The organism is Acinetobacter sp. Tr-809, from assembly GCF_011753255.1.
GTDB lineage: Bacteria > Pseudomonadota > Gammaproteobacteria > Pseudomonadales > Moraxellaceae > Acinetobacter.
The window spans coordinates 1-57,671 of the sequence record NZ_VWVZ01000009.1; the positions used below are offsets into that span (position 1 = coordinate 1).

Consider the following 57,671-nt stretch of genomic DNA (forward strand, 5'->3'; position numbering starts at 1 on the left):
TTTAGATATTTAGCAAACTTATCAATCAAACCAAGAATCCAACCTTTCTAGCCAAATCCTTGTTTCTCAACAAGTTTTTATCTGCATCACCGCCGATGGATGTGCATTCTACAGCATTTCAGGGCAGACACAACCCCATTTTTCAATCTTTTTATTCAAGTGAACATTTTTAAACCAAATTCACAATTTTCCTTATATTTTTCGACCGAATTTGTTTTAATAATAGAAGAACAACTAAACTATATGCTCATCTTTATGCTTTGCGTTCAGTGACGCACTCATTTTAATGGCTGTATTATTTCGCTCTAACAGCGATTAAGGACTTATATGCATTACTCAAATTTTATCTTGCTTGGGTTGTTAACTGCTGGAGCATGTTCATCAGTATTCGCACAAGAGACTCCTAGCGACTCAGCCAATCAAACAAATGCTGTAGGAACCCAAGTCACTACAGAACAAAAGACGTCAACCATTCAAGCCATTAAAGATTTAAAGCATCTCACTAAGAATGACCTAAAAGTTAACGCCAATGCAGCACAACCCGATTCTGTTAAAGATCCTCTGCAACCATTGAACCGTCAAATCTATGCATTCAATGATATGTTAGATCGTAACTTATTAAAGCCAGTTGCGATTCAATATGTTGCTAAAGTTCCTGAACCTGTACGTAGCCCATATCGCCAGTTTCGTAAAAACTTAGGTGAGCCATGGAATGCAGTAAACCAGTTAATTCAAGGTCGACCTACTCGCGCCGCAAAAAGTTTAGGTCGTTTTACTGTAAATACATTAACAACTTTAGGTTTTGCTGATCCCGCACGTCGTTTAGGTTTAAACACTGAAGAAGAAAGCTTCGGTGTAACATTAGGTTATTATGGTGTTCCATCTGGTCCTTATGTGATGCTGCCTTTCTTTGGCCCGAGTACTTTCCGTGATGGTTTTGGTTTAGCCGCAGATAGTTTCGGTCGCCCACAAAAATACTTATTAGATGATCAAGATGGTATTTACTGGTCTACTAATGTATTGCAAGCCATTGATGCACGCTCTCAGATTCTTGATATTGAAGAAAGCTTAAAAGGCGACAAATACGCAATGATTCGTGATTTTTATTTACAGCGTAAATCTTTCCAAATTGCAGAAAAACGCGGTGATTCAAATGACATATCCTTCATTGGCGATGCAGATGATGTTGATGATGCGTCTTCTGACGATAAATGATTAAACTAAAATCTAAAATAATGTTTTACAAATTAATGTATTGCCAGAGAATTTAAACTCTGGCAATACTATGTATAAGGTCATCTTTCATCTGTGATGAATTTTAAATGACCATACAAAGGATTGGCTATTCATCTATGTATTTCATACAACCCACGCGTTCCGTACCTTGTTTAGATCAAGCTTTAACTGAGTTACCAAGTTTGCAGATCATTCAAATTGACGATTTGGATTTGTATGATCAAACCATCATTGCGATTGCCGATGTACAGGACTTTTTAAAGTATCAGTGGAAACTTCCAACAATTGTGCTTGCATTTGAACATGAGGGTACAGCGTTAGCGCAAGCATGGGAACAAGGTGCATTAGCAGGTTGGATTTGGGATAGTCTGCCAAAAAATCCAATTCATTCTTTGTTTAAAATAGATGCTCAATACAAACGTAATCAAGATAGCCGAGATCTACCCTCTGCTGCCGAGTTACAAAAGCGTCTTTTACCAAATCCAATCGAGTTACCGAACTATCAATTTGAATCCCTTTTTCAGCCATCTGCCTATTTATCTGGCGACTGGTATGATTACTGGCGTTTAAATGATGAAGAAGTATTGTTCTATCTAGCTGATGTTTCAGGACATGGTGTCACCAGCAGTTTATTAACCTCATGGATGGCAGCCTTTCATGGCCGTTCCAAAACACCAAGTCAATTGATTCAAAAATTGAATGCAATGTTGGTGCAAGAGAATATTGAAAAACACATTACCATGGTTGCTGGGATCTTAAATTTAGTCACTCATGAAGTGCGTTGGTCAAGTGCAGGACATTACCCTCCCCCCATTATTTTTGAACCGAATCAACCACCTCAAATTTTAACGACGAGTAGTTTTCCACTCGGCCTAACTGAAGAACTTGAAGTCGAAGAGCACCACTGTAAATTAAGTCGTCATGCCCGGTTCATTTTATGTTCTGATGGTGCCCTAGAGCCCTTCGATGGTGGTCTGAATGATCAGTTTAATCAATTGGTCGAACACCTTAAAAATGACTCATTCAAAGCCCCTGAACACGTAGCAGATGACATTGCAATTTTGAGCATATGTCGAATGAATTAGTTTTAAAATCAATATTTTAATTAAATCACACTTCTCTACCACTTGTGTCTCTAATATCACTATGGGATAATTTGATATCCTTTCTCTGAAAATGGCATTTATATGTCAACAGGTCATGTTGAATATGCAAGTTTGAACGGAACGCATATTTTCAAGCTTATTGGCGAAGTGCGTGCTCACTCTTGTATAAGTCTAGACAAACTACTCAACAGAATTGAACAACAGCAAAATGTTGTTGGCGCAATTGTTGATTTAACTGAAACCACATTTATCGACAGTACTGTTTTAGGCATACTGGCAAAATTAGGTTTAAAGCTTAAGCAAGTTCATCACATACAAGCAGTTATGCTCTCGACAAATCCAGATATTACTACCTTGGCCAACAGTATGGGGCTAGGGCAAGTTTTTGTGATTTTAAATTACTGCGGTGACCCAAATGTATGCACATTAGAGCTTACAGATGAACATGTCACACACAGTGCTATGCTTAACACAGTGCTCGACGCACACAAAACGCTAATGCGTTTAAATGAAAACAACCAGAATATGTTTGAACCGCTGGTGAAGCAATTGCAAAAAGAACAAGATTGCATGAACCTTGATTCACAAAAACAAAACGCTTGATCTTTGAACTCAGTATCGTGATCTCCTTATGACCTTACTTTCTGTTGCGCAAATGAATTCTCAAAATGATATCGAAGCAAACTTCGATGTCATTGAGTTATTAATGCAACAGAGTAAGGCTCAGGGTGCTGATTTAATCGTTTTTCCTGAGAATTTTGTTTGCTTTGCAGCAGGGAAACAACGCGAAACTGCTGCAAAATTCGAAACGATTCAAGCACGTTTAGAACAATTGGCACATCGTTACCAAATCTGGATTGTTGCAGGTACACTCCCATGCCCTTTCCGTCCAGATGGTTCAATCATTTCTGATGGTCGTGTGCGAACGGTAAGTCTTTGCATTAGTCCAGAAAGAACTGAAGCACGCTACGACAAAATCCACTTGTTTGATGTACAAGTCGGTGATGCTGTAGGGGGTTATCAAGAATCAAAATTCTTTGAACCAGGTGATCAAGTGACCGTGGCCAAAACACCTTTTGGCAATATCGGCCTCATGGTTTGCTATGACTTACGCTTCCCTGAACTTGCCCTGAGCTTACGTCAACAAGGTGCAGATATCCTTACTGCTCCTGCGGCTTTTACTTACACCACAGGTCAGCTCCACTGGCAGTTATTGCTACAAGCACGGGCCATGGACAGCCAGTGTTATGTCTTAGGTGCTGCGCAGCAAGGTTGGCACGGCGAACAGCGTCAAACTTGGGGACATGCTGGCATAGCTAATAGTCGTGGACAACTGCTGCAAAGTATCGATACAGATGGATATGGTTTAATTAGCAGTGAATTTGAGCTTGAGGCGCAAAATAAGCTTCGTCTTGCAATGCCGTTAATGCAGCATCGTAAAATTATTACCTACTAACCCCCTTCTCCATCTTTACACTAATTTAAACACACTAATGTACAAAATATAGACACACAAGGTCAATCTGACTGCAATGGTCAGCTTTTATAAATGTTCAGTACATAGAATCATGATTTAATACATATTATTGATCATAGTCGAACAAGCTCAAACGATTTTAGACTATGAATGATGTAACATTATCCGTTAATTCTTATTAAGCTTTATTCATGTTTAGATTTATTCTGATTTTCTTTGTTTTGGGGACAGCTGTACAACTTCACGCGACATCTGTGGATGTAGATAGTGATGAATCAACTCAATCATCTCGTGTTCTATCCACGCCACAAAATTTATCGCTGAATGCTTTTGGGCAATGGATTATTGGCTGGGGAACAGGTGCTGAAGGTGCAAGACAAAGATTAGATAATATCCAACGCGAGGACGTTGTGGTCATCAAACAAAAAGGTACCACCTTAGAAATGGTCAAAGCGTGGCAACAACATTTTGAACTCGAAGCTCAAAATAATCTGAGTAATCCAACCGCGCGCTACCGAGCACGTTTGATGAAGAAAATTGCTGAACTTTGGTAAACTGGAGTTCAAGACCTGCTCTTCAAAAGTATAAGTCCAGTTTCAGCTTGGACTTCTTCATTAGAATTGGTCAGTAAATTACTTAATCAATTAAACAGACCACGATATACTCATACTATTCAATTATTATTTGAGAACTGCATGGGCGAAGAACATCCACAACTGTTATTAGATAATCAGTTATGTTTTCTGATTTATTCGACCAATCTTGCTTTGAATCAAGTTTATCGCCAATTACTCACTCCACTTGGTTTAACCTATCCACAATATCTGGTGATGTTAGTGTTATGGGAAAAAGATCAGCTCACGGTTTCAGATATTGGTGAACGGTTATTTCTAGAATCATCTACACTCACGCCATTACTTAAAAAACTTGAAGCAGCTGGCTTAATTACTCGTCAACGTTCAAATAAAGATGAACGACAAGTGATTATTACCCTGACCACACAAGGCCAAGCTTTACAATTGCAAGCGATTGATATTCCAAATCAATTGGCTCAGGCTGCATCCTGCTCATCAACAGCATTATTGACATTAAAAGATCAACTTTCTGAACTTCGTGCCAACCTAAACAAATAAGTTTAAAATTTACACAACAGTAACTTGTTTTTTTATTTATATCGTGTACGATTTAATTGTATTCAATATTATTTAGGAACAATAATCATGTCTCTAGAACAAGTCGTTTATCGTGCAAAAGCAAAAGCAACAGGTGGTCGTGATGGGCGTGCAACCTCATCTGACGGTGTTTTAGATGTGCAATTAGGCGTGCCTAAAGAAATGGGCGGTGCTGGTGGTGCAGTCACTAATCCAGAGCAACTGTTTGCTGCTGGTTATTCTGCATGTTTCTTAGGTGCAATGAAGTTCGTTGCAAACCGTGATAAATTCAAGATTACCAAAGATGCCTATGTTGAAGGTGAAGTGGGCATTGGTCCTATTCCGAATGGCTTTGGTATCGAAGTAACACTGAATGTTTATTTAGTTGGAATGGAACAAGCTGAAGCAGAGCAATTGGTTGCTGCTGCACATATTGTTTGCCCTTATTCAAATGCAACGCGTAACAACATCGACGTTACGTTCAATATCGTGACGACAGCATAATTCTAATACTCAAAAAAAACAGCATGGTTTAACCATGCTGTTTTTTTTAAATGAAAAGCTTACTCTTCCGCAGCTTCATTGGTCACACGCAACACCTCTTCCAATGTGGTTTTTCCAGCTAATACTTTTAACAAACCATCATCACGGATTGAAGCTGCATGACGACGGGCATGATTTTCCAGCTCATACTCAGCAGCATTACCATGAATCAAACGGCGCATAGATTCATCGACTGGCACAATTTCATAAATTGCCGTACGTCCACTAAAGCCAACATGTGAACATTTTTCACAGCCATGCGGTTCAGGCAATTCCATATGCTCATCAACCTTGAGATGCTGAAATACTTGGCGTTCAAAGTCATCTGCTTTTCGCCATGTCACACAATGTGGACATAGAGTTCGAACCAAACGCTGTGCAATCACACCAATCAAGGAACTCGCCAATAAGAAAGGTTCGATGCCCATATCTTTTAATCGCGTCACCGCACCAATCGCGGTATTGGTATGCAGTGTGGATAGTACCAAGTGACCCGTTAAAGAAGCCTGTACGGCAATTTCCGCAGTTTCCAAGTCACGAATCTCTCCGACCATCACCACATCAGGATCTTGACGTAACATCGCCTTGAGTGCACGCGCAAAGGTCATATCTACTTTGGTATTGACCTGAGTTTGTCCAATACCCTCCAATTGATATTCGATTGGATCTTCAGCGGTCAAAATATTGCGGGTATTGTCATTCAGATCAGATAAAGCAGCATATAAGGTTGTGGTCTTACCCGAACCAGTTGGGCCTGTCACCAAAATAATGCCATGAGGTCGATGAACCAGTTGCGTTAAACGATCATAATCATTTTGCATCAAGCCTAAATGCGTCATGTTCAAACGCCCCGCTTGCTTGTCCAGCAAACGCATTACTACACGTTCGCCATGCGAAGACGGCAATGTCGAAACACGGACATCCACTTCACGTCCAGCAAGACGCAATGAGATACGGCCATCCTGAGGAACACGCTTTTCCGCAATATCCAGTTTCGCCATGACTTTGATACGCGACACCAATAATGGCGCCAATTCACGACGTGGCTGGACAATTTCACGCAGCTGACCATCGACACGCAAACGTACTGAAAGCTTTTTCTCAAACGCTTCAATATGAATATCTGAGGCACTCACACGAATTGCTTCTGACAATAGAGCATTGATTAGACGAACAATCGGCGCATCATCTTCTTGATCCATTAAGTCTTCAGCTTCAGGCACTTGATCCGCTAAACTCAATAAGTCGGGATGATCTTCCAAGCCTGCCGCAACTTGTTGTGACTCACCTGTATCCCCTGCATAGCTCGAACTGAGTAAGGCATGAAATTCTTGATCGGTACACAATTGATCGTGAGCAGATTTCCCCAAAATTCGACGAGCTTCCTGCAAAGCAATACGCGCGGTGTCCTTGCGTCGTACAATAAAAACTTGATCGCCTTCATAACGTAACAAAACGCCATGTCGTTTAGCAAAACTATAAGGAATTTGTATTTGTTTAAGTATTTGCATCACACAAATAATGATAAGAGAAAGTATTGAGTGTACTCTAAGCAGATTACAGCGTGAAGTCTGTTTAGCATACTCACAAAGGAATTTTGCATCTTGTCTCAAAATAATCAATATCAAGCTCCCCATTCCGATACTTTGAAATGGTGGGGCGAACAACAATTCGAAATTCAACAGGCCAAAGCTTGGCAATTCGGTTCATTGCTCTTTCGTCTGACTCGCGGCATCAAAGAATGGCGTTTGGAATATCATCGTCCTCAATTTCAGTATGACTACGAGCAGCAGTGGCGAATATTAAATGATATCGAATTTGCCATGCCGCCTCCTGCTAAAATCGAACGCTATATGTTCCACAAGACCAATAGCAGCTTTCATCTGATGCCACGCTTGGCTGATCGTTCCGTGGTGATTCGACCTGTTGACCCGATTTATATTCCTGCGGGCCAGCGTGGAACCTTATATATCAGTACCCCCTTGTGGATTGCGGGTTTGGTTGACGGTCTTTCTGAACCGCTATTTGATATTCCCGTGATTCAACCGAAAGATACTTGGTTTGGTAAAGACCCACAAAATGGTGAGATTTGCTACGCAACCTCTGTCGATGGTCGTATCGATTTGAATCTACTCAAACCGCGTGCTTTCCGTGCGGTGACCCCGATTGAGTTTCACAACACCAGCCATCATCAATTGCGTTTTGATCGCATGAATGTACCAGTTCCTGCACTGCCATTATTTTATAGCGAAAGTACAGGACGCTTATGGACTTCTCAAATCAAAGTCTATTATGAAGGTACTGATCATCCAGCACGTATTCGTATTGAAAATAAGACCCCAACTCAAGCGGGTGAAGTCACCTATGTGCATCCCCCTCGTGCACCAGGCAGTACTTTATTTAATATGTTTGATTCATTTTTTTAAGGGGTCGCGATGCCAAACTCAAATATTCCAAAAGATCTGGCTGGCAGTCTCACCAGTTTTTTCACCAACATTAACTTTGAGCGGCTTAGCGAAATCGTAGTCGCTATTATTCTGTGCTTTATCGGCTTTGTGATTGCACGTTTAGTCTCAAATACCTTTATCCGCACCATTGGTAGTCGCTTTAATGCCCATCAACGCTTACTGTGGCGTCGAGGTATTTTTTATTTCATCTTCCTGTTGTTCATTATGACCAGCTTAAGAGAGGCAGGTTTTAAACTCAGCGTATTTTTAGGTGCGGCAGGGATATTAACTGTCGCGCTGGGTTTCGCCTCTCAAACCTCTGCCAGTAACTTGATTAGTGGCTTGTTTTTGATTGGTGAAGGGTCTTTTGAAGTCGGTGATACCATTCAAATTACTTTAATTCGCGGACAAACCATCGAAGGTGAAGTGATTTCAATTGACTTACTTTCAGTAAAACTGCTCACATTGGACAATGTATATATTCGTTTACCAAATGAACAGCTGATACGAACACCCGTGATGAACTTATCCAAGTATCCGATACGGCGTATTCCAATCACCTTGGCGATTAACTTCCACGAAGACATTATTAAAGTTCGACACGTTCTATTAGAGGTTGCTGCTAAATACCCATTGGTTATGGATGATCCCAAAGCGACTGTTACGGTGACTGCCTTTAGAGAATCTTCAATTGAGCTGTTATTTGCGGTGTGGTGCCGCCAAGAAAATTCACTCAAAGTGCGCGATGAAATGCAGGAACGCATTCGTAACGGCTTTTTAGAAAACGAGATTGAAATTCCTGTACCGAAAATGGGACTGATCGATCGACCTCTCCCCTTAGAAAATGATGAAGTCGATCAATATGCCAATCAGAAAGAACTCAAAAAAGAACAGAAAGAGAGTTAACTCTCTTTCCGAGTCTCATCAAGCGTAGGCGGTAACGGTGCTAGATAAGCGATCACCAACATAATGGCACCTGAACCGATAAATGAAATCACACGGGTTAAAGTGCCACTTTGCGATAGATCCAATAACAATAATTTCGCTACGACAATTGCTAACAAAGCTGCACCGACAAACCAGATTTGTCGAATATGACGTCGGCTGGAAAATGTCATCAGAATAAAAGCAAGGATCACCCACAACAGCGTCAAGCTGAGTTGTACATCACCATTCGACCAAATTGCTGCGCTCCAGAATGGTGTACCCAAATAGTGATGCATGGCACGTACTACCACACTACTCAATACCAATAGGCCAATCAAAATGGTGGTCACTTTAAAACCCCACTCAATCGAACGCTCTGCACTAAAGTCATGATGATAAATAATCCAGATCAGGCCTGCAAACACCAATAAAGACAGTAAGTCAGTGAAATTAAGTAAAGGTAAGTAATAATATTGCTCAGCTGAATGTAGATCTAGACTGACCAAGACGAGCCACAACAAACTAAGACACCAAACAGGAGGCTGATGTAACAGCTGAGTATTTTTGGTCGCTAGTAAAAATATTGCAAAAACTACTGGAATTATGGCAAATCCAATCAATGGCATAATTGGGAAAAAAGCCAAACCTATAATCGCTAAATTGAGCCAAAAAATTGTTGCCCAAATCCCAAATCTACGCTGATCAACATTAATAACAATAGAAGCCAAAATAATCGTTGCCACAGAAAACTTTGCTTGCTGTAAACCTGTTGGCCAATGTAATTGCTGATAAATATTTACAGCGAAACTTTCAACATAAGCCAACGCAACCAGTGCACCAACAAATAATAACTGCAAAGCATCCCACGAAGTTTTTGCATAACGTTTTACAATGAGACTAAAAACTGCAAGTAATCCACTTGCAACCATTAGATAAGGGCTCAAACCATGCCCTTGCCAATGCCTAAACTCAACCCAAGCGATTGCACCAGCATACATTCCCAAGGTAAGAAAAACGCCACTCAACATTTTGGCGCTAAAATATTTTTCCACTTGCTGATAGCTGAGTAAATAAAAGGCCGAAATAAATTGAGCAAGCGCAAAAATCGCTGTACTTAAAATTGGAAAATGATCGTTTGACCAAACTTGAAACAGTAATGCTATTGAGCTTAATAACACCAGTGCCACACCAACATAACGGCTTAAACGATATCGCTCGGTCACGCCCCAGACAATCAGTGCAGTTCCCTGAATCACCCAGCCTGTTGAAGTCCAATGTGCACCTTTGGCCAGTGGGAAAATCAAGGCAACGAACACCACGGCAAGAATAAAGAAACTTTTTGCCAAAATTGATAATTGTGGATGCTGGCGTTTAATCCAGATATTTAAACTGATATAGACAATCGCGAGTGCAACTGCTCCCCAAGTAAGTGCTGAGGTCGAGTTATGCATTAAATAGGCATGTAGCGAAAAGCCCAGTACAGGGACACTAAAAATCAGACCAACATCTAAAATAGGTTGTAAACGCTCAGATGTCTGGGCTGTTTGTTGCTGCTCATTTTGAGCACGTAACATCAATTGGCTATAACGGATACTGAGCCAAATGAATAAAGCGATATGCAACCACAGGATCATATCCAAGGTATCAAACTGCGCTGTTTTTGCATAAATTCCAATGGTAGAACCACCAATGAACATGGTGGCAAAAAACGCAATTTGATGCAGGATTTTCCAGGGTTGAATAAAGTTCAACGCTGCCACGGCTAAGTTTATGACAAAATAATAACTAAACAAGAAAATCACATCAGGATGATTTTGTGGAATGACCAACGGAGCTAGATAGGCCATGGTCAATGCCAACATGGCTAAATACAAAGCGTGTTGTTTTAAGCTTAGATAAACCGTTGCCAATAATAAAATGACAAACAGAATACTGGCGATGCTTAAGCTGGCAATCACCGCAAAATGATGTGAAAAAATTAAGGTCAAGAATACAACTGCCAGGCCGACACCTTGTAGAGCCACCGCAAATAATTGATTTTTCTTTTGTAGTAAATATCCTGCAACAGTTGTGGCTACACCCGCAACCGCAATAAAACCCAGTTTCACACCTAAGCTGAGTTGCCAATGCTCACTGGCAAAACGTAATAATAAGATTACCCCAACCATTAATATGGTCACAGCAACACGGAGAATTGGATTGCCATGTATCATCCAGTCCAATGCTGGCTGCCACCAAGCAGCTTGTTTAGACTCAGAAGGATGAGCAGCAGAGGTAGAGTTCTGAAGTATTGGACTTTGAACTGATTCAGGTCGAGCTTGCATCCATGCTGGTTGTTGTTGTTCCGCAATTGGAGAGTGTGAAGCTGTCATTGGTGCTAATTCAATCGCTTGACCAAAATCAGCAGACTGTTGTTGTGGCTGAATTGAAATATCTGGATTGAGTGATTGTGTTGTAACCTGCTCTAAATGCAGCAATCGCGTTTGAAAAGAACTGATGGTTTGGATCAAACACAACAACAATACCAATAAAGCACCACCCGCCAACCACATCCATGTATTGGCATAGGCAAATAGTGCGACAAGTGCCGCGCCATATATCACAATTTTTTGTACGCCAATACCAGCCCCTAATACAGAATTGCTCGGCACTGCTTGTTCGAGTTGAAGCAAACGCTGATGAATTTCAGACAGAATGTGCACAATTACAACAGTCAGGCCAATTGCAGCGGAGACAATCGTCCCTTGCCACTTAAAGGCAATTGCAGCCGCAAGCAACACAGCTAAGGAAATTAAAACAACGATGAGTCCCTGTTTGTCTTTTTTATACATAGACTTATATCAATTATGATAGCTTCATTGTAGCCATCTTACTTGATCACTAGATAAGCAGGTATTGTTACATACAAAATACTGCAAATTTTCAACGACACAGCTAGCCGTACTCTTCCACGTTCAGATAAGACAGCCACGGCTTTTTCACGTAAAATACCTATTAATTTATAATTAGGATTTGCGCAATGCCACCTTTTGTCTTGGTAGACGGGTCTTATTTCTTATTTCGTGCTTTCCACGCTTTACCACCATTAACCACGTCTACTGGCTTACATACCAATGCAATACGTGGTGCAATTTCAGCGATCCAAAAACTGATGCGTCGCACTCAGCCTACCCATATGGCTGTGATTTTTGATACGCCAGAACCAACCTTCCGTCATAAATTATCGCCAATCTACAAAGGCGATCGCCCAAGCATGCCTGAGGAGTTATCTCAACAGATTCCTTATTTACATGCGTTGATCAAAGCACAAGGGATTCCTTTATATTTTCTCGCAGGTGCAGAAGCGGATGACATTATTGGTACCTTAACCAAGCGTGCCTTGGCAGAAGGTCATCATGTCCTCATCTCGACGGGCGACAAAGACATGGCGCAGTTGGTCAATGAACATGTCAAACTGGAAGACAGTTTTAAAGAACGTGTTTTAGATGAAGCGGGTGTTTTTGAAAAGTTCGGCGTACACCCAAATCAAATCATTGATTACCTCACCCTGATGGGCGATGCGTCTGACGGCATCATGGGCGTTCCGGGTGTTGGCGCAAAAACCGCGGCGAAGCTACTGAATGAATACGGCACATTAAACAATATTATTGCCAATGCTGATCAGCTTAAAGGCAAACTCAGCCAGAATATTAAAGATAATGTAGATAACATCAAAGTTGACCATCAACTTGCCAGTATTGTCTGTGATCTAGATCTTGCTTTAGATTGGCATGACCTTAAACTCGCCAATCCTAATGTGGATCAGTTACGTGAGCTCTATACTGAATTAGAGTTTCGTAATCAGTTACAGTCTTTGGATCACCCGAACAATCCCAATAGTCCGGCTTATCAACAGACCTCGCAAAGTATTGCCAAAGCTGAACAAAAAGCAGAACCCGTGGTTGCTGAAGATCATGCCAATCTTTCAAGCCAAGATGATCAACTCGGTAATGCGACTTATCATACGATCTTGAGCCAACAAGATTGGGATGCCTTATTGCAGCGTATGCAGCAAGCCGATCATTTTGCGATTGATACAGAAACCACCAACCTCGATTATCGTGTAGCGGAACTGGTCGGTTTCTCGGTCGCATTTGATGCCAAAGATGCCTATTACGTTCCTGTTGCACATGATTATGAAGGTGCACCTGAGCAACTGGATCGTAAACAGCTTCTCGCTCAGATCAAACCGATTCTTGAAAATGAACAAGTGAAGAAAATTGGTCATCATCTCAAATACGATGCGCATATCTTTGCCAATCACGGTATTACCATTCAAGGTTGGTATTTCGATACCATGCTGGCTTCATATGTATTGAATGCCGCTGCTACGCGACATGGCATGGATGATGTTGCACGTCTTTATCTTAGTCATTTGACCACGACGTTTGAGCAAATCGCAGGTAAAGGTGCAAAGCAAAAAACCTTTAATCAAATCGAACTTGAAGTTGCAGCCCATTACGCCGCCGAAGATGCGCATGTCACTTATCGTTTGTATGAAGTACTCGCAGCGAAACTGAAAGCCCATCCAGAACTGGTCAATATTCTACATAATATTGAAATGCCTGTTGCTCGCGTGCTCACAGGCATGGAAGAAGATGGTATTAAGCTGGACCATCAATTCCTCGATCAACTTAGTGTCGAGTTTTCAGAAACCATCCAAACGCTTGAAGCGCAGGCAGCGGAACTGGCGGGTGAAGCTTTTAATGTTGCCTCACCAAAGCAAGTCGGTGAAGTGCTGTTTGAAAAGCTAGGACTCAAAGGTGGTAAGAAAACTGCAACAGGTCAATACAGTACCAGTGAAAGTATTTTAGAGAAAATCGAACATCCATTGGCTGAAGTCATTTTGGAACATCGTGGCTTGGCAAAACTCAAAAATACCTACACCGATCGCCTGATTGAACAATCGCATGACACAACACATCGTGTACATACCAGCTATCATCAAGCCTTAACTGCAACAGGTCGCTTGTCTTCAACCGATCCAAACCTGCAAAACATTCCAATCCGTACTCCGATTGGGCGTCAAATCCGTAAAGCCTTTATTGCACCTGAGGATCGTGTGTTACTCGCTGCCGATTATTCTCAAATCGAACTGCGTTTGATGGCACATTTCTCTCAAGATGATGCATTAGTTCATGCCTTCCAACAAGGTCAGGATGTACACCGTCGCACAGCATCTGAAGTGCTTGGCATTGCCATTGAAGATGTGACCAATGACCAACGTCGTCAAGCCAAAGCGGTTAACTTTGGTCTGCTCTATGGTATGTCTGAATTTGGTTTAACACGTCAACTTGGCTTTAGCCGTGAAGAGTCACGTAGCTATATCGCACGTTACTTCCAGCGTTATCCGGGCGTATTGGATTATATGGAACGTACTCGTCAAATTGCGCGTGAGCAAGGTTTTGTTGAAACCATTTTAGGCCGTCGTCTATATACACCAGACATTATGGCAAGCAATAAAATGATCAAACAAGCAGCTGAACGCGCGGCAATCAATGCACCTTTACAAGGCAGTGCGGCAGATATTATTAAACTTGCAATGATTGCAGTCGATAAAATGTTGCCGAAAGATCAAGCCAAGCTGTTATTACAAGTGCACGATGAACTTGTGTTTGAAGCGGATGCTGCGATTGCAGATGAACTTTCAAAACAAATTGCTGAAGTCATGCAATCGGTATTGGAAATTTCAGTACCGTTTGTGGTTGAAGTTGGACAAGGTCAGAACTGGGATGCTGCCCACTAAGCCATCCACACACTAGAAAACAAAAATGTTTCTTGCAGACAGGGGATAAATTCCCCTGCGCTACAAGAAAACTGAAAATAAAGAATATCTGATAAAAATTAATTCGTATAGGAGAAAGGAATGCAAAATGTCCTTTAATCAAGTCCAATTTAACCGTCACCGTTCCATTGATACACTCCGTTTTATTTCAATCTTTTTGGTGTTACTGCACCACTTTAATATCCCATATAAGCTCTTTGACACCTCGATCAATTTTCAGGTTTTTGGTGAAAACATCACCGCGCTTTTAGCCCGAAATGGTAACTATGGTGTCACCATGTTCTTTGTAATCTCGGGCTATCTCATCACCTCACACACCATCAAACGCTGGGGTGCGTTACATCAGATCAATACACGCGACTTTTATATTTCACGATTCGCTCGCATCATGCCGACCTTGATTCTGCTGATCTGTCTGGTCAATCTCTTAGCTGCATTTGAGCTTAAACCTTTTATGACTCAGGCACCCAATGGCATTGTCGTCGCTCAGTCAACAGTTAACCTAGCAGCGTTGACCTTTTGGATGAACATCCTGATTATTGAAAATGGTTGGGTCAACTACGCGCTTGGCGTGTTATGGTCTTTATCTGTGGAAGAAGTGTTTTATTTACTTTTCCCACTGACAGCACTGCTATTTAACAAGAAGCCCTACTTTCTATTTGTCTGTTTCGCGCTGATTCTATTTGCACCGTATTTTAGATATTTACATTCTGGTGAAGAAAGTGGTGCGTACCTCTATCATTACTTCTCTAGTTTTGATGGGATTGCCTTTGGCTGTATTGCAGCACTGATTGCACCGCAAGTTAAGCTGCAAGCCCAAACCTGGTTGGGGTTGAAATATATTGCCATTGCGACAATGTTGATCATTTATTTTTCTGCACCGATTAAACAAAACTGTATTTGGGGCATCAGTCTATTTGCACTTGCGACAGCGATCGTGATTGTTGCAAATGTGGCAAATGAACGCACCACCATGCAAACACAGCGTTTTAAGTGGTTACAAGAGATTGGTAAGAACAGTTATGAAATTTATTTATTCCATCTGATTATTTTAGGTTTCTTTAAACTGTTTTATACGCCAGCCCTTACTGAGGGCAACATTAAACTGGTCTTATTATTGATTTATTTCGTCCTTGCAATTGTACTGGGTGCTTTCATTGCGCACTATTTTTCGAATCCGTTAAATCGAGCAATACGGCAACGTTTGATCAAGAAATAAAAAAATGGGCATTACGCCCATTTTTTTATTGAATCAGATTTGCTTAGAGACCTGTTAACAGGACTTTAGCTGCTTCATTCATCAAAATTTCAGCCACGTACAAAGCCAAGAACGCCAAAATTGGAGACAAGTCAATCATCCCCATGTTCGGCAATAAGCGACGGAATGGTGCAAGCAATGGTTCAGCCAACTCTTGAATCACTTCAATATAAGGTGAACGCGACTGTGTAAACATCACCACCCAACTTAAAATAATCGTTGCAAAAATCAAGTAACGACAGAAGCGAATCAAATCTTGAATCATGGTCACAAATGTCGTGATCACCAGATACACCGCACTATGCGGCATCTGTCCAGACAAATACATCAGACCAAACATTTTCAGGAGATACAGCACCACCAACAAAGCAACTGCCGCTAAATTGACACGGCCTTTACCTATCGTCGGAAAAATGCGGCTAAACACATCCACAATCTTGGTAGCTTTCACGGTTGAAAGCACCACTGGATTGTATGGACTGACTGCTGCCAATTGCATTAAAAAACGGAAAAAGACCAATAAAATTGCAACATTGATCAAAACACCAAAAATTAGCGCAGAACTTGCACCCATAATTGTCTTATCCTACTTAAACCGATTTAGTCTTGTCACTCAACTCTTGCGCTAGCTCTTGGCTACGCTTCTGAGCTGCTGCAAGCGCTGCTTGAATATTTTGTGAAATCTGCGCACGATCAAACACCTCTAAAGCTGCTTGTGTTGTGCCATTTGGAGAGGTCACATTTTTACGTAATTCTGCTGGAGAATTTGAGCTGGTAATCGCCATTTGTGCCGCCCCTAACGCTGTTTGCAAGGTCAACGCCGTCGCCACTTTTTCATCGAGCCCCAAGTTTTTGCCAGCACGAATCATACTTTCCATCAAATAGAAGAAGTATGCTGGGCCAGAACCAGAAACTGCTGTTACTGCATCAATTTGAGCTTCACTTTCCACCCAAATAGTTAAACCTGTCGCTGCTAAAATTTGACTGGTTAACTCACGATCTTGCGCATTCACCGCTTCAGATGCATAAATACCATGTGCACCTGTTTGGACTAACGCTGGTGTATTCGGCATGACACGGACAATACGTTGACTACCACCAATTAAATCTGAAATCGTTTGAATTTCAGCACCCGCAATAATTGAGATCACGAGTTTATCTGACAATAAACCTTTTAATGGTTGTAATACCGTTGCCAAAACTTGGGGTTTGACCGCCAATACCACAACGTCCGCATTTTTAATTGCGTCTACATTGTCAGTTGTGGTTTGAATATTTTTTTCTTCTAAGATGTGACGAATTTGTTCTACAGGATCAGAAACCGTAATACGGGTTGTGGGTAAACCACGAGATAGCAGCCCGCCAATCAAGGCTTGTGCCATGTTACCGCCGCCAATAAAACAAATATTTTGGTTCAATGTTGTCGCCATGTCCTACTCATCATACGAAAAAGACTGCTGAAAAACGTCATTACAGTCAGAAATTAAACTTGGTTGCCAACCGCCCTGCTCTAAATAATCAGATTGCGCCAACCAAAAACCCTTTGGGCTAAAAACCCCAAGCATAACATTATCTACGACTAATATTTGAATTGTATGACGTAACCAAGGCAAAATCTGTAGCTCTTGAATGGCTTTTTTCAGAGGCCAATGTCCAACACGACCATAAAGATGAATTATTTCACCCCCCTGTCGTTTAAGCAACGTTAACTCTCGCCCTAAAAGCTGTGAAGAAAGACCAATCGTTTGAGGTTCAATCTTAAATTGTCCAGCCGCAACATGGATGGTTTCGCCCATATCAAACTGTTGTGACAACGAATCTGAAAAGGAGAATAATTTTTCTGCGTATAGCTCATCATGAGTTAAACGATATAACGTTTTCTGATAGCGAACGAAATAATGTTGATTGATATGTAAGGTTGCCTGCGCATCTGGCTTTGCAAGAATGACTTCATGCTGCAATCGCTGCACCATATCATAACTTGGTCGATATTGATCCGCCCCCTTCATCCAAGTCGATAACAATTGACGTTGTCGTGCAGCCGAGAGTTGCTGCAACTCGATCAGATCAAGTACACGATCGGTCGCACATTGTTTCCAATCCCTCTGCAACACTTCATTCAGTATTTCCGCAGCATCCTGCATCAGAGAACTGGTTCGTGTCACAGCAGCCTGCATCTTTGGGAAGCGTTTTTGTAAGACACCCCATAATTCTTCTCGACACCACGCCCGATCATAGTGCGTATCGTGATTGGTTGGGTCTGTCACATAGTCAAAACCAAGTTGCTTCGACCATTGTTCAATTTGCTCACGGCTCAAATCTAAAAATGGTCGCCAAATGGTCATGTCTTGACGGATATCAATTTGCTGCATCGCAGCTAATCCATGTACACCTGCTCCAGAAAACAAACGTAATAATAGCGTTTCAGCCTGATCCTGCTGATGATGCGCCAAGACTAGAATTTCATTGGATTGTAAATGCTGTTGATATGCTTGATAACGCACTTGGCGCGCTTGCTGCTCTAAATTACCTGTCGCAACGTCTACTTGCTGAATAATACACGGAATATTTAAGGCATCGGACTGCTGCTGTACAACATAGCCCCATTCAGCACTCATCGCTTGAAGTTGATGATCAACATAAATCGCACGGGCTTGCGTGGGAAAAAGTTCAGACATTAGAAACAGCAACAGCATGGAATCCATGCCGCCGCTACACCCAATCAAGAATTGAGTTTGTTCAGAAAAATGCTGAGTTTGTGCTAAGACGCGATGCCTAAATTGCTGCTGCCAAACTTCATTAAACGTTGATAACGTGCGTCGCATCGTTCTTGTGCATCCATCGGTTGCAATTCATCTAAAGCCTGTTTTAGCACATCTTTCAAATCATGCATGACTTTTTCAGGCTGCAAATGCGCACCGTCACCTTCATCCACAACATATTCAACAATGCCTAAAGCTTGAAGTTTATCTGCAGTTAAAGAAAGTGCTTCACTCGCTTGTGCTGCTTTATCTGCGGTTTTCCATAGAATAGACGCACAACCTTCAGGTGAAATCACCGAATAAATACTATGTGACAGCATAATCACACGATCGGCTACACCAATACCGAGCGCACCACCTGAACCGCCTTCACCCAATATTGTCGCAATAACAGGCACTTTCAAACTTGAAAGTTGTGCCAAGCTGGTTGCAATCGCTTCTGCTTGACCACGTTCTTCAGCCCCTACACCCGGATATGCACCCATGGTATCGACGAAGGTGAACACAGGTAAATTGAAACGTTCCGCCATATCAAGTAACCGTTGTGATTTACGATACCCTTCTGGATTACACATCCCAAAGTTATGCTGTAACTTTTCACGTGTGCTGCGACCACGATGTTGACCAACCACCATTACAGGTTGTCCGTCAAAACGCGCCAAACCACCGATCATAGCACCATCATCACCAAATAGACGGTCGCCATGAAGTGCATCAAATTCAGTAAAAATTTCACTGACATAATCTAGAAATTGCGGACGCTCAGGGTGTCGTGCAATTTGAACCGTAGCCCAAGCCTTGGACTGAGTCGCTTTATTTTTCATAAGTCAAGAATGGTCCATAATAATATGGTTAATCAACAAATTTGTCTGACTGAATATTTAACTCAATGTCCCAATGCTTAAATTGCACCTGCTCATCATGCAAGTCTGCAACCAATAAAGGCCATTGTTTAGCATCGCCAGAAACGCTGAGTTGCCATTGTTGATCATTTACAACACTCAGTTCAATGGCAGGAAGCATCTGATCACTACGACTATGGTTCAGCAAAACTGCAAGGCGGAGCAATAAACAAAGATAAAGTAAATGGCTACCGCCAACCTTTAAAACGTCATTTTTTGCATCTGCACGTAACTTACGACGATGGTGTGAAACCAAATGCGAGAGATGATTTTGATCAATTTGTGAGAAACCAGGAATATCTGAATGTTGCAATAAATAGGCCCCATGACGGTGATAACCACCATGACTGATTGCCAATCCAATTTCATGCAAATATGCAGCACGACGCAGTAAGTCACTGTCTTCAGTCGTTAAATTTAAAGCGTTAGCAACACCATCAAACAATTCTTGTGCCGTATTGACCACACGTTCAGCTTGCTTGGGATCTGCATTATAGCGCCCCATTAACGCCTGTACACTACGGTCACGAACATCTTCATGCTTGAAACGACCCAGCAAGTCGTACATCACACCTTCACGTAATGCACCATCAGAATATGCCAATTTATCGATATCTAAGACTTCAAAAATCGCATATAAAATGGCAAGACCAGCTGGCAAAACTGCTCGACGGTCTTCACGTAGACCTTCAAAATCAATTTCAGTGATATGTTTAAATTTAAGTAATCGATCTTTTAATTTATATAAACCGTCACGAGTCAGATTCTCTTGTTCGTCACTTAAACCTAAATTAACTGAAATTTGACGACAAGCTTTGATGGTTCCACTTGAACCAACAACCGTATCCCAGCCTTCAGACTTATAGGTATTGGCAATCGCAGAGAGTTCTTTACGGGCAGCAACCACTGCTTTATCAAAGGCTTTACTTGTAATTTCACCATCTGGGAAATAAGTTTTACTAAATGCCACACAGCCCATTTGCAAAGATTCTGTATGCAATGGCTCAAATTCTTCACCAATAATAAATTCTGTTGAGCCACCACCGATATCAACAACTAAGCGGCGACCACCATTGGCCATGGTATGTGAAACACCTAAATAGATCAGACGTGCTTCTTCACGTCCTGCAATAATTTCGATTGGTTTTGGTAAAATTTCAGCTGCTTTTTGAATAAATTCATGACCATTTTTTGCTTGTCTTAAGGCATTGGTCGCTACAATACGTAAACGATTAGGTTGAACTGAACTTAAACGCCCAACAAAACGCGCCAAACAAGCCAGTCCACGTTGTTGTGCTGCCTCTGTTAAATTTTTATTTTCATCAAGCCCAGCTGCTAACTGTACTTTTTCTGACATTGAAGCAACTTTCTTAACTTCACCGTGATCAACACGAGCGATTGCCAGATGGAAACTATTCGATCCCATATCAATCGCAGCAAGTAATTCTTCATCAATCAGAAAATCAGACATTATTCATATAAACCCATGCTCAATTCACGCATTAGAGTAATTCACATGCTTACAATTTTAAAGTCATTTTAAGCAATAAAAGTACTGTATTTGCGCTTTTACTTGATAAATGATTGTAGAAGTCGATGATCAACATCGTGAGCATCCATTAGACTTTTCATTTCCAAACTTGAATAATCAGAACAAACCCTTACATTGAATAAAGCGGCAATGTAATATTCATCGTGATGATGATTAAATTCGCACTTTATTTCTTAAATTTGGAGCAACCTTATGTCTGCGACTATTGTTAATACAACTGATGCAAACTTCCAAGCAGATGTTTTAGATGCTGAAACCCCTGTACTTGTTGATTTCTGGGCTGGCTGGTGTGCACCTTGTAAAGCAATTGCACCTGTTCTTGAAGACCTATCAACTGAATATGCAGGAAAAGTAAAAATCGTTAAAGTTGACGTGACTGCATGTGAAGATACTGCTGTAAAATACAACATTCGTAATATTCCAGCATTATTGATGTTTAAAAATGGCGAAGTTGTTGCTCAACAAGTTGGCGCAGCACCACGTTCAAAACTTGCAGCATTCATTGACCAAAACATCTAATACAATTGTTAAATGGTCAATCTGAGAAATACGCTACTTATTGAATAGCGTATTTCTTAGTAAAAATTGACAATTTGCTTGATTTCCTCTATATTTCTGGATCAAGAAGCTTTGAATGGAATCTACTTCATTGCGCTTCTTAAAAGACACAAAACATAAGATCGCCGCTCGGCAATAACAATTGTTTTCACATTTCTCTCTGAAACAATGAACCAGACTACTGAATCGTGGTTGTGTAAATACAATTACATCAGCATGTATGTATGCGGTCGATTTTTTATTCTTTCCCTAACGTAGTCCTCCACTTATTCCATTCTGTCTGACCACTTATGAACTTAACTGAACTCAAGAAAAAACCCATTGGCGAACTCATTAAAATTGCGGAGTTTATGGGCCTTGAAGGCATGGCACGTAACCGTAAACAAGATATTATTTTTGCCATTTTAAAACGCCATGCCATGAATGGCGAAGAAATCTTTGGTGATGGCGTTCTCGAAATTCTTTCTGATGGTTTTGGCTTTTTACGCTCTGCAGCTGGTTCATATTTAGCAGGGCCAGATGACATCTATGTCAGCCCATCACAGATTCGTCGTTTCAACCTCCGTACAGGCGATACCATTACAGGTACCATTCGTCCGCCAAAAGAAGGTGAACGTTATTTTGCTTTATTAAAAGTAAACCAAATTAACTACGATACACCCGAAAATTCACGTAATAAAATTCTCTTTGAAAACCTCACTCCATTATTCCCTACTGAGCAATTGGTTATGGAACTTGGTAACGGTACAACAGAAGATTTAACCTCCCGTGTAGTCGACCTGATTGCACCAATCGGTAAAGGTCAACGCTCTATTATTGTTGCACCACCAAAAGCGGGTAAAACAATGTTATTACAAACCATTGCTCAGTCAATTGTGCGTAATAACCCAGAAGTTTTCCTAATTGTGCTTCTCATTGACGAACGTCCTGAAGAAGTAACAGAAATGGAACGCACTGTCCGTGGTGAAGTGATTGCATCTACATTTGATGAAGCACCAGCCCGTCACGTTCAAGTTGCTGAAATGGTAATTGAAAAAGCGAAACGTCTAGTTGAACACAAAAAAGATGTGGTGATTCTACTTGACTCAATTACCCGTCTTGCACGTGCTTACAACACGGTCATTCCATCATCAGGTAAAGTATTAACTGGTGGTGTGGATGCTCACGCTTTAGAACGTCCTAAACGCTTCTTTGGTGCTGCACGTAATATCGAAGAAGGTGGTTCACTTACCATTATTTCAACTGCCTTGATTGAAACAGGCAGTAAAATGGATGATGTCATCTACGAAGAGTTTAAAGGTACTGGTAACCAAGAGATTACCCTTGATCGCCGTATTGCTGAGAAACGTGTATTCCCTGCAATGAATATCAAGAAATCAGGTACTCGCCGTGAAGAACGCCTCATGAGCGAAGAAAATCTTCGTAAGGTTTGGATTCTACGTAAGTTATTACATCCAATGGATGAACTTGCAGCGATGGAATTCTTATTGGATCGCATGAAAGAAACCAAAACCAATGATGACTTCTTCGATCAAATGAAAAGAAAGGCATCAACTTAAATTTCAACTAAAAAGCTACCTTAATGGTAGCTTTTTTTATTTGGTTGACATACTTACAGAATATTTACATATTCTTCAAAAAAACATCACGATAAATAATTTATTGATTTATATACTTATATTAAAAGAACATGTGTTGTTTTTTCAACTTACCGATTCAAATTATATAATCTATAGTTATTTTCTATCAAAAAATAGCCAAATTCTACCCATTTTTGTCGTTTTGTTGGACAGAACAGTAGTAATTCATGAATTGCTTTGATAGGATAGCTACAGACCAGTTAGGCTGCTCCCTGCGTTGTTACCTAAAGCGTTTAGGAATAATAAAAGCACAAACAGACTAGCTCAGGTTTTTTTTAATCTCACAATTTTATGAGAGTGATGCCATGTTATTCAAAAAATTCGCTGTTGTTGCTGCTATTGCTACTACTTTAGCTTTCGTTGGTTGCTCTAAGAAAGAAGAAGCTGCTGCTACTGATGCTACTGCTGCTGCTTCTGAAGCTGTAGCTGCTGCTTCTGAAGCTACTGCTGCTGTTGAAACTGCTGCTTCTGACGTTGCTGCTGCTGCTTCTGACGTTGCTGCTGCTGCTTCTGACGTTGCTGCTTCTGAAGCTGCTCCAGCTTCTGCTGCACACTAATCTATTTTTAGATTAAAAAAAAGAGAACCTCACGGTTCTCTTTTTTTGTGCCTAAGTTTTATCCATGCTCATGGAATTTAGGCATAAAAAAGCAGATCAATCGATCTGCTCATTCCCAACACGCTGTCTAAATTTCTGCCCTGCTCGGAAGGTCACCACTCGACGTGCAGAAATCGGAATCTCTTCACCTGTCTTTGGATTACGTCCTGGACGTTCACGTTTATCACGTAACTCGAAATTACCGAAGCCAGAAAGTTTGACTTGTTCACCCGCAATTAATGCCTGGCTGATTTCGTCAAAAAATAATTCGACCATTTGTTTTGCTTCGCGGCGATTTAAGCTAGTAAGCTCACTTAAATGGTCCGCCATATCTGCTTTAGTTAATGCTGTCATGAGGCCCTCAATGTCGCTTGGTAAGTGTCTTCCAACACTTGAATAATGTTATCCATACCAGATTTAATTTCAGCATCTTCAAGCGTACGAGTTGGATGTTGCCATAACACTGCAAAAGCTAAAGAGCGCTTGCCTTGTTCAACCCCTTGCCCCGTATACACATCGAACAACCATGTTGAGTCTAGTAACTCACCACCAGTCTGCTCAATTAACCGCTGAATATCTCTTACCTCAATATTATCAGAGATTAAAAGCGCAATATCACGTCTAACCGATGGAAAACGTGATAATTCTGTAAAATTAGATACATAAGATTGCAAAACTGCCTGTTGATCCAGCTCTGCAACCCAGGTTATGCCCAAATTCAGTTCATTTTCCAATGATGGATGCAAGCGACCTAAATAACCAATCGATTGTCCATTCACTAAAATCTCTGCAGATTGCCCTGGATGTAACCATGCACGCTCAGTACGAGTAAATTCAACACTGATGCGTCCAGCTGCTAAAATTTCTTCAACCTCACCTTTGAAATCAAAGAAATCCATTGCCTGTGGTTTTGCATGCCAAGATTCTGGTGTACGTGAACCTACAGCAATCAATGCCAAAGTCGGAATCTGTTTAAGGTCGTGAATGCTTTGTGCATTCTGATAATCAAAACGTAAACCTAATTCAAAGAAACGTACACGCTGCTGTTGGCGATTTAAGTTGTACTGTACACATGGAATCAGACTTGATAACAACGTACTACGCATTGCAGCCAAATCACTTGAAATTGGATTCGCCAACATCAATGGCTGTACATTTGGATTCAATTGCTTCTCAAGTTTTGCATCGGCAAAACTAAAGCTAATCGCTTCTTGATAGCCTAATGTTGCAACGGTTTGACGTAGTTGCGCAACTTCAAAACGGTCTTGATATTTCTCTAATTTCGCATCAATTTTCGGCAAACTAATCTGAATATTGTCATAACCATCAATACGGGCAACTTCTTCAATTAAGTCTTGATAGATTGCCATATCATAGCGATGTGATGGAGGGATGATACTCCACTCACCTTCAGCTTTAGTTTCAACCACACAGCCGAGACGCGTCAAAGCATCGGCAATAAAGTCACCTGCCACTTGATAACCGAGCAATTGGTCTACTTGCGCTTGTTTTAACTCAATTGCTTCGCGCTTTGGCAACAAAGCTACTTGCTCAGCAACGGTTACTGGACCAAACTCACCACCAGCAAAGGCTTGAATCAGCTCAGAAGCACGGTGCATGGCAATCATTGGCAATTCAAAATCTACACCGCGTTCATAACGTTGTGATGAATCCGTATGTAAACCAAAACGACGCGCACGACCTGCGATCGCTAAAGGCGCAAAGAATGCACTTTCAAGGAAGATGTCTTGGGTATCATCTGTTACAGAAGTATCCAAGCCTCCCATAATACCTGCAATGGCCAAAACTTTTTGATCATCTGCAATGACCATCATGTCATCTTGTAATTCAATTTCTTGATCATTCAACAGCGTCAATTTTTCTTGAGCTTTGGCTTGACGAACTTGGATTGAACCTTCAATTTTTGCCAAATCAAAGGCATGCATTGGTTGACCCAACTCAAGCAACACATAGTTGGTAATATCGACCAAAATGCTATGTGTACGAATACCTGAACGTGCGAGAGCTTGTTCCATCCACTCAGGAGTTGCCGCTTTAACATTCACATTTTTGATAATACGACCCAAATAACGTGGCGTACCTTCTGTGCTAATCGTTACTGTTTTCTCATCATTAATTGATGCAGGTACAGACTGAATCTCAGGCTCATTCATCTTCAACTGATTGATCACTGCGATTTCACGTGCAATTCCACGAATACTAAAGCAGTCACCACGGTTTGGTGTGATACTGATATCAATGACATTGTCATCAAGCTTTAAATAGTCACGAATATTCGCGCCCACTGGTGCATCAGCAGGTAATTCCAACAAACCATCAATTTTGTCTTCTAAATCAATTTCAGAAGCACCACACAACATCCCTTGTGATTCCACACCACGCAGTTTGCCTTTTTTAATTTTAAAATCGCCTGGCAGTACAGCGCCAATCGTCGCAACAGGTGCTTTCATGCCGACACGAACATTTGGCGCGCCACATACGATTTGTAATGGCTCACCAGAACCAATATTAATTGTGGTGACGCGTAAACGATCGGCATCTGGATGCTGTTCAACGGTCAGAACTTCTCCAACTACCACACCTGTAAATGGTTTTGCTACAGGTGCTAACTCATCAACTTCTAAACCTAGCATGGTCAATTGATCAGTAAGTGCTTCGCTATCAATAGCTGGGTTCACCCACGTGCGTAACCAATTTTCACTAATTTTCATTTGTTTCTTCCTTAAATCTCCCCTAACCCCTCTTTAACAAAGAGGGGAAACACAAAACATCAATTCGTGAAAGTCCCCCTTTCACAAAGGGGGATTTAGGGGGATTTTAATCAATAATCTATAAACTTTTTAGGCAAACTGGCGTAAAAAACGCACGTCATTTTGGTAGAACATACGCAAATCATTGATGCCATAACGCAACATTGCAAAACGCTCTACCCCTAAACCAAAAGCAAAGCCTTTGTATTTATCAGGATCAATTCCTGAAGCACGCAGTACATTTGGATGCACCATGCCACAACCTAAAACTTCTAACCAACGACCACGCTCATCCATAATATCTACTTCAGCACTTGGCTCAGTAAATGGGAAATAAGAAGGACGGAAACGTACTTTCAAATCTTTTTCAAAAAATTCATTGAGTAGGTTAATCAATAAACCTTTTAATTCAGCAAAGCTGGTATTTTCTGCAACGTATAAACCTTCGATCTGATGGAACATTGGCGAATGCGTTTGATCCGAGTCACAACGATATACGCGGCCCGGGCACACGATACGAATTGGCGGTTGACTAGTTTCCATAGTACGAATTTGTACGCCCGAGGTATGAGTACGAAGCAAATGTGTTGCATCAAAATAGAAGGTGTCATGCATAGCACGAGCTGGATGGTGACCCGGAATATTTAAGGCTTCAAAATTATGATAATCATCTTCAACCTCTGGACCATACGCAATTTGGAAGCCAGCTTTAGTAAAGAACTGGCAAATCCGTTCTTGTACTTGAGTAACAGGATGAATACTTCCCATACGCTGACCGCGACCAGGTAAAGTAATATCAATCGTTTCACTTGCTAATTTTTTTGCAAGCTCAGCTTGTTGTAATGTTTGTTGACGTTCAGTCAAAGCCGTATTGATTGCTTCACGAACAGCATGAATCGCAGCACCTTGTACTTTGCGCTCTTCAGGATCCATTTTTCCAAGTGCTTTCGACTGCTCTGCAAGCTGGCTTTTCTTCCCTGTAAATTGCACACGGACTTGATCGAGTGCAGCAAGGTCTTGAGCCGCTGCAATGGCAGCAAGCGCTTCAGTGGTCAGGGCTTCCAGTGACATAGTAACTCTCAAAGCAACAAAATATAGAAATATAATAAAACGCTATAGTTTATCAGCTTTTTACCTATTTAATGAAGATAAACGACGGCTTAAATAGAGTACTTTTTCAGTTTTAATTTAAAGATAAAACAACAAGAATATGAAGCAGATGGATTAATTTTTCTTAAAAATTAATCAATAATTGAATAAAATGTATAAGATACTAAGGTCTATTGACATTTCAAGCATCTGTGAAATATCAATAAATCCGAATTCGTCAATGAGAAAGAATAACGATGGCGCTTAATCAAATCTGGAAACAACAGCTTACACTTGTCACCTATGGCAATGAATTTCTTGCGGGCGATCTCAATTTTAGCCGCTGGGTTGAGCATCCGATTTTTAATCAAAATCGACTAATTTTTAGGGATTTACTCTCCCAACACCTGTTGGCACAACATTTCCAGATTTGGCTTGAAGGCTTGAAAAAACAAGGTGTGAAGAAACTCAGCCTACACCTCTCAAGCGTATTAAATGACGAACAAAACCCAAATGCCAATGTTGAGTTACTCCCCTTCGCTCATTTTATTGTCAGCCACCAAGCCAACAAAAAAACAGCTTGGATCTGCGGGCATGAACTGGCTGAATGGTATAACAGTGATCAAGAATTTATCACACCTCAAAGTCAACAAAGTACAACCCACCAAGAGGTGCTTTGGCGTTATGAGTTAAGTGATAAGTTTACCAAGAAAATTGATGCTGACTTACAGAAAGTGAATTGGAATCAGGTTGCGATTTTCTTGGAAAAAGAGCTTTTTGACAGTAAATATGCGGAACATTTTTCAGAACCAGAACAACAAGACCTTCCATTTTACGGATACGACATTGATCCAACAGTGCTATCAGAACAACAGCTTGCATTAATTCCAACAGACTACCCTGCGGATTGCGCACATCGCTTATTACATCGCACCCAAGCTTTGGCTGATTATTTGGAGCAACAAAGACAGCATCCTTACAGTGCTACGGGTCAATTGATTAGCCCAGAAGAGCAAATTAATTTACGTAATTTTTCACAGAAGACCGATGATTTATTTGCCAAGCTGATCGTCAAAACAGCAAACCATTATCAGACTGCCCAACTGACAGCAGAGGAGCCAGAAATCATTGACCGGACCATGGAAGTGCCACATCATCCTGATAAGACTCAACATCACAAGGTTGGCGCATCCGGCGTGATTAAATTGATTGTTCTTACGGTGGTTATCTGTCTGGTTGCTTATTATTTTGGTCTATAACAATACCGCTATGCATAAAGAAACCTAAATCCCAACGTCTAGGTTTCTTTACTTTTATCGATTAAAAAGTTGGTCTAATTTTTATAATCACTTTATGCCCACCATCATGTTGATTGACGATGTGATGCACATTTTCAATTTCACCCTCAACTTCAGCGTCTGGCCCATAGAAAATTCGGATGGTTTCACCCTTTCTAGGCACAATACTCAGTTCTGTTTCAAATGCACCTTGCTGCAATCCTTCTACACTGACTAACATATTTTTATCCTGATGCTGTTTTCTTTACTGTAAAAAGATTTCCGAACAAAAGTCTAATTAAACATGTTTGGGTTATGTAATTTCCAAATCAATCAACAACTTGATTTACTCATCATAATCCAAGTCATCTTCATCAATATTGATAAAATCAGGTTCAGGGGTTTGTTCAAATCGTACCGCTAGAATCTCAGTTTGCTTTAGTAAACTTGCTTTAGCAACACGATGCATACCATCCATAACTCGCCCTTGCGCGCATAGAATAATCGGATAATGCAGATCAGCATCTTGCACCAATTGAAAGTGCTCAATGATTTGCTGTGTGGTCGGATACTGATCTGGAAACCAATAGGCTTCATTGAGTTCTTGAATATCAGCAAGCGCAACTTTCTTGGCAACGAAATTATTTGTCAATGCAACCAAGCGATGAACATCCCAAATATATGTATCTTCGCCAACTTGTCTAAAGTGATATTGTCTACGCACGTTTTAACCTCTGTATATTTTCAGCTATGATCATTAGCTTATAGTTATCAAGAAACATATGTAAAAGAAGATTTTTTATTCCTCCACACTCGCTTCAACAAAAACCTCAGACCAATCTTGAACTTAATAATGATAACAATACAGAAGCAAAGCCAAAATCAGTGATCTCCTCAACCCTTTGTCTCATCTTCTTTCTAGCTATTGTCATCGGGCTACTTTACGGGGTGTTCTGGTTGGTTAACCATTATGAATTCGCCAAATTTATGGTAATAACGCTCAGCGTAATTATTTCACTGATGATTGGTCCAGAAAGTAAAATATAGAGCATAACAAGACCGCTAAAAAGCGGCCTTGTTATTTTGTGCATATAGCAACTGAGCGCGCACCTGCATGAGTGCAAAACCAAGTAAGTTTAATCCCTGCCATTGGCTCGGGTCTTGGATATTCTGGTGATCTTGTGCCATACCAATCCCCCAAATCTTATCGACAGGCGATGCTTCAACCAAAATACGATCATGCGTGGCAATCAAGAAATCTCTTAATTTTGGATGCTGTGAGAATTTAGCCAAATTTGCCTGTACCACGATATCAAAACGCTTTTCCTGCCACAGTTGTTCGTCATAGTTATTTACTTTTCGACCTAACTGTTTTGCTTCATTCGGATGCGTGACCTTCAAAATCTGATTAAATCTCTCATCATCATTAAAGAGTTTTGCTTTTTGCGCCATCATATAATGTTCCGCTGTGAGATATTCAACACCATCCTGTTTGAATGGCGATGGAAACCACTGGCTAAAACAGCTTTTGTCTACATGATCGGTTTGCTTTGGGGTATGCCCCCAGAAATATAAATATTTAAATGGGCAGCCTTGTTGGACTTGTTGAATTAAATCATTTAAAAATTGTTCGTCTTGCATCATCTATCTCTGATTATTATCTATTATTAAAAAACCAATTCACTAAAAATAAAAAAGACCGCTAAAAAGCGGCCTTCTTTGAATCTCTAAGCTTATGCAGCTAATGCGCCTTTAGCTTTTTCAGCTAAAGCAGCAAATGCAACTGCATCATGCATAGCGATGTCAGCTAATACGCGACGGTCGATGATCACTTGAGCTTTTTTCAAGCCATCGATCATACGGCTGTAAGACAAACCGTTAAGACGAGCACCAGCATTGATACGCGCAATCCATAAAGCACGGAATTGACGTTTCTTTTGACGGCGGTCACGATAAGCGTATTGACCAGCTTTGATTACCGCTTGGAACGCTACACGGTAAACGCGTGAACGAGCACCATAGTAACCTTTAGCGCGAGCAAGAATTTTTTTGTGACGACGATGAGCCACTACACCACGTTTTACACGAGCCATTTATAATCTCCTTAGATGTATGGGCACATAGCACGAACTGATGCAACGTCACTTACGTGAACCATTACACAGCCGCGCAATTGACGGATACGCTTAGCAGATTTTTTGGTCAAAATGTGGCGTTTGAACGCTTGTTTACGCTTAAAGCCGTTTGCAGTCGCTTTGAAGCGTTTAGCTGCACCACGGCGAGTTTTCATCTTAGGCATAACAACCTCTTTTGAACACCTGTTCGGAACGTTTGCACCATTGCAAAAACGACCTGCAGGTAAGGGAGCCGATATTCTAAAGCATCTTCATTCAAAACGAAAGCAAAATGCTCATTTTTTGATAACAACTCCATTATTTTCGCCAAACGTTATTTTCCATAATTAATTCTCAAATTATGAGAAATATGCACAAAATAAGCGCATATAATAATGACAAATTCTTAAATCTCAATCTATATGAATATACAGAATGATGCTTTCGCCGCGTTGCGGTATCGGGATTTCTCTATCGTTACTCTCAATCAATTCTGCTTAACCCTAGCAATCTTGATTCAGGAAATTATTGTCGCTTATTCACTCTATCAAATTACTCGTGATCCGCTCACCTTAGGTTTCATTGGTCTGGCAGAGGCTATCCCATTCATCACACTCTCGTTATGGGGTGGTTATTTTGCAGATAAGCTAAATAAACAGAGCATCATGAAGGTCTGCTTATTTTTCTCTATTCCTTTGCCTTTGATCCTTTGGGGACTGTTCCATTTACATGGTTTAGAGAAAATTGGGATTAGCACCCTCTCTTGGGGCATCTATGCTGTCATTTTTGCATTAGGAACCATTCGCGGCTTCTATAATCCATCAGCAACTTCACTCAAGCCTTTTTTGATTCCACGAGAACTGTATGCCAATGGTGCGACATGGACCACGATTGGCTGGCAAAGTGGAGTCATTATTGGCCCAATGCTAGGTGGTTTTATGCTGGCTTATCTTGGTCGAGAAAATAGTCTATTTGCAGTTACAGTATTGTTGTCGATCTGCTTTATTCTCATTAACTGCTTACAGCAACGTACGTTCCCAAAAATGGAAACTGAAAATGTACTGCAAAGCCTGACTGATGGTTTCCGTTTTATCTGGAAAACCAAAATCGTTTTATGGGCGATCTCGCTTGATCTAGTATCCGTGTTATTTGGTGGCGTGATTGCACTCCTGCCCATTTTTGCAGAAGATATCTTAAAAGTTGGTCCTGAAGGTTTAGGCTATTTACGTGCTGCACCATCAATCGGTGCACTACTCACCATGATCGTGTTGACCAAATTCCCTCCAATGCAACATGCTTGGCGGAATATGTTATTGGCTGTAGCTGGTTTTGGTATTTTTACCATCCTGTTCGCTTTCTCAAACAATATGTGGCTGTCTCTGTTTGCGCTCGCAATGACAGGTGCTTGTGACAGTATTTCCGTGGTGGTTCGTCAAACTGTGTTGCAAATTTTCCCACCCGAAAATATGCGCGGTCGCGTTGCAGCAGTAAATGGAATGTTCGTTTCGTCGAGTAATGAATTGGGTGCCTTTGAATCAGGTCTGGCTGCCAAATACTTAGGCACTATTAGTGCAACAATTCTCGGTGGATGTATGACCTTAGCAGTAGTAAGTTATTGCTGGTTTAAAACCAGTGATTTATTCAAAGTCGATATTACCAAAGGCTCAGAACATTAAATCAATGGGGAGAGGCTCTCTCCTTTCCCTATTTTAAAAAACACCCAAATACAATACATATAACGTCAAATAACGCCCACCTTTGGCAATGGTGACAATCAATAGAAATCGCCAGAAATTTTCCTTCATCAAACCTGCAATTAAAGTAATTGGGTCACCTATCACAGGGGTCCAGCTCAGCAATAAAGAATAAAAGCCATATTTATGATAAATCTGCTGTGCTTGTAACAACCGTTGTTCTGAAACAGGAAACCATTTCTTATCTTTAAAGTGTTCGATTTTTAGCCCAAGCCACCAGTTCACACAGGAACCTAAGACATTGCCAATCGTCGCAACCAAAATCAGGTAAATAGGATTAGAAAGCCCTTGTACCAATAATGCCATCAATACTGCTTCAGACTGTAAAGGCAATAAGGTAGCAGCACCAAAGGCAGAGAGAAATAATAGAAAATAAGGCATCAATTCAAAAAATCAATCAAAATAGGATCAGCACATCATCAAGAGCAGACAATATCGTGTGAATACTATGGATTCAAGGCTAATTTCGACCAAACCGCGTTAAGTTTTTGTTGCGAAATATCAATCCGAAAAACGCTTTTAATGCTTTGTTCAAAATCATCAAAGTTGGTTAACTCTTTCTTGTCAGAATTTCCTTTACCATGCGTCCTTAAAATACGATCTTTTAAGGTAATTCGCATCTCTGCATTAGCAGTAGATAACATTAAATACTGAGTAAATAAGGATTCAGGCGAGGTCGAAATGTACCAGTTTGCAACTACAGCATCTGCATCTGAAATTTGTTGCTCGGGGTTAATTGCATAGACATCCACCCATTGACCATGAATACAGACTTGCAGCATATATGTCATTTCCGTCAGCACTGTCGTATCCAAACCACTCTGTACAGCTTCAACAAATCTAAAAGGTTCTAGTGGTGTCTGCTGTGTTTCACCGATATGCTCAAGTGATAAAACCGTGGTCGGGGTCATCCCTCCAAATCCAGGATCATACAAAAAAAATTGCTGATCAATACATACCAGTGTGACCAAATGAGTTCTCACTGGAGTACTGGAAGGCGAGCTTTGATAATACACTCGACCGAGTACGTTATATGCCTCATAACCCAGTTCAGTTAAGGCAATTCTGGTTAGGGTACTGTGTTCTAGACAATAGCCTTCACGATTTTCAATCAATAATTTTTGCACAAGTAAGTCTGACGCTAATGAAACCTCTTCTCCTAAAAAAGAGGATAAGTTACCAAAAGGAATAGCTTGCACATGACGACTTAATAGGCTTTTTAGATTAGCCAAAGTTGGAGAGAAATCTCCTTCAAAACCAAGCTTTTTTAAATAAAGGGCTGATATTTTTGCTTGCATGATGCTTTATCTTTGATGAACTTGAATTATCGTAGCTTGAACATGTATAGACTAGATGAAAAATTACACAATTATAAAATAGTCAGGCTTACACGATTGAAAGCATGGCTTGGCCAAGGATTATTTTTTTCTTTTAGCCACTTGAGATCGAATGGAAAAATGCACGACTGAAAAAATGAATGGAAAAAGAAATGCGATCCAAAATGTAAGATCAGACTTGACCATTTTTTGGTACCACGTCAGCTGCATTTCACCCGCAGAGACTGCTGCCCAGTCAATAGACACAGTAAGGTCAAGATAAATGTATAACAATAGATATACACTTAAAAATCCAACAAACACCCCTGAACTAAAATACGAGTTTCCAGTTTCAAGCTGCAACCACGCAAATAAAGATGAAAAAATTAAACTGAGACTTCCGATAAAGGCTAAAACAATAAACCAGAAAATATCAATTCCAAGAAAATACTGCATGAGGCTGCATGAAATTGCCGTGATCAACAACAATCCCATCGCAATCGCCCAATGCTTTAAGTAGCTGTTTCGCTCAACCCCTTGATTCATCCAACTTTGATCGATAAGGCTTTTTGTATCGCAGGGCGAGCTGTTAAGCGTTCAATATAATCTTTCACATATGGATAGTCTTCAAGCTGAATGCTCTGCCATTCGTAACGCAATGCCCAAGGTAAGATCGCCATATCCGCAATCGAGTATTCACCTGCCACAAACTTCTGACCAATCAACTGTTTGTTTAAAACATTATAAAGGCGTTTGGTTTCATTTACATAACGATCAATCGCATAAGTAATCCGTTCAGAAGCAAACTTATTGAAATGGTGATTCTGTCCCAACATCGGACCAAAACCACCCATTTGCCACATCAGCCATTGTTCCACTTCAACTCGCTCTTGCTCATCGGTCGGATAGAACAGACCTGTTTTTCGGCCTAAATATTGTAAAATTGCACCAGACTCAAACACAGAAATCGGTTCACCACGTGGGCCATTTTGATCGACAATCGCTGGAATTTTATTATTGGGAGAGATTTTTAAAAAGTCGGGTTGAAACTGATCATTCTCTAAAATATTAATGGGAAAAATCTGGTAGTCGAGCCCCATTTCCTCTAAGGCAATTGTTATTTTATGCCCATTGGGTGTACCCCAGTAATATAAGTCAATCATTTATATTGTCCTATTCATCGTTATCTTGACTGTTGTTGCGTTATAGCACACTTCGCCCATATCGATCAGCAAATAAGCACGAAAAGAAACAATAAAGCTGTGTTTTCAAAGGTAATCTTGCAAAACCTTAAGCTTGACTTGCCAAGAATTCTTTGGCTTTTTCACCTACAAATTTACGACCTGCATTACTGCCATTGATCCACTCCTCCACGGAAAATAAATCAAACATTCCTACTTTAAATAAGGTGGGCACAGCTAAAGCCAGTTCTTCTTCTACAGTACCTCGAACCCCTGCGTTATATAAATGAATATTATGCAGCATGGTCGCGACAGTCCCCGTCTGGACACGACTGCCGTCTTTCAATTTGACTTGCGGTAGTACCTCTCCGTCCTGTACCACCTTTTGATTAATTTCAGAGAGTTGCTCAGTACCTGTAATTGTCGACATGTCATTTTCCTATTTTTAATTCGTATCAATCTTCAACCTACCCTATCATATTTTGATTCGGATGCCTGTGGATGACACTTAGAAAGTTTTGAATGAAACAATGCATTATTTTAGACATAAAAAAGCACCGCTAAGTGCGGTGCTTTTTTGTAAGAAAAATTACTTTTTCTTTTTCGGACCAATTAACATGCCCATTTGACGACCTTCCATCTTCGGCGCTTGTTCAATAACGCCAAACTCAGCAACGTCAGCTTCAATTTTTTGCAATTGAGCCAAACCAAGCTGTTGATGTGCCATCTCACGACCACGGAATCGCAAAGTGATTTTTACCTTATTTCCTTCTTCAAGGAAACGTAAAATTGCACGCAATTTAATTTGGTAATCACCTACATCCGTTGCAGGACGTAATTTGATTTCTTTCACTTGCACTTGATGCTGTTTTTTCTTCGCATCTTTTTGCTTTTGCTTTAAGTCAAATAAGTGCTTGTTGTAGTCCATGATTTTACAAACAGGTGGTTCTGCATTCGCCACAATCTCAACAAGGTCAAGATTAGCTTCTTCTGCAGCACGCAATGCTTCATTTAATGAAACAACACCTTTTTGTTCTCCATCTGCAGCGACGAGGCGTACTTCTTTCGCACGGATCTCATCGTTAATTGCAGGACGGTTACTTTTAGCACCTTGTTGTTGGTTACGGTCAGGCTGTTTAATCTTTATTACTCCACGATATACCGGCCACGTTCGGCAACGGCAGATTTCACTAAGTCAATAAATGCATCTACTGACATAGTACCTAAATTTTTTCCTGAGCGAGTACGCACATTAACTGTACCCTCTTCAACTTCTCGATCACCGAGAACAAGAAGGTAAGGAATACGCTCTAGGGTACGCTCACGAATCTTAAATCCGATCTTTTCATTTCTCAAGTCAGAAATAGCACGAAGACCATTTTCTTTGAGTTTTGCGACCACTTGCTCACTTGCCTCAGCTTGTGAATCAGTAATATTCATGACACAAGCTTGGATTGGTGCAAGCCATGGTGGCATGAAGCCCGCATAGTGTTCAATTAGTATACCAATAAAACGCTCGAAACTGCCAAGAATTGCACGATGAAGCATGACTGGTTGATCACGATCATTGTCTTCAGTGACATAAGAGGCATCTAAACGAATTGGCAAGTTGAAGTCACATTGGATTGTACCGCACTGCCATACACGACCTAAGCAGTCTTTCAATGAGAATTCAATTTTCGGACCATAGAATGCACCTTCACCTGGTTGTAAGTCCCAAGCCAAGCCAGCATCATCTAAAGCATCCGCTAAAGATTTTTCAGCCAAGTCCCAAAGCGCATCATCACCCACACGTTTTTCTGGACGTGTCGACAATTTCATTTGCACTTCTTCAAAACCGAAGTCTTTATACACATCTAAAGTCAGCTTAATAAAGTCAGCAACTTCTTTACCAATCTGTTCTTTGGTACAGAAAATATGTGCATCGTCTTGAGTAAAACCACGAACACGCATAATACCGTGTAAAGAACCTGATGGTTCATTACGGTGACAAGAACCAAACTCAGCTAAGCGAATTGGTAAGTCACGATAAGACTTTAAGCCTTGATTAAAGACCTGTACGTGACATGGGCAGTTCATTGGCTTCACTGCATAGTTACGACTTTCAGAGTGAGTCGTAAACATATTCTCAGCATAGTTCGCTGCATGCCCTGACTTTTCCCAAAGCGTAAAGTCTACGATTTGTGGCGTCTTAATTTCTTGGTAGCCATTGTCTTGTTGAACTTTACGCATGTATTGTTCAAGCACTTGATAAATGGTCCAGCCGTTCGGATGCCAGAACACCATACCCGGTGCTTCTTCTTGCATATGGAACAGGTCTAAAGCTTTACCAATTTTACGGTGGTCACGCTTTTCAGCTTCTTCAATACGTTTGATATAAGCAGCTAACTGCTTTTTATCAGCCCAAGCAGTACCATAAATACGTTGTAGCTGTTCATTCTTCGCATCACCACGCCAGTAAGCACCAGAGATTTTAGTGAGTTTGAATGATTTTAAGAATTTAGTGTTTGGTACGTGCGGACCACGACACATATCCAAATAGTCTTGATGGTAGTACAAGCCCATTTGGGTTTCATTCGGCATGTCTGCGATCAAGCGCAACTTATATTCTTCGCCACGTGCTGTGAATTCTGCAATCACTTCATCACGTGGAGTCATCTTTTTGATGACGTCATAATCTTGATCGATGAGCTTTTTCATGCGCTCTTCAACCGCAGCCATATCGTCCAAAGTAAATGGACGTGGCATCCAGATGTCGTAGTAGAAACCCTCTTCGATCACGGGACCGATCACCATTTTCGCTTCTGGGAACAATTGCTTAACAGCATGTCCTACCAAGTGCGCACATGAGTGACGAATGATTTCTAAACCTTCTTCATCTTTAGGAGTAATAATCTGAACTGTCGCATCTTCTGTGATTAAATCACAAGCATCCACCAAGCGATCATTGATACGGCCAGCAACTGTATTCTTTGCAAGACCCGGACCAATACTTTGAGCAAGTTCCATTACGGAAATCGGTTGATCAAACTGTTTCTGATCACCATTTGGTAAAGTAATGATTGGCATAATAAAATCCTTAAGGAGTGATGCCCTATACGAAGGAGCATATCACCGCGAGATTATGTATTGAGGCAAGCCTCAAAAAATAAAAAACGGCGGATAAAAAAGTACCCAAGATTTTACACGGGTTTAGCTATGGATGAAACCTCTGAACCAGAAAAACCCGAGATCAGTTCAGATTCATCTCCGACTAAAGCCTAAATGATTTAGACTCAATGACAGACTAGCTTAATAGCAATAAATCAAAAGAACAGAAATGGAGCAAGACACATGGTGAGTGCATATGATGAATTACCGAGAACCCCAGCAAATTTTGTTGCCTTATCACCTTTACGCTACTTAGAACGGGCTGCTTATATTTATCCCAATCAGGCTGCAATTATTCATGGCGAACGCCAAATCACATGGCAGCAGACTTATCAACGCTGCCGCCAGTTTGCGCACCAGTTAAGCCGTTTAGGTATCCAAAAGAACGATACTGTTTCCGTGCTATTGCCCAATACCCCTGCCATGATTGAAGCACATTTTGCCGTGCCAATGGCAGGTGCGGTACTCAACACCTTGAATACCCGTCTCGACGCCAAGACCATTGCCTTTATGCTGGAACACGCGGAAGCTAAAGTGCTATTGGTCGATCCTGAATTTCGTCAGGTTGCAGAAGAAGCACTCAAGCTTGCTCCACAAGAGATTATTGTCATTGACGTCTTTGATACTGAGTTTGATGGTGAACAAATTGCAATTGGTCAATTTGAATATGAAGCATGGATAGCACAAGGTGACCCTACCTTTGAATGGTTACTTCCTCAAGATGAATGGGATGCCATTAGCCTGAGTTATACCTCAGGCACCACAGGCAACCCTAAGGGTGTGGTCTATCATCATCGTGGTGCTTACCTGAATGCAGCCAGCAATATTTTGGCCTGCGGTATGAAACCGCGTGCGGTATACCTTTGGACACTGCCGCTATTCCACTGTAATGGTTGGTGCTTTGCTTGGTCCATTGCTGCTAGTGGCGGTACTAATATTTGCCTGCGTCGTGTCGACCCCGCATTAATTTTCCAATACATCGCAGCATATAAAGTGGATTATTTCTGCGGTGCACCAATTGTACTCTCCATGCTGATCAACACCCCAACTGAACAAAAGATCGCTTTTGATCATCACGTCGAAGTCATGGTAGCGGGTGCTGCACCACCTGTGGCGATCATCGAGGGGATGCGCAATATTGGCATTAACGTCAATCATGTCTATGGTTTGACTGAAACCTATGGTCCTTCTGCCTTATGCGCTTCACAGGCTGGCTGGAGTGATTTATCCATTCAGGAGCAAGCGCAATTACACTCTCGCCAAGGTGTACCTTATCCTTTGCAAGACAGCATGCGTGTGCTTGACCCAGAAACCATGCAATCTGTTCCCAATGATGGAAAAACCATGGGCGAAATCATGTTCCGTGGCAATATCGTGATGAAAGGTTATTTGAAAAACGCCCAAGCCACAGAAGAAGCATTTAAAGGTGGCTGGTTTCACACAGGTGATTTAGCAGTGAGTCATCCTGATGGCTATGCCAAGATTACAGATCGTTCCAAAGATATTATTATTTCAGGTGGAGAAAATATTTCCTCGCTCGAAGTTGAAGACGTGCTTTACCGCCATCCTGCGGTACTCACAGCTGCGGTTGTGGCAAAACCTGATGAACGTTGGCAAGAAGTGCCGTGTGCTTTTATTGAACTTAAACAAGGAGCAATGGCATCCGCTGAAGAAATCATAGCCCATTGTCAACAAGAGCTAGCACGTTTCAAAGTACCCAAAGATGTGGTGATTACTGAGATCCCGAAAACATCGACAGGAAAATTACAGAAGTTTATTTTAAGAGAATGGGCAAAGGAACGAGCAACAAGTGAGCTCGGAAATTAAGACCTGCTATAAAAAAAGAAGTTTCCTTAGAAACTTCTTTTTAACTTTAAGCTTTTCATTTTACATTTTTATCCATATAAAATTAAACTTGAATATAAATTATAAATAATCAATATTCAATTTAACCAAGTATATTAATCAACATTACTTCCTGAAATTTCAATATTAATTTAAACAATTCAATAACAATTCGAACTAGGCGATTCAAAAACAGCCAATTATTTTATGGTAAATTTATTTCTTTTTTTTACTTTAGAAATTTATAAAATGAAAGTATTCAAATTTAATCCTATTACTCTATCAGTCTATTTGTTATTAGCTGCATCTCTTACAGCATGTGGAGGTGGCTCATCTGATTCTAGTTCCAGCCCAGCTTCATTCACTTCCAACACAGCATCAGCAATCACCTGTGTCAATGGCATTCCCAAGAACTTAAAAACACAAGGAACAGGTATTTTTGATGACGAGTGGTTTTCTTTAGAAGAAGGTGATGATCGTGAAGAAGCTGCTGCCGTTTTTTATTCGAATAAAATCATCGATGGTATCTTGTATCAAAATACAACTAATTTAATTAAAGGATCTGCTGTTAACAATGACACAGCCTATTTAGATGATTATGTTTTAACACCAAATACATTTACGACTGCTTTCCAATACAAAAAAACAAGCTCTGGCTTACCCATTGGCTATGCTATTTCACAAAGCGAAAATACATTACAACTGAATCGCTTTAATGACACATGTAGTATTCACTCCGAACAACAAATTAATCAGCGTCTTAAGAAAATTGATATTTCAAATAAAACCATCAGTGACTTATTCAAATATTATGAATTCCCTCAAACAACTAAAACTGAGCGTTATATCAGTTCAGGAGTTGTTTATAACCTAGAAAGTACAAATAAAGATGCGTTAAAGAAATTACTCAATGATCAGACCAAATTTCCACAAGGTTCAATACTAAGTTATGTAGATCAACAAATTTCTACAGTTCCAGAAATTTTCTTTTCAAAATCTGACCAAACTGATTTTCGAGACTTAGAACAATTCAAAAAAGGGACTGACATCCCTAAAGGCTATCGTTGGAAAGATGATAAATTTGCTAATTACAACGTAACCTATCCTGTCGACTCATCAACAGGAAAACGTATTACATTTACAGATGCCTACACTGGTGTACAACTTGATGGGAAAATCTATGCAGCTTATCTCATTGCAGAAGGTGATCTAGCTCAAGATCCAAAGCGTCTACCAGATGAAAGTATGGATATGTCTGAAACCTATTTCAACAAGGCTGCGGTACAGACTATGGCAGATGCACTCAATCGTGTACTTTAAGCTTTAGCATTTAAAACAAAAAACCTCGCTAGCGAGGTTTTTTTATTGAGTAAAACTTTGATTATTACTGTTCAGATAACAAAGCGACTTGTTGTACGTAATTCACAAATTTAAGCTTAGATGCAGCAAGATCTTCTTCACTGACCTGCTGTTTCATATCTCGATGAATACGTAATACATGCTGACGTAAGGTGTGACGTTCAGATGCATTAAACACCTTACTAAACTCATTGATAACGGGATCACCCTGGTCAATCATACGATCGACCCAACGCATTAATTGCATTTGCTTTTTAGCACCTTGTTGAGGTGTTAAATAAGATAAAATGATAGTTTCATCTTCATTTCGCAATAGTTTACCGATACGTAAAAATTGACGACGGCGTGCTTCATGCGCACTAATATTTTGTATCTCAAGTAAAGCATCAATGAGACGCTCATCAACAGGAAGTTTCTGAATCTGTTTTTTATTTAGTTGAGCCAATTGCTCACCTAAAGCTGCCATTCGTTGCACAGCTTTTTTTTGCTCAGTCCTACTCGCACGTCCTTCTAATGACTCAAAATCTTCATCGGTATAACGTTGGGTACCACGTGCCACTATTACTCTGCCTCGTAAAATTTTGCTGCGAACAGCGTTTGAATTTCTTCTAGTGCTTTGTCTTCATCAGCACCATCAATTACCAATCTCAATGTAGTGCCTTTACCAGCACCCAACATCAACAATGACATAATATTTTTTGCATCAACTAATTTATCGCCCTTACCAATTTGGATAGAAGAACGAAACTTGGTCGTCACCTCAATGAGTTTACCAGATGCGCGTGCATGTAAGCCGAGTTTATTAATTACATCAATTGTTGTGTCTATCATGACCAGTGCTTCATTTCTCTATGTAAGATTTGGACAGCCCATTTTGCCTCAAGGGCTTGTTTGAGTCTATCTACGATATAAACCGAACGATGTTGCCCGCCTGTACACCCAACAGAAATAGTCATGTAATGGCGGTGCCCTTCTGCAAAAGCAGGCAACCACTTGTCTAGAAAAGTATAAATATCTTCAAACATATCACTAGTTTGTTGACTACCTTCTAAAAAGCGGCGTACAGGTTCATCTAAACCTGAAAAACGGCGTAATTCTAAATCCCAATGTGGATTTGGTAAATGTCGTACGTCAAAAACATAATCTGCGTCCAACGGAATACCATGCTTATAACCAAAGGACTGTAAAATGACGATTAAATTATCTGACTGTCCAAGCTTAGACAATAAAATATGTTTTAAATCATGAACACTTTTATCGGTCGTATCAATATGTACTGTTGAACGGAATTGTATCGGAATGAGTAATTGCTTCTCCTCTTGGATACATTGCAGCAAACTATTGAAACGACTGGCCAAAGGATGCGGTCGACGTGATGCGCTAAAACGTGCAATTAAGTCCTGATCCTGAGTGGTCAGGTAGATCACATCGACCGAACCATGTCTTTTTAATTGCTCAAAAACATGATCAAACTCTTGCATATCCGCACGGGTGCTTCGAATATCCACCCCAAGTGCGAGTTGCTCCAGATTATTCTCATGATCTAACTTCGCCACAATTTCAGGCAATAACGCCAAAGGTAAGTTATCTATACAATAATAGCCCAAGTCTTCAAGTACTTGTAATGCCGAGGATTTTCCTGAACCGGATTGACCTGTAACGATAAGAATACGCTTCATGGCGTTTTTACCTTCATTTTTTATGTTTTAAAATCGATTTGCAAATTATCAATCAAACGTGTTGAACCCAGCTTCGCTGCAATAAATAACACCAAGTTTTGGTCAAATTGCTGAATCGGTTGCAAGTTGGTTTGACGAGCCTCCACATAATCCACAACAAAACCTGCCTGTGTCAATTGAGTAGAGATATTTTCTAACACTTGTGTAAGTGCCTGTCCTTCATGCAACTGCTGTTCAGCCTGTTTGAGCAATTGGTAAATTGTTGGTGCAACTGCGCGTTGCTGCTCCGTCAAATACCCATTCCGTGAACTTAAAGCCAAACCATCTTCAGCACGGACAATTGGCACACCAATCACTTCTAGTGGCATATTCAAGTCTTGTACCAACTGACGAATCACAGCCAGTTGCTGATAGTCCTTCTGACCAAAGAAGGCATAGTCTGGTTGTACAATATTGAATAACTTGGTTACAACAACCGCAACACCATCAAAGTGACCAGGGCGAGATTTACCACAGAGATCATCGGTAATTTGACCCACACTAATATTAGTCAAACGCGGATGGGTACCATACATTTGCTCAACCGAAGGTGCAAAAATGATATCGCAACCAACATCTGCCAATAAGCGACTGTCTTGTTCTAAAGTACGTGGATAACTGTCAAAATCTTCACCCGCACCAAATTGAATTGGGTTGACGAAAATACTCACCACGACCACATCACAAAGTTTTTTTGCTTCGCGCACCAAGGTCAAATGACCTTCATGCAAATTCCCCATGGTTGGTACAAAACCAATTAATTTCTTTGAACTACGCGTAGGTGCAAGTGACGCAGTTAAGCCTTGTATAGTTGTTTCAGTTTTCATGAATTAAAGCTCAACTTGGAAAGTATGTTCCTTGGCAGGAAAAGACTGATCTTGAACTGCGGCATGGTACGATTTAAATGCATCCACAATTGCAGTTTCACCCGCTTGCTCTTTCATAAAGTTACGAACAAAACGTGCTACACGGCCAAAGGTTAAGCCAAGCATGTCTTGTACAACAAGGACCTGACCATCAGTTTCATTCCCTGCACCAATTCCAATCACAGGTGTATTTGGGAATAATTCAGCAATTTCTTTACCGAGCTGAGCAGGGACACATTCAAGTAATAAAACCGCTGCACCTGCGTCAACCACAGCTTGGCAATCTGCAATCAGTTGATCTGCCGCTTCACGTGTTCTAGCCTGAAGTTTATAACCACCAAACACATGTACCGACTGTGGTGTCAAACCTAAATGTACACACACAGGGATACCATTGCGAGTCAACACCGTAACCAACTCACTTAACCATGCACCACCTTCGATCTTGACCATTTGCGCACCGACTTGCATCACAGTCTTGGCATTCTTCAAACCATCTTCAAGTGTTGCATAACTCATAAATGGTAGATCAGTCATGATTAAGGCATGTGAGTTACCACGACGTACAGCTGCGGTATGGTAAGCCATATCTTCGACAGTGACAGGAAGTGTAGAGTCTCTGCCTTGAATCGCCATACCTAGAGAGTCACCGATTAAAATCGTATCAATTTCAGCCAATTCCATAGCTTTAGCCATACTTGCATCGTAGCAAGTAAGACATGAGAACTTGCGTCCTTCGGCTTTAAACTTTCTTAAGTCACTTAGACTAATCATGATGATGTCCTCTACAGGCGTTTCCAGAACGAAACAGTCTTAAGCGGTTGCCCAAGACTGGTCTGCTATTACAGTCAAGTTTGCTTGCTGTACCAGTTCTAAATCTTTTAAAAAATGACCATTCAATTGTAAATGAGCATCTAAATCTAATAAGGGAATGATCACAAAATCACGTTGTAAAAGACCAATGTGTGGCACGGTCAAACGTTCATTTTGAATCTGCTCTTGACCATAGATCAGTAAATCCAGATCAAGCGTACGCTCTCCCCAACGTCGTAACCGGACACGTCCAGACTCTTGCTCAAATTGTTGTAATTGATCAAGTAAAGCAAGCGGTGCAAGTGTGGTATCTAGTTGAACGACAGCATTTAAATAGTTGGGTTGATCTTGTGGGCCCATCGGTGGACTTTGATAGAGTCGAGATACTGTGACAGGACCTAAACCCGCTAACTTCGCAACAGCTTCACTCAGAATCTGTTGCGAATCACCTAAGTTACTACCAAGACCAATATAGGTACGAATGGTCATTGTGTCGGTCCGAAAACAACATGGCTTAAATCGCGTTGTACACGTTTACGCTTGAGAATCGGATGATCAGCATTGATTTGACCTGAAGTCGAAGATGCTTTTTCAATAAAACGAGTCGCTGATTCATCGACTCTAACACGCTCTTTTTTACCTCGACGACTTCTCGGCTCAGGTACATTGACCAAAGGCTCGATTTCAGTTGTCTTCGGTTCATCCACCTCAACTGCCACCTTACGGCGTGTCTTACTACGTTGACGGTTGTATTGACGAATTGCAGCTTCTTTCTGGTCTGTGGTCATTTCTTGGTAAGCTTCCCACCAAATACCCATCCCCTCAGTACTGCTATCACCCGCTTTTTCACGCAATAACAAAAAGTCGAATCCTGCACGGAAACGTGCATGTCCTGCCAAGGCTTCAATCTGCTGTGGTTTAGGATTCAACAAACGCGTTTGCATTTCCCAAACTTCACGAATAAAAGTTTCAGCAAAACGAGGGATGATGGTTCGTGTTGCTTGACGCTTAAGCACATCCAAACCTGCTTGTGCACGTGCTTCCGCTGGCACAACGCCTTTGTTCAGATAGAACTCACAGCGTTCCAAGAAAGGTTTCCATAACAACACCGCATAGAAAAATGCAGGATTAATGGTTTTACCAATTTGAATTCGTTGATCCGTATTTCGTGCTGCGCGCTCAATAAATGCAGTAAGATTTGGTGGAATTTCAGCAAAGAGTTGTTTCCAAACACCAAACTCAATCAACATCGGCAGAACACGCGTCAGATGTCCCATAGTAAATAGTTTTTGCGATTCGTCATATAAACGATGTGGCGAGACATCACGCAATAATTGCGTCATCTCAACATCAAAAACATCAAGAATGGATTGATCAATCTGGAAGTTTAATTTTGCAGCAAAGCGCAAAGCGCGCAACATCCGCACAGGATCTTCTTCAAAACGCTGTGCAGGTTCGCCGAGGAAACGTAAAGTTCGCGTATTGATATCATCTACCGCATGGCAGAAATCAAGAACGATGCCTTTACGCGGTTGGTAATATAATGTGTTGATCGAAAAATCTCGACGAGCAAAGTCTTGCTCAATCGTTCCCCAGTTATTATCACGAAGAATCATACCAGATGCACTGGTGACTGCTTTTTTCGGTGGGGCGCGAAATGTCGCAACTTCAATCAGTTCGCGACCAGAATATACATGTGCTAACTCAAAACGTCGTCCGATAATTCGGCAACGTCGACCAAAAACCTCTTTCACTTGAGCTGGTGTAGCATTAGTAACCGCGTCAAAATCCTTTGGATTAAGACCTAACATCATATCTCGAACACCGCCACCCACAATATATGCCTCGTAGCCTGCTTTCGTCAGACTATCAATCACATCTAAAATTGAGGAAGGAAGTTGAGTTGTGGACAAACCACATTTTGACGCACGCAAAGTTTGCAAAAGACACTGTCTCCTACGTCAGGACGTAAATAACAATTTGTCGCTAATCATAGCTCTAACACACACAAAGGGCAATTTATTCTGTTGGAAGTTTCAACAGTTCAGTCTATCTAATCAATCCGATTTTTACATTCTCAAGTTTACAACATGAGCTTGCTCTTATTTTTTTCAAGTAGTTTTGGCCCAATCCCTTTGATATTCATTAATTCATCGATGCTTTTAAAACCACCATTTTTTTGCCGATATTCCATAATCGCCTGTGCCTTTTTTTCACCAACACCACTGAGCGTCTGTAACTGCTGTAAGCTCGCTTGATTTAAGCTAATTTTACCGCCTTGAATATTTACAGATGATGAAACTTGATTAGAATTTTGCTGTTGTGTGGGACGAGCTAAATAATAATTATTGTCAGACTGTTTAGCCAATTGCTGATCACGTGCCTGTTGCTGTGCCTTCCACTGCTGATAAGATTGATCAAATTGCTGTGCGTGGAGGTGTGTAACACCTCCCAAGCAGAGAATAAAGCCTATAAAAAATTTAAGTTTGCTGCGCAGATGCGGCAACTTCATTGTCTTTCTCCTGAGATTTTAATTGTTGTTTGGCTTGCTCCCAGAGTTCGTCCATTTCTGCCAAACTCATATTTTGCAAGTCTTTCTGTTGATGTTGAGCTTGTTGTTCAATAAAAGCAAAACGGCTTCTAAATTTATGAATTGTTGCCAGTAGTGCAGTCTCACTCGACAGCCCCAACTTTCGCCCAACATTGATTAAAGAAAATAAACAATCACCAAACTCTTCTTGAATATGATCAACATCTTGGCTTGTTATCGCCTGTTGTAATTCTTCTAACTCTTCATCTAATTTGGCATAAGCATCATCCACACTTTCAAAATCAAAGCCTAACTGAGCTGCTTTGTTCTGAATTTCATGTGACTGAACCAAAGCTGGTGCATGTTTAATCTCATCTAGCCTTGACTGTATCTTACCTTGTTTTTCTTGCTGTTTGATTTGTTTCCATAACTCACCGACCTGCTCAAAATCCAAATTTTGATATTTTTCAGCCTGAAATACATGCGGATGACGACGAATTAATTTTTCACAAATGGCTTCTACCACATCCTGAAAGTTAAATAATCCTTTTTCATCAAACATTTGAGATTGAAAAACCACTTGTAACAATAAATCGCCGAGTTCATTGCGGATGTCATCGATCTCCCCTGAGCGAATTGCAGCCTCAACCTCATACGCCTCCTCAATGGCATAACGGGTTAAACTTTCAGGTGTTTGCTGTTGATCCCATGGACATTTTTGTCTTAATTCTTGCATGATTGCCAATAACTTTTCCATGGTGATCTCCAAAACTAGGTTAGCCAAATTGTTGCAGCTTGAACAAGCTTATGCGTAATATACACGCACGCAAAAATTATCAATATAAAGCAAGGGAACGCAATGCAATATAGTGTTTTTATAAGTGGGGCTGCACAAGGAATTGGTGCTGAAATCGCACGTTTATTTCACCAAAAAGGCTTTAAAGTCGGCATCTATGATATCAACGAAGAACAAGCTCAGATCTTAGCAGAACAACTGGGAGATAATGCCAAAGCAGGCTACCTCGATGTCAGCAATCACCGTCAATGGCAGATCGCACTACAGGAGTTTAAGAATTGGGCAGGTGAACTGAATATCTTGATCAATAATGCAGGGATTCTCTATTCTGGAGCATTTGAGAACACCTCGATTCAATCACATCATCGCACCATTGATATTAACGTTAAGGGTGTTCTCAATGGCTGTCACACAGCCTTAGCATATCTACAACAAGCCAGCTTTGCGCGAGTGATTAACCTGTCCTCAGCCTCAGCCATTTATGGTCAAGCCGATCTTGCCTCGTATTCAGCCAGTAAGTTTGCTGTTCGTGGTTTAACAGAAGCCTTGGATGTGGAATGGCAAAAATATAATATTCGTGTCTTAGACGTCATGCCGCTATTTGTACAAACCAATATGGTGAAAGACATGGATGCAGGCAGCATTCAAAATATTGGTGTGGATTTAACCCCTGCCGATGTCGCAAAACAAGTGCTGCATTTGGCACAACAAAAAGATCACGCCTTAATCCCAACTCATACACCTGTGGGGATAAAAACCAAACTGATGTATCAGTTATCGAGCATTAGTCCGCAATTCTTAAACCGACTCACAAATATCTTTTTAGCTAAACGTTAGATATAAAAAAAGCTGCATCGAAATGCAGCTTTTTTTATTTTATTGTCTAGCTTCCTTGAACCAAACGTCTAGCACTGATAATCCCTGGTTGCTGCTCTAGACGAGCTAATAAACGAGACAGTTGTGCCAAACCTTTGACTTCAATCAACAACTTCATATTGGCAATACCATCTGCCTCAGAAATGGTATTGACCTGACGAATATTGATTTGGTCTGAGAAAATCACCTGCGTCAGATCTTTGAGTAAACCACGACGATCATAAGCTTCCACCACGATCTGCACACTCTGTCCGCGTGTTGGTTGCATTTCCCAATCGGCTTCAACAGCACGTTCAGGCTCTTGGGTGGTCATCCGTAAGTAATCTGGGCAAGCAATTTTGTGAATGCTGACACCACGATTCAAAGTAATATAACCGCCAATCGACTCACCATGCACAGGCTGACAACATTGCGCAATATGCAGTTCAACATTATCCAACCCATCAATCAGAATCCCATGTGCCGATAAAGTATGACTAGCACGCGGGTTTAAGGCAGGTTTTAATACCAGCTCTGGTTCGTCCTGATCCAAGTGCATCTGACGATTCACTTGATTCATCAAGGCATGCAGACTGATATCACCGCTGACCAAGGCAACCAAAATATCATCACCAGATTTCAGGTTAAAATGTGATGAATAATCTTTCAGATCAATACTTTTTGGGTGAATTGCTAAACGGGCTAACTCTTTATTGAGTAACTCACGCCCAACTTCAACATTCTTACTGCGATCTTGCTGTCTAAACCAATGACGTAGCTTGTCACGCGCACGTGCGGTCTTGATATAACCCAAGGAGTTCACCAACCAGTCACGGTTCGGTTCACGATCTTTCTTGGTTAAAATCTCAACCTGCTCACCTGTCTTTAAAGTATAGGTTAAAGGCACATAACGTTGGTTGACACGTGCCGCATAGCACTTGTTCCCTACTTCGGTATGTACATGGTACGCAAAGTCTAAAACAGTTGAACCACGTGGTAATTCTTTGATATCCCCGTCACGGCTAAACACATAGATCTTTTCAAAATTCTCAAAATCTTGAATTTGATCAATACCATTCGATTCTTCATCTTCACCATGCGGTGTGGTTTCAGTACGCTCTTGATAATGCTCAAGCACAGCACGTAATGAATGTAACCGATCATTAAAGGAATGATCGGTATTCTTGGCACCTTCTTTATAGTTAAAGTGCGAGCACACACCCAATTCCGCTTCGTTATGCATCTCAAAGGTACGAATTTGTACTTCCAGAGACTTATTCTCAGCAATCACAGCGGTATGCAATGAACGATAACCATTGGCTTTCGGATTGGTAACATAGTCATCAAACTGGTTCGGAATATGCCGCCATATCTGATGTACGATGCCCAAAGCGTGATAACAATCTGGGACACTTTTCACCAATACACGCACTGCGCGAATATCGTAAAGCTGATCGAAGCTTAGATTTTTGCTTTTCATTTTTCGATAAATCGAATAAATGTGCTTCACACGCCCTGTGATTTCAGCCTGAATATCATAGGCCGCCAGTTCAGTTTTCAATTTATCGATGACAAACTGAATATACTGCTCACGCTCCAAACGCTTCTCATTGAGTAAAGAAGCAATCTCTTTATAGCGTTCTGGGGCTAAATAACGAAAGGCGAGATCTTCCAATTCCCACTTGAGCTGGGCAATCCCTAAACGATGCGCCAATGGTGAATAAATGGTAAGAATTTCACGTGCTACACGTTCCTGACGCTCTTTACTTGCGGTTGCCAATTCACGCAGTGCATAGGTTCGCTCTGCCAGTTTGATCAATACAACCCGCACGTCTTCCGTCACAGAAATCAACATTTTGTAAATGCCGTTTAAGTGTTCACGCTGGTTATTATTAAAGTGATCTTCTAAACGTTTGTTCTTTTCAATCAACTCAGACAGTTTACCCATCGCAAGTGTGCCTTTCACCAGACCCAAAACCTGCTCGCCAAACTGTTGTTGAATATCCTCTAAGGTAATCAAACCTTCACGTACACTACGATATAACACTGCCGCTGAAAGCGTGTCTTCATCGACATGTAAATGGGCCAAAATATCCGCCATACCAATCCCTGTACTAAAGGTATTGATACGATGATTTCCCGTCGCTTGTAACTCTTTTGCTAAGGTCAGCTCCGCAACCTGTTGAAGTTGCTTCAGCTCTGCCCCATCCAAAATACCACGCACTCGATCTAGCCAAGAGACTAGACTACTTTGCGCTTCAGCGGCATGTTCTACAGTCGCTTCCTCAGACAGCTCTTGAAGCCGTCCAGGTAACTGCTCACGTACTGTGACCATACCTTTCTCCTCTGGATATGTAACTCATTTTTTAATCGTTTATCTCTTCGATTTTTTCAAGCCGCTCAACTTTTTCAAACAGGGCAATCGATTCAACATGTTCAGTATGCGTAAACATGTCCATGACCGCAGCTTTCTTCAGTTGATAGCCATATTGTGCCAGTACACCTGCATCCCTTGCCAGTGTTGATGGGTTACATGAAACATAAACGATTCTTTTCGCTCCAAAATTTGGTACATATTGCATGACTTCAAACGCACCCGATCTTGGAGGATCAATTAATAATGCATCAAATCCTTGTTTCGCCCAAGAATGATGCGAAAAGTCTTTTGTTAAATCTTGTGAAAAGAACACCGTCTGAGACAAATGATTTGCTTGCGCATTCTCAGTTGCCCTACGAACCATCTCATCACTCGCTTCAACACCGACCACTTGACCTGCCTCACCCACACAACGTGCAATCGGGAGTGAAAAATTACCTAGCCCACAGAATAGGTCAAGTACTCTTTCCCCTTTCTGTAATTGAAGCAATTCACATGCCAAGTGAATCATCTGCGCATTTACACCACTGTTGACTTGGGTAAAGTCTAAGGGCGAAAAGGCAAATTTGACTGCAAAATCATCCAAACTGTAATGCAAACGCATTTCGGCTTGTGAATCATCTACGCGATGTAAACTATCCGCCCCTTTTGGTTGCAAATACAATTGCCATCCTTTGAGTAACGTAAATTGACGTAATTGGTTGACATCCGACACATTTAATTCATCTAAGTGACGAATTAACAATGCAACCTCGCTGTCTCCCATGGCCAATTCTATATGACCAATGTGGGCTTTGCCTGTAAGACTTTCGAGTAGTTTTTTAAGTTCTGGTAAACTTTCGGATAAGGTTTGATCAAGCACTTTACACTGCTGTACTGCAGTTAAATGATTACTATGATGCTCACGGAAACCCATTACCAATCGGTTTTGCTTGGCAATATAACGTACCCCAATTCGGGCACGACGACGATAATCTGGCTTAACCGAACGAATCGGATCGAGCCATTGTTCAGGCTGTAACCCTGCAAAATGTTGTAAATGAGATTTTAAAACATTCTGTTTTAATAGAATCTGTTCATCAGGATGAATATGTTGCAGACTACAACCACCACACACCCCAAAATGTGGACAAATAGGATCAACTCGCCCCTCAGCGGCCTCACTTTCTAGCTTGACCATGTCCGCTTCTTCTAAGCGTGAAGTTTGATTGGTAATCTTGGCCTGCACCGTTTCACCAACAAGGGCATAACGGATAAAAACTTTCTTGCCGTGTTTTTCTTTAGGATGATCTGGATGCGTTCCATAGTGCGCAATGCCTCGCCCCTCATGAGAAAATGCCTCGATTTGAAAGGTATAGCTTGGATATTGCGTTGGACGTTGTTTCGCTTTGTGTTTCAAAAGATGAACCTAATTTTTTGGCGCAAAAGTATCTGCGGTGAATACAGTATATTGCGATGTTTGCTGCCATACCTGTAAAAAATCTGTTTGTTGCGTTTGCGTTTGTAAATAATCAATGGTGGATTGCAGTAAATATTGGTGATCCTGTTGATTCAACTGGCCTTTTAATAATAACCAGCGAAGATAGACCAACCATGTATTCAACACATCACCTTCACAATAGCTTGTCAATTGTAACCATTGTTTGTTACGGACATATTCAGGCACATGATACCCTGCTTCTCCGCGCTTGCCAGGAAAACCGAGTAAACAAGCCATATCATCCAATTTCTGGAAATTACGACCATTAAACATTGCCATCACATCCATCAGGTCAACATGACGATGGTGGTAACGGTTTTGATAGTTGTTAAAGCGCTTTTGCTGATCGATTTCACCTTGATCAAACAAGCTCGGTGCAGACAAACCATGATACATGGCACGAAATAAAATGACAGGCAAATCAAATTGCGAACCATTCCAACTAACGAGTGTTGGTTGTTTCTTATCAAAGATCGATAAGAATTTTGACAACATTTCAGCTTCGCTATGCTGTTCCTGACTAAATGAAAACAGGCGATAGCCTTTTTCATCAATCCATAAGCCAGAAATACAGACAATTTCATGCAAAGGCAGACGTTGAAAATCCATCCCCGACTCTTGGCGACGAATTTTGGTGAGCGCCTGCTCTACATCTGCTTCAGGTAAATCAAGGTGATAAAGATGTGCACCAGACTTTAAATCGGTCAGGGTCTCAATATCAAAAACTAAAATTGGGAACCGTAAATTCATCTTAACATCTCTTCAAATCCCTCCCAACCTCCCTTTTATAAAGGGAGGAATCCCCCTTCTTTTAAAAAGAGGTGAGGAGCGGCTATAGCTCCGTAAAGGAGATTCTAATCTTGTACTGAGAACAATCCTGTGGATAAGTAGCGATCACCGCGATCACAGATAATGCAGACAATCACCGCATCAGGATTTTCTTCAGCAATTTTAATCGATGCCCAAACCGCACCACCTGAAGATGTCCCCGCACTAATACCTTCCGTACGTGCCAGTTTACGCATGGTTTTTTCTGCTTCAATCTGTGGAATATCGATAATACGGTCTACACGACTGCGATCAAAAATCGTCGGCAAATATTCTTCAGGCCAACGGCGAATCCCAGCAATGCTTGAACCATCAGAAGGTTGTAAGCCGACAATCTGAATATCAGGATTTTGTTCTTTCAAATATTTAGAGACGCCCATAATCGTCCCGGTGGTACCCATTGAGCTGACAAAATGGGTAATCTTGCCACCTGTTTGCTTCCAGATTTCTGGACCTGTGGTCAGGTAATGTGCCTCGACATTATCAGGATTACCAAACTGATTCAGTACAAAGCCTTTGCCTTCCGCCTGCATTTGTAAAGCAAGGTCACGGGCGCCTTCCATACCTTGCTGCTGAGTAACTTCAATCAACTCGGCACCATAGGCTAACATTGCATCTTTACGTTCCTGACTCATGTTGTTTGGCATGATCAGTTTCATTTTATAGCCGCGCATTGCTGCAACCATCGCCAAAGCAATACCTGTGTTACCACTGGTCGCTTCGATCAAGGTATCACCCGGTTGAATTTGTCCACGCTTTTCCGCTTGCACAATCATGTTATAAGCTGGACGGTCTTTTACCGAACCTGCAGGGTTATTGCCTTCTAATTTTGCTAATACCGTGGCTTGGGTATGACACGCTAAACGCTGCAAACGCACCAAAGGGGTTTTACCGACATAGTAATCCAGTAAAAAATCATCTGCTAAAAAATCAGTTTGCGTATTCGTCATGATCGACACCGATATCAAGGTGGCGCCTATTGTATGAAAAAAATAGAGATACTGCACCTTTTCACTATGCTTTTTATTGGCAAGCAGATGTCCTTGATTTTCACAAAGCGTGCTAAGATGTTGCGCAGAATGATAAATCTGACCGTACTATGTCAAATTTCAATAAGACCATATCGAAACGCTTACGCCTCAATCATGCTTATGGGCAATTGATTGCACTGATTTTGGTGCCGATTGCCATTTTGACAGGCGTTGGAATTCTTTGGGTTTTATCCGAAACCACCAGCTCCGCAAAATCACAACAACGTTCGGATGCTTCTGCTATTTTGGCGCGCTACCACCAAACCGCAAATGATTTATTACGCTTGGTACAAGAACAGCCTGATCAATATGATCGCGCCCAAAACATCATGCAGAAAATGTTTGATGAAAAAAATTTACAGCGTGCCGTTCTGATTGATAACCGTGGTCAGACTTATTTAAGCGTTGGCTATCAAAACAATCGCTTTTGGCCGAATTTTCCAGAAAACAGTAATTTCTTTGGCCCAATTTCGCATAATCACAACAGCATTTATGGTTCGAAACTCGACAGTGGCGACCCAAATTCTGTTTGGTTGATGATTGAATTAGATAATCAACCGCTAGAATTGGCCCGTTATAAAATTCTGCTGTCCTTGGTCGTGACTGGACTGATCACCATACTGATTCTACTGTTCTGTTTAAATGTATTCTCTCGTCGCTGGCTCGCGCCATTGTATGAAATCCGCATGCAAATGCAACGCCTTAATGCCGATACCCTCGATCAGCATATTGTGGTGAATAGTACCGGTGAACTGCGTTTACTACAGCGTGATATCGCCAATGTGGTGAAGCGTCTGCACTTTAGTTTCCTAGAATTAAAAGAACATACCGAGCAAACCGAAGAAGATTTACGTCGAACACTCGATACATTAGAAGTCCAGAACATTACCTACCGCCAAGCACGTGACCAAGCGATTTCATCCAATCAATCGAAGTCGGTTTTTTTGGCCAACATCAGCCATGAACTCAGAACACCGCTGAACAGTATTGATGGCTTTATTCACTTATTATTACGTCAGCAAAACCTAAGCAATGAGCAAAACCTCTACCTGCAAACCATCCGAAAATCATCGGCACATCTGTTGGCACTGATCAATGACGTGTTGGATTTCTCTAAAATTGATGCAGGTAAACTCGAGCTTGAAACGGCACCCTTTGACCTTGAAGAAGCCATTTTTGATGTAATGGATATGCTCTCGCCTTTGGCGGCACAAAAGCATATCAATATGGCCTTCTACTATGCAGAGAATATTCCAAAACATGTGGTCGGTGATGCACTACGCTTTAAACAGATTCTGACCAATCTGATTTCCAATGCGATCAAGTTCACCCCTGATGGGGAAATCATTGTTCGCGTGCGCATGGAAGATGATGAGATCGGACAATGCCTACTGCACTTTAGTGTACAAGACAGCGGTATTGGCCTAAGTGGTACAGATCGTAAAAAGTTATTTGAATCGTTCTCTCAGGGCGATGCATCGGTGACACGTCAATTCGGTGGCACAGGGCTTGGTCTGGCCATTTCCAAACAGTTGGTGCATTTGATGCATGGTCAGATTGGCTTTGAAGATAACCAAGAGCGTGCTCCAACCGAAAAAGGCTCAACCTTCTGGTTCACGGCTTCATTTAAAGTTGAGGAGCAAGATGAGTTTGTGGAGCATCCACGTTTCGAGCATTTGCAAGTGGTTTCTTATCTTGCCCACCCAGCAACGGCCAGCGTATTGCGTTCATACCTCGAAAATTACCATGTCTCACATATTGAGACCCAATCGATTCTGGATTTATTCAGCCGTTTGAATCATCTGAATCAACAAGAAAATACGTGGCTGATTGTCGATCATAGCGGTGATACCGAAGCCTTACTCAAAGAGATTCGTCAGCGTTATCATGGTAACTTGGCTGTTTATGGTTATCAGATGAGTCTTGAGCCAAACATGCTCAATGAGTATCGTGCTCGCCCACTCTATCAACCGTTAAGTCGTCGTGAGTTGGTACAGCTACTCGGCAATGAGCCTGTTTTTGAGCAAGAACCAGAAGACTTTAATGGTCAAGGTTTACACATCTTGGCTGTAGATGATCACCTACCTAACTTGATTGTACTTGAGGCCTTACTCGGTGAGCTCAATGTCACCACCACCAAAGCCTTAAGTGGACAAAAGGCCATCGACATTATTCAAGAGCGAATAGAACAAAAATCGCCACCGTTTGATTTGGTATTTATGGACATTCAAATGCCAGTGATGTCAGGGATTGATACCACTCGCGCCATTCGCTCATTGGAATCAACACTTGATAACGGGATGCAACTGCCAATTATTGCCCTCACAGCACATGCTTTGGCGGATGAAAAGCAGAAACTGCTCAAAGTTGGTATGAATGATTATGTAACCAAGCCAATTCAGATGGAGCAAATCATTCAAATTCTGACGCATTGGACCAAAAATAATTTCAGTGCCCAACCTGCGAGCATTGAACCTAAGCGACCAATTGAATCAATTGACCCTCAAATCCTGAATTGGCAACAAAGCGTGCAACTTGCAGC

General features: G+C 41.1%; 55 protein-coding genes (1 of these 55 running past the window's edge). 20 read left to right on the forward strand and 35 right to left on the reverse strand.

Annotation, left to right across the window (positions count from 1 at the left end; translation table 11 throughout):
* Nucleotides 1-327 precede the first annotated feature (327 nt).
* The 7 genes from F3J02_RS16840 to F3J02_RS16870 all read left to right on the forward strand — a co-directional run bounded on the left by F3J02_RS16840 (nt 328) and on the right by F3J02_RS16870 (nt 5,474).
* Nucleotides 328-1,215, forward strand: coding sequence for a VacJ family lipoprotein (locus tag F3J02_RS16840; RefSeq protein WP_167251131.1), 888 nt, complete (start codon nt 328-330; stop codon nt 1,213-1,215).
* A 137-nt stretch (nt 1,216-1,352) separates the two neighbouring features.
* Nucleotides 1,353-2,321: an RsbU family protein phosphatase GigA gene (gene gigA / locus F3J02_RS16845; protein WP_005184685.1), complete on the forward strand. Its 969-nt coding sequence runs from the start codon at nt 1,353-1,355 to the stop codon at nt 2,319-2,321.
* A 102-nt stretch (nt 2,322-2,423) separates the two neighbouring features.
* Nucleotides 2,424-2,945 (forward strand): anti-anti-sigma factor GigB, encoded by a 522-nt coding sequence (gigB, locus tag F3J02_RS16850; protein ID WP_167251133.1) that lies wholly within the window; start codon nt 2,424-2,426, stop codon nt 2,943-2,945.
* Nucleotides 2,946-2,973: 28 nt separating this feature from the next.
* Nucleotides 2,974-3,798, forward strand: coding sequence for a carbon-nitrogen hydrolase family protein (locus F3J02_RS16855; RefSeq protein ID WP_167251135.1), 825 nt, complete (start codon nt 2,974-2,976; stop codon nt 3,796-3,798).
* A gap of 212 nt (nt 3,799-4,010) precedes the next feature.
* Complete coding sequence (locus F3J02_RS16860) at nt 4,011-4,373, forward strand: DUF4951 domain-containing protein (RefSeq protein WP_167251137.1); 363 nt, start codon at nt 4,011-4,013, stop codon at nt 4,371-4,373.
* Nucleotides 4,374-4,514: 141 nt separating this feature from the next.
* On the forward strand, nt 4,515-4,952 hold the full coding sequence (locus F3J02_RS16865) for a MarR family winged helix-turn-helix transcriptional regulator (RefSeq protein ID WP_167251139.1): 438 nt from the start codon (nt 4,515-4,517) through the stop codon (nt 4,950-4,952).
* 87 nt (nt 4,953-5,039) lie between these two features.
* Nucleotides 5,040-5,474: an organic hydroperoxide resistance protein gene (locus tag F3J02_RS16870; protein WP_005146490.1), complete on the forward strand. Its 435-nt coding sequence runs from the start codon at nt 5,040-5,042 to the stop codon at nt 5,472-5,474.
* Nucleotides 5,475-5,533: 59 nt separating this feature from the next.
* Here F3J02_RS16870 and gspE read toward each other — a convergent pair whose 3' ends face one another.
* The gene (gspE, locus tag F3J02_RS16875; protein WP_167251141.1) at nt 5,534-7,024 is read right to left on the reverse strand and encodes a type II secretion system ATPase GspE; all 1,491 of its coding nucleotides are present in this window, start codon (nt 7,022-7,024) and stop codon (nt 5,534-5,536) included.
* Nucleotides 7,025-7,117: 93 nt separating this feature from the next.
* Here gspE and F3J02_RS16880 point away from each other — a divergent pair, with 93 nt between their 5' ends.
* Both F3J02_RS16880 and F3J02_RS16885 read left to right on the forward strand, forming a co-directional pair.
* Complete coding sequence (locus F3J02_RS16880; protein ID WP_167251143.1) at nt 7,118-7,939, forward strand: hypothetical protein; 822 nt, start codon at nt 7,118-7,120, stop codon at nt 7,937-7,939.
* Nucleotides 7,940-7,948: 9 nt separating this feature from the next.
* Nucleotides 7,949-8,866, forward strand: a complete 918-nt coding sequence (locus F3J02_RS16885; RefSeq protein ID WP_167251145.1) for a mechanosensitive ion channel family protein — start codon at nt 7,949-7,951, stop codon at nt 8,864-8,866.
* Here the strand turns inward: F3J02_RS16885 and F3J02_RS16890 are convergent.
* Entirely contained in the window at nt 8,863-11,718 is a 2,856-nt protein-coding gene (locus F3J02_RS16890) for a DUF2339 domain-containing protein (protein WP_167251147.1), read from the reverse strand. The genes F3J02_RS16885 and F3J02_RS16890 overlap by 4 nt on opposite strands.
* Before the next feature lie 188 nt (nt 11,719-11,906).
* Here F3J02_RS16890 and polA point away from each other — a divergent pair, with 188 nt between their 5' ends.
* Both polA and F3J02_RS16900 read left to right on the forward strand, forming a co-directional pair.
* Nucleotides 11,907-14,672 (forward strand): DNA polymerase I, encoded by a 2,766-nt coding sequence (gene polA / locus F3J02_RS16895; protein ID WP_167251149.1) that lies wholly within the window; start codon nt 11,907-11,909, stop codon nt 14,670-14,672.
* A gap of 127 nt (nt 14,673-14,799) precedes the next feature.
* Complete coding sequence (locus F3J02_RS16900) at nt 14,800-15,930, forward strand: acyltransferase family protein (RefSeq protein WP_167251151.1); 1,131 nt, start codon at nt 14,800-14,802, stop codon at nt 15,928-15,930.
* Nucleotides 15,931-15,973: 43 nt separating this feature from the next.
* Here F3J02_RS16900 and F3J02_RS16905 read toward each other — a convergent pair whose 3' ends face one another.
* From F3J02_RS16905 to ppx, 5 genes are read right to left on the reverse strand one after another with little or no spacing between them, the layout of a single operon-like run.
* Nucleotides 15,974-16,543, reverse strand: coding sequence for a YggT family protein (locus F3J02_RS16905; RefSeq protein WP_005184711.1), 570 nt, complete (start codon nt 16,541-16,543; stop codon nt 15,974-15,976).
* Nucleotides 16,544-16,559: 16 nt separating this feature from the next.
* On the reverse strand, nt 16,560-17,399 hold the full coding sequence (gene proC / locus F3J02_RS16910; protein WP_004804503.1) for a pyrroline-5-carboxylate reductase: 840 nt from the start codon (nt 17,397-17,399) through the stop codon (nt 16,560-16,562).
* Between the two features lie 3 nt (nt 17,400-17,402).
* Nucleotides 17,403-18,794, reverse strand: coding sequence for a tRNA lysidine(34) synthetase TilS (gene tilS, locus F3J02_RS16915; protein WP_167251153.1), 1,392 nt, complete (start codon nt 18,792-18,794; stop codon nt 17,403-17,405).
* Nucleotides 18,731-19,555: an acetyl-CoA carboxylase carboxyltransferase subunit alpha gene (locus F3J02_RS16920; RefSeq protein ID WP_005146510.1), complete on the reverse strand. Its 825-nt coding sequence runs from the start codon at nt 19,553-19,555 to the stop codon at nt 18,731-18,733. Before F3J02_RS16920 ends, tilS begins: the two co-directional genes overlap by 64 nt.
* 28 nt (nt 19,556-19,583) lie before the next feature.
* Entirely contained in the window at nt 19,584-21,104 is a 1,521-nt protein-coding gene (ppx, locus tag F3J02_RS16925; RefSeq protein ID WP_167251155.1) for an exopolyphosphatase, read from the reverse strand.
* Between the two features lie 273 nt (nt 21,105-21,377).
* Between ppx and trxA the strand changes: the two genes are divergently transcribed.
* The 3 genes from trxA (at nt 21,378) to F3J02_RS16940 (ending at nt 23,940) form a co-directional block, all read left to right on the forward strand.
* Nucleotides 21,378-21,704 carry a thioredoxin gene (gene trxA, locus F3J02_RS16930; RefSeq protein ID WP_004804498.1) on the forward strand — a complete coding sequence of 109 codons (327 nt, stop codon included), beginning with the start codon at nt 21,378-21,380 and terminating at the stop codon, nt 21,702-21,704.
* A gap of 329 nt (nt 21,705-22,033) precedes the next feature.
* On the forward strand, nt 22,034-23,302 hold the full coding sequence (gene rho, locus F3J02_RS16935; RefSeq protein WP_167251157.1) for a transcription termination factor Rho: 1,269 nt from the start codon (nt 22,034-22,036) through the stop codon (nt 23,300-23,302).
* A gap of 386 nt (nt 23,303-23,688) precedes the next feature.
* A complete protein-coding gene (locus tag F3J02_RS16940) occupies nt 23,689-23,940 on the forward strand; it encodes a hypothetical protein (protein ID WP_167251158.1) in 252 nt (83 codons plus the stop codon).
* A gap of 96 nt (nt 23,941-24,036) precedes the next feature.
* Here F3J02_RS16940 and F3J02_RS16945 read toward each other — a convergent pair whose 3' ends face one another.
* The 3 genes from F3J02_RS16945 to pheS all read right to left on the reverse strand — a co-directional run bounded on the left by F3J02_RS16945 (nt 24,037) and on the right by pheS (nt 27,821).
* On the reverse strand, nt 24,037-24,333 hold the full coding sequence (locus F3J02_RS16945) for an integration host factor subunit alpha (RefSeq protein ID WP_000126166.1): 297 nt from the start codon (nt 24,331-24,333) through the stop codon (nt 24,037-24,039).
* Entirely contained in the window at nt 24,330-26,711 is a 2,382-nt protein-coding gene (gene pheT / locus F3J02_RS16950) for a phenylalanine--tRNA ligase subunit beta (protein WP_167251159.1), read from the reverse strand. Before pheT ends, F3J02_RS16945 begins: the two co-directional genes overlap by 4 nt.
* Nucleotides 26,712-26,840: 129 nt before the next feature.
* Nucleotides 26,841-27,821 (reverse strand): phenylalanine--tRNA ligase subunit alpha, encoded by a 981-nt coding sequence (gene pheS, locus F3J02_RS16955; RefSeq protein WP_167251160.1) that lies wholly within the window; start codon nt 27,819-27,821, stop codon nt 26,841-26,843.
* Between the two features lie 275 nt (nt 27,822-28,096).
* Between pheS and F3J02_RS16960 the strand changes: the two genes are divergently transcribed.
* Nucleotides 28,097-29,098 carry a hypothetical protein gene (locus F3J02_RS16960; RefSeq protein ID WP_167251161.1) on the forward strand — a complete coding sequence of 334 codons (1,002 nt, stop codon included), beginning with the start codon at nt 28,097-28,099 and terminating at the stop codon, nt 29,096-29,098.
* A 61-nt stretch (nt 29,099-29,159) separates the two neighbouring features.
* On the opposite strand, the gene F3J02_RS16965 is transcribed toward F3J02_RS16960, so the two are convergent.
* The 5 genes from F3J02_RS16965 to rpmI all read right to left on the reverse strand — a co-directional run bounded on the left by F3J02_RS16965 (nt 29,160) and on the right by rpmI (nt 31,415).
* Nucleotides 29,160-29,357: a hypothetical protein gene (locus tag F3J02_RS16965; RefSeq protein ID WP_167251163.1), complete on the reverse strand. Its 198-nt coding sequence runs from the start codon at nt 29,355-29,357 to the stop codon at nt 29,160-29,162.
* A 105-nt stretch (nt 29,358-29,462) separates the two neighbouring features.
* On the reverse strand, nt 29,463-29,840 hold the full coding sequence (locus F3J02_RS16970) for a hypothetical protein (RefSeq protein ID WP_167251165.1): 378 nt from the start codon (nt 29,838-29,840) through the stop codon (nt 29,463-29,465).
* 338 nt (nt 29,841-30,178) lie between these two features.
* Nucleotides 30,179-30,757 (reverse strand): NADAR family protein, encoded by a 579-nt coding sequence (locus F3J02_RS16975; protein WP_167251167.1) that lies wholly within the window; start codon nt 30,755-30,757, stop codon nt 30,179-30,181.
* Between the two features lie 92 nt (nt 30,758-30,849).
* Nucleotides 30,850-31,209, reverse strand: coding sequence for a 50S ribosomal protein L20 (gene rplT, locus F3J02_RS16980; protein WP_004664213.1), 360 nt, complete (start codon nt 31,207-31,209; stop codon nt 30,850-30,852).
* Nucleotides 31,210-31,220: 11 nt separating this feature from the next.
* Entirely contained in the window at nt 31,221-31,415 is a 195-nt protein-coding gene (rpmI, locus tag F3J02_RS16985) for a 50S ribosomal protein L35 (protein ID WP_004804484.1), read from the reverse strand.
* Between the two features lie 237 nt (nt 31,416-31,652).
* On the opposite strand from rpmI, the gene F3J02_RS16990 reads away from it, so the two are divergent.
* Nucleotides 31,653-32,906 (forward strand): MFS transporter, encoded by a 1,254-nt coding sequence (locus F3J02_RS16990; protein WP_167251169.1) that lies wholly within the window; start codon nt 31,653-31,655, stop codon nt 32,904-32,906.
* Nucleotides 32,907-32,939: 33 nt separating this feature from the next.
* Here F3J02_RS16990 and F3J02_RS16995 read toward each other — a convergent pair whose 3' ends face one another.
* From F3J02_RS16995 to thrS, 7 genes are all read right to left on the reverse strand, one after another.
* Nucleotides 32,940-33,365 carry a YqaA family protein gene (locus tag F3J02_RS16995; RefSeq protein ID WP_167251171.1) on the reverse strand — a complete coding sequence of 142 codons (426 nt, stop codon included), beginning with the start codon at nt 33,363-33,365 and terminating at the stop codon, nt 32,940-32,942.
* Nucleotides 33,366-33,430: 65 nt separating this feature from the next.
* The gene (locus F3J02_RS17000; protein ID WP_167251173.1) at nt 33,431-34,282 is read right to left on the reverse strand and encodes an arylamine N-acetyltransferase family protein; all 852 of its coding nucleotides are present in this window, start codon (nt 34,280-34,282) and stop codon (nt 33,431-33,433) included.
* Between the two features lie 120 nt (nt 34,283-34,402).
* Nucleotides 34,403-34,846, reverse strand: coding sequence for a hypothetical protein (locus F3J02_RS17005; RefSeq protein WP_167251174.1), 444 nt, complete (start codon nt 34,844-34,846; stop codon nt 34,403-34,405).
* Entirely contained in the window at nt 34,843-35,463 is a 621-nt protein-coding gene (locus F3J02_RS17010) for a glutathione S-transferase N-terminal domain-containing protein (RefSeq protein WP_167251177.1), read from the reverse strand. Before F3J02_RS17010 ends, F3J02_RS17005 begins: the two co-directional genes overlap by 4 nt.
* Nucleotides 35,464-35,590: 127 nt before the next feature.
* Nucleotides 35,591-35,911 (reverse strand): hypothetical protein, encoded by a 321-nt coding sequence (locus tag F3J02_RS17015; protein ID WP_167251179.1) that lies wholly within the window; start codon nt 35,909-35,911, stop codon nt 35,591-35,593.
* Nucleotides 35,912-36,070: 159 nt separating this feature from the next.
* Nucleotides 36,071-36,622 (reverse strand): translation initiation factor IF-3, encoded by a 552-nt coding sequence (gene infC, locus F3J02_RS17020; RefSeq protein ID WP_081400781.1) that lies wholly within the window; start codon nt 36,620-36,622, stop codon nt 36,071-36,073.
* Nucleotides 36,623-36,627: 5 nt separating this feature from the next.
* Nucleotides 36,628-38,550 carry a threonine--tRNA ligase gene (thrS, locus tag F3J02_RS17025; RefSeq protein ID WP_167251181.1) on the reverse strand — a complete coding sequence of 641 codons (1,923 nt, stop codon included), beginning with the start codon at nt 38,548-38,550 and terminating at the stop codon, nt 36,628-36,630.
* Between the two features lie 264 nt (nt 38,551-38,814).
* Between thrS and F3J02_RS17030 the strand changes: the two genes are divergently transcribed.
* Complete coding sequence (locus F3J02_RS17030; RefSeq protein ID WP_167251183.1) at nt 38,815-40,458, forward strand: acyl-CoA synthetase; 1,644 nt, start codon at nt 38,815-38,817, stop codon at nt 40,456-40,458.
* Nucleotides 40,459-40,725: 267 nt separating this feature from the next.
* Complete coding sequence (locus tag F3J02_RS17035; protein ID WP_167251185.1) at nt 40,726-41,796, forward strand: hypothetical protein; 1,071 nt, start codon at nt 40,726-40,728, stop codon at nt 41,794-41,796.
* A gap of 64 nt (nt 41,797-41,860) precedes the next feature.
* On the opposite strand, the gene yjgA is transcribed toward F3J02_RS17035, so the two are convergent.
* The 9 genes from yjgA to mazG form a co-directional block, all read right to left on the reverse strand.
* Nucleotides 41,861-42,394, reverse strand: coding sequence for a ribosome biogenesis factor YjgA (yjgA, locus tag F3J02_RS17040; protein ID WP_167251187.1), 534 nt, complete (start codon nt 42,392-42,394; stop codon nt 41,861-41,863).
* A 2-nt stretch (nt 42,395-42,396) separates the two neighbouring features.
* Nucleotides 42,397-42,666, reverse strand: a complete 270-nt coding sequence (locus tag F3J02_RS17045; RefSeq protein WP_004637957.1) for an HPr family phosphocarrier protein — start codon at nt 42,664-42,666, stop codon at nt 42,397-42,399.
* On the reverse strand, nt 42,663-43,514 hold the full coding sequence (rapZ, locus tag F3J02_RS17050; RefSeq protein WP_167251189.1) for an RNase adapter RapZ: 852 nt from the start codon (nt 43,512-43,514) through the stop codon (nt 42,663-42,665). The genes F3J02_RS17045 and rapZ overlap by 4 nt, the downstream gene beginning before the upstream one ends.
* A gap of 20 nt (nt 43,515-43,534) precedes the next feature.
* The gene (panC, locus tag F3J02_RS17055; protein ID WP_167251191.1) at nt 43,535-44,380 is read right to left on the reverse strand and encodes a pantoate--beta-alanine ligase; all 846 of its coding nucleotides are present in this window, start codon (nt 44,378-44,380) and stop codon (nt 43,535-43,537) included.
* A 3-nt stretch (nt 44,381-44,383) separates the two neighbouring features.
* Complete coding sequence (gene panB / locus F3J02_RS17060; RefSeq protein ID WP_005184787.1) at nt 44,384-45,193, reverse strand: 3-methyl-2-oxobutanoate hydroxymethyltransferase; 810 nt, start codon at nt 45,191-45,193, stop codon at nt 44,384-44,386.
* A 39-nt stretch (nt 45,194-45,232) separates the two neighbouring features.
* Nucleotides 45,233-45,721: a 2-amino-4-hydroxy-6-hydroxymethyldihydropteridine diphosphokinase gene (gene folK / locus F3J02_RS17065; RefSeq protein ID WP_167251193.1), complete on the reverse strand. Its 489-nt coding sequence runs from the start codon at nt 45,719-45,721 to the stop codon at nt 45,233-45,235.
* The gene (gene pcnB, locus F3J02_RS17070; protein ID WP_167251195.1) at nt 45,718-47,175 is read right to left on the reverse strand and encodes a polynucleotide adenylyltransferase PcnB; all 1,458 of its coding nucleotides are present in this window, start codon (nt 47,173-47,175) and stop codon (nt 45,718-45,720) included. The genes folK and pcnB overlap by 4 nt, the downstream gene beginning before the upstream one ends.
* 140 nt (nt 47,176-47,315) lie before the next feature.
* Nucleotides 47,316-47,744 carry a ComEA family DNA-binding protein gene (locus F3J02_RS17075; protein WP_167251197.1) on the reverse strand — a complete coding sequence of 143 codons (429 nt, stop codon included), beginning with the start codon at nt 47,742-47,744 and terminating at the stop codon, nt 47,316-47,318.
* A complete protein-coding gene (gene mazG, locus F3J02_RS17080) occupies nt 47,713-48,519 on the reverse strand; it encodes a nucleoside triphosphate pyrophosphohydrolase (protein ID WP_167251199.1) in 807 nt (268 codons plus the stop codon). The genes F3J02_RS17075 and mazG overlap by 32 nt, the downstream gene beginning before the upstream one ends.
* A 102-nt stretch (nt 48,520-48,621) precedes the next feature.
* Here mazG and F3J02_RS17085 point away from each other — a divergent pair, with 102 nt between their 5' ends.
* The gene (locus tag F3J02_RS17085) at nt 48,622-49,395 is read left to right on the forward strand and encodes an SDR family oxidoreductase (protein WP_167251201.1); all 774 of its coding nucleotides are present in this window, start codon (nt 48,622-48,624) and stop codon (nt 49,393-49,395) included.
* A 46-nt stretch (nt 49,396-49,441) separates the two neighbouring features.
* On the opposite strand, the gene F3J02_RS17090 is transcribed toward F3J02_RS17085, so the two are convergent.
* The 4 genes from F3J02_RS17090 to cysM all read right to left on the reverse strand — a co-directional run bounded on the left by F3J02_RS17090 (nt 49,442) and on the right by cysM (nt 55,048).
* Nucleotides 49,442-51,748 carry a RelA/SpoT family protein gene (locus F3J02_RS17090; protein ID WP_167251203.1) on the reverse strand — a complete coding sequence of 769 codons (2,307 nt, stop codon included), beginning with the start codon at nt 51,746-51,748 and terminating at the stop codon, nt 49,442-49,444.
* Between the two features lie 31 nt (nt 51,749-51,779).
* Nucleotides 51,780-53,189, reverse strand: coding sequence for a 23S rRNA (uracil(1939)-C(5))-methyltransferase RlmD (rlmD, locus tag F3J02_RS17095; protein WP_167251205.1), 1,410 nt, complete (start codon nt 53,187-53,189; stop codon nt 51,780-51,782).
* A 9-nt stretch (nt 53,190-53,198) separates the two neighbouring features.
* Complete coding sequence (locus tag F3J02_RS17100; RefSeq protein WP_167251207.1) at nt 53,199-54,020, reverse strand: 3'-5' exonuclease; 822 nt, start codon at nt 54,018-54,020, stop codon at nt 53,199-53,201.
* Nucleotides 54,021-54,124: 104 nt separating this feature from the next.
* Nucleotides 54,125-55,048 (reverse strand): cysteine synthase CysM, encoded by a 924-nt coding sequence (gene cysM / locus F3J02_RS17105; RefSeq protein ID WP_005184808.1) that lies wholly within the window; start codon nt 55,046-55,048, stop codon nt 54,125-54,127.
* A 149-nt stretch (nt 55,049-55,197) separates the two neighbouring features.
* On the opposite strand from cysM, the gene F3J02_RS17110 reads away from it, so the two are divergent.
* Nucleotides 55,198-57,671 carry the 5' portion of an ATP-binding protein gene (locus tag F3J02_RS17110; RefSeq protein WP_167251209.1) on the forward strand. 337 nt of this gene lie beyond the right edge of the window, so the window shows 2,474 of its 2,811 coding nt (coding positions 1-2,474); it begins with the start codon at nt 55,198-55,200; its stop codon lies beyond the right edge, outside the window.

Excerpts from the sequence above, each read along its gene's own strand:
- ppx (WP_167251155.1), bottom strand. The coding sequence starts at position 21,104 with ATGTCTGATTTTCTGATTGATGAAGAATTACTTGCTGCGATTGATATG.
- F3J02_RS17035 (WP_167251185.1), top strand. The coding sequence starts at position 40,726 with ATGAAAGTATTCAAATTTAATCCTATTACTCTATCAGTCTATTTGTTA.
- F3J02_RS16995 (WP_167251171.1), bottom strand. The coding sequence starts at position 33,365 with ATGCCTTATTTTCTATTATTTCTCTCTGCCTTTGGTGCTGCTACCTTA.
- F3J02_RS17015 (WP_167251179.1), bottom strand. The coding sequence starts at position 35,911 with ATGTCGACAATTACAGGTACTGAGCAACTCTCTGAAATTAATCAAAAG.
- mazG (WP_167251199.1), bottom strand. The coding sequence starts at position 48,519 with ATGGAAAAGTTATTGGCAATCATGCAAGAATTAAGACAAAAATGTCCA.
- F3J02_RS16865 (WP_167251139.1), top strand. The coding sequence starts at position 4,515 with ATGGGCGAAGAACATCCACAACTGTTATTAGATAATCAGTTATGTTTT.
- panB (WP_005184787.1), bottom strand. The coding sequence starts at position 45,193 with ATGATTAGTCTAAGTGACTTAAGAAAGTTTAAAGCCGAAGGACGCAAG.
- F3J02_RS17010 (WP_167251177.1), bottom strand. The coding sequence starts at position 35,463 with ATGATTGACTTATATTACTGGGGTACACCCAATGGGCATAAAATAACA.
- F3J02_RS17075 (WP_167251197.1), bottom strand. The coding sequence starts at position 47,744 with ATGAAGTTGCCGCATCTGCGCAGCAAACTTAAATTTTTTATAGGCTTT.
- F3J02_RS17085 (WP_167251201.1), top strand. The coding sequence starts at position 48,622 with ATGCAATATAGTGTTTTTATAAGTGGGGCTGCACAAGGAATTGGTGCT.
- F3J02_RS16975 (WP_167251167.1), bottom strand. The coding sequence starts at position 30,757 with ATGCAAGACGAACAATTTTTAAATGATTTAATTCAACAAGTCCAACAA.
- thrS (WP_167251181.1), bottom strand. The coding sequence starts at position 38,550 with ATGCCAATCATTACTTTACCAAATGGTGATCAGAAACAGTTTGATCAA.
- rplT (WP_004664213.1), bottom strand. The coding sequence starts at position 31,209 with ATGGCTCGTGTAAAACGTGGTGTAGTGGCTCATCGTCGTCACAAAAAA.
- pheS (WP_167251160.1), bottom strand. The coding sequence starts at position 27,821 with ATGTCACTGGAAGCCCTGACCACTGAAGCGCTTGCTGCCATTGCAGCG.
- F3J02_RS17090 (WP_167251203.1), bottom strand. The coding sequence starts at position 51,748 with ATGGTCACAGTACGTGAGCAGTTACCTGGACGGCTTCAAGAGCTGTCT.
- F3J02_RS17100 (WP_167251207.1), bottom strand. The coding sequence starts at position 54,020 with ATGAATTTACGGTTCCCAATTTTAGTTTTTGATATTGAGACCCTGACC.
- polA (WP_167251149.1), top strand. The coding sequence starts at position 11,907 with ATGCCACCTTTTGTCTTGGTAGACGGGTCTTATTTCTTATTTCGTGCT.
- F3J02_RS17030 (WP_167251183.1), top strand. The coding sequence starts at position 38,815 with ATGGTGAGTGCATATGATGAATTACCGAGAACCCCAGCAAATTTTGTT.
- gspE (WP_167251141.1), bottom strand. The coding sequence starts at position 7,024 with ATGCAAATACTTAAACAAATACAAATTCCTTATAGTTTTGCTAAACGA.
- F3J02_RS16905 (WP_005184711.1), bottom strand. The coding sequence starts at position 16,543 with ATGGGTGCAAGTTCTGCGCTAATTTTTGGTGTTTTGATCAATGTTGCA.
- F3J02_RS16900 (WP_167251151.1), top strand. The coding sequence starts at position 14,800 with ATGTCCTTTAATCAAGTCCAATTTAACCGTCACCGTTCCATTGATACA.
- gigB (WP_167251133.1), top strand. The coding sequence starts at position 2,424 with ATGTCAACAGGTCATGTTGAATATGCAAGTTTGAACGGAACGCATATT.
- tilS (WP_167251153.1), bottom strand. The coding sequence starts at position 18,794 with ATGCGACGCACGTTATCAACGTTTAATGAAGTTTGGCAGCAGCAATTT.
- F3J02_RS17045 (WP_004637957.1), bottom strand. The coding sequence starts at position 42,666 with ATGATAGACACAACAATTGATGTAATTAATAAACTCGGCTTACATGCA.
- F3J02_RS16920 (WP_005146510.1), bottom strand. The coding sequence starts at position 19,555 with ATGAAAAATAAAGCGACTCAGTCCAAGGCTTGGGCTACGGTTCAAATT.
- F3J02_RS16940 (WP_167251158.1), top strand. The coding sequence starts at position 23,689 with ATGTTATTCAAAAAATTCGCTGTTGTTGCTGCTATTGCTACTACTTTA.
- F3J02_RS16965 (WP_167251163.1), bottom strand. The coding sequence starts at position 29,357 with ATGTTAGTCAGTGTAGAAGGATTGCAGCAAGGTGCATTTGAAACAGAA.
- F3J02_RS16945 (WP_000126166.1), bottom strand. The coding sequence starts at position 24,333 with ATGACAGCATTAACTAAAGCAGATATGGCGGACCATTTAAGTGAGCTT.
- pheT (WP_167251159.1), bottom strand. The coding sequence starts at position 26,711 with ATGAAAATTAGTGAAAATTGGTTACGCACGTGGGTGAACCCAGCTATT.
- F3J02_RS16840 (WP_167251131.1), top strand. The coding sequence starts at position 328 with ATGCATTACTCAAATTTTATCTTGCTTGGGTTGTTAACTGCTGGAGCA.
- gigA (WP_005184685.1), top strand. The coding sequence starts at position 1,353 with ATGTATTTCATACAACCCACGCGTTCCGTACCTTGTTTAGATCAAGCT.
- F3J02_RS16960 (WP_167251161.1), top strand. The coding sequence starts at position 28,097 with ATGGCGCTTAATCAAATCTGGAAACAACAGCTTACACTTGTCACCTAT.
- F3J02_RS16855 (WP_167251135.1), top strand. The coding sequence starts at position 2,974 with ATGACCTTACTTTCTGTTGCGCAAATGAATTCTCAAAATGATATCGAA.
- rpmI (WP_004804484.1), bottom strand. The coding sequence starts at position 31,415 with ATGCCTAAGATGAAAACTCGCCGTGGTGCAGCTAAACGCTTCAAAGCG.
- F3J02_RS16885 (WP_167251145.1), top strand. The coding sequence starts at position 7,949 with ATGCCAAACTCAAATATTCCAAAAGATCTGGCTGGCAGTCTCACCAGT.
- rho (WP_167251157.1), top strand. The coding sequence starts at position 22,034 with ATGAACTTAACTGAACTCAAGAAAAAACCCATTGGCGAACTCATTAAA.
- F3J02_RS16890 (WP_167251147.1), bottom strand. The coding sequence starts at position 11,718 with ATGTATAAAAAAGACAAACAGGGACTCATCGTTGTTTTAATTTCCTTA.
- F3J02_RS16990 (WP_167251169.1), top strand. The coding sequence starts at position 31,653 with ATGAATATACAGAATGATGCTTTCGCCGCGTTGCGGTATCGGGATTTC.
- folK (WP_167251193.1), bottom strand. The coding sequence starts at position 45,721 with ATGACCATTCGTACCTATATTGGTCTTGGTAGTAACTTAGGTGATTCG.
- F3J02_RS16870 (WP_005146490.1), top strand. The coding sequence starts at position 5,040 with ATGTCTCTAGAACAAGTCGTTTATCGTGCAAAAGCAAAAGCAACAGGT.
- cysM (WP_005184808.1), bottom strand. The coding sequence starts at position 55,048 with ATGACGAATACGCAAACTGATTTTTTAGCAGATGATTTTTTACTGGAT.
- F3J02_RS17000 (WP_167251173.1), bottom strand. The coding sequence starts at position 34,282 with ATGCAAGCAAAAATATCAGCCCTTTATTTAAAAAAGCTTGGTTTTGAA.
- proC (WP_004804503.1), bottom strand. The coding sequence starts at position 17,399 with ATGGCGACAACATTGAACCAAAATATTTGTTTTATTGGCGGCGGTAAC.
- rapZ (WP_167251189.1), bottom strand. The coding sequence starts at position 43,514 with ATGAAGCGTATTCTTATCGTTACAGGTCAATCCGGTTCAGGAAAATCC.
- panC (WP_167251191.1), bottom strand. The coding sequence starts at position 44,380 with ATGAAAACTGAAACAACTATACAAGGCTTAACTGCGTCACTTGCACCT.
- F3J02_RS16860 (WP_167251137.1), top strand. The coding sequence starts at position 4,011 with ATGTTTAGATTTATTCTGATTTTCTTTGTTTTGGGGACAGCTGTACAA.
- trxA (WP_004804498.1), top strand. The coding sequence starts at position 21,378 with ATGTCTGCGACTATTGTTAATACAACTGATGCAAACTTCCAAGCAGAT.
- F3J02_RS17005 (WP_167251174.1), bottom strand. The coding sequence starts at position 34,846 with ATGAATCAAGGGGTTGAGCGAAACAGCTACTTAAAGCATTGGGCGATT.